The sequence below is a fragment of the Anaerostipes amylophilus genome, from assembly GCF_025567365.1.
In the GTDB taxonomy this organism is placed as follows: Bacteria; Bacillota; Clostridia; order Lachnospirales; family Lachnospiraceae; genus Anaerostipes; species Anaerostipes amylophilus.
Genome location: NZ_JAOQJG010000005.1, coordinates 235,179 through 277,053, shown reverse-complemented (window position 1 = coordinate 277,053; position 41,875 = coordinate 235,179). Strand labels below are relative to the sequence as shown.

Here is a 41,875-nt window from a genome sequence, read left to right as displayed (position 1 = left end):
GCTCACTAGTCGAGAGTCCCTGCGCCGAAAATGTCCGGGGCTGAAACACGACACCGAAGCTTAGGAATGTGTAAACATTGGTAGAGGAGCATTGTTAGCGGGATGAAGCCATACCGTAAGGAGTGGTGGACTGCTAAGAAGAGAGAATGCCGGAATGAGTAGCGAGATGAAGGTGAGAATCCTTCAGGCCGAATATCTAAGGTTTCCAGAGTAAAGCTGATCTGCTCTGGGTAAGTCGGGACCTAAGGCGAGGTCGAAAGACGTAGTCGATGGATAACAGGTTGAAATTCCTGTACCGCATATAAACAGAACTGTGGGGACACAGACAGGGAATGGAATCCGGGAATGGATATCCCGGTGCAAGCGAGGTAGGAGTGCTGCTGGCAAATCCGCAGCATGATCTGAAGACGTGATGCGTACCGAACATAAGTAGGGAAGTCCAGGCCCCTGGCTGTCAAGAAAAGCCGCTATTGTTTTATATGTGCCCGTACCGCAAACCGACACAGGTGGATGAGGAGAGAATCCTAAGGCCGACGGGAGAAGTATTGTTAAGGAACTCGGCAAAATGACTCCGTAACTTCGGGAGAAGGAGTGCCATGAGAGTGGCCGCAGAGAAATGGCCCAAGCAACTGTTTAGCAAAAACACAGGTCTATGCAAAACCGCAAGGTGAAGTATATGGGCTGACGCCTGCCCGGTGCTGGAAGGTTAAGGGGAGAGGTTAGCGCAAGCGAAGCTTTGAACTTAAGCCCCAGTAAACGGCGGCCGTAACTATAACGGTCCTAAGGTAGCGAAATTCCTTGTCGGGTAAGTTCCGACCCGCACGAAAGGCGTAATGATTTGGGCACTGTCTCAACGATACACCCGGTGAAATTGAAATACCAGTGAAGATGCTGGTTACCTGCGCCAGGACGGAAAGACCCCATGGAGCTTTACTCCAGTTTGATACTGGGATTCGGCATGGTATGTACAGGATAGGTGGGAGACTGAGAAGGTATGACGTCAGTTGTACCGGAGTCGCTGTTGGGATACCACCCTTACCATGTTGGATTTCTAACCTGTGGCCGTGAACCGGTCAGGGGACAATGTCAGGCGGGGAGTTTGACTGGGGCGGTCGCCTCCGAAAGGGTATCGGAGGCGCTCAAAGGTTCCCTCAGAATGGTTGGAAACCATTCGAAGAGTGCAAAGGCAGAAGGGAGCTTGACTGTGACACCGACGGGTGGAGCAGGTACGAAAGTAGGACTTAGTGATCCGGTGGTATAAAGTGGGATTGCCATCGCTCAACGGATAAAAGCTACCCTGGGGATAACAGGCTTATCACTCCCAAGAGTTCACATCGACGGAGTGGTTTGGCACCTCGATGTCGGCTCATCGCATCCTGGAGCTGTAGCAGGTTCCAAGGGTTGGGCTGTTCGCCCATTAAAGCGGTACGCGAGCTGGGTTCAGAACGTCGTGAGACAGTTCGGTCCCTATCCGGCGCAGGCGGAGGAAATTTGATAGGAGCTGTCCTTAGTACGAGAGGACCGGGATGGACGGACCGCTGGTGTATCTGTTGTACTGCCAAGTGCATCGCAGAGTAGCCAAGTCTGGAAGGGATAAACGCTGAAGGCATCTAAGCGTGAAGCCCCCCTAAAGATAAGATTTCCCATACCGAAAGGTAGTAAGACCCCTTGAAGACGACGAGGTAGATAGGGCAGAGGTGGAAGTGTGGTAACGCATGGAGCTGACTGTTACTAATCGGTCGAGGCTTTAACCAAAGAAGGCAGAGTGGAAGAGATGTGAATAGTTCTTGTATGTTGTTTTGAAGGTATATCCTTTATTAAATAAGGCCCGGTGGCTCAGCTGGTTAGAGCGCCGCCCTGTCACGGCGGAGGTCGTGGGTTCGATTCCCATCCGGGTCGCTTTATTTTTTGAATAATTGGGATCATAGCTCAGCTGGGAGAGCATCTGCCTTACAAGCAGAGGGTCATAGGTTCGAGTCCTATTGGTCCCACTTTTAAATTTAATAACTATGCCGTTGTGGCTCAATTGGCAGAGCAGCTGATTTGTAATCAGCAGGTTACCGGTTCAAGTCCGGTCAACGGCTTCACACCTAGTCATGATTAAGTTCTGATTTAGGTGTTTAAATATATATGGTTGGATTCCCGAGTGGCCAAAGGGGGCAGACTGTAAATCTGTTGGCACCGCCTTCGAAGGTTCGAATCCTTCTCCAACCATTTGATCATTATCGCGGGATGGAGCAGTCTGGTAGCTCGTCGGGCTCATAACCCGAAGGTCGTTGGTTCAAATCCGGCTCCCGCAATTTTTTATTTTTAATAAGTATTATGCCCAGATAGCTCAGTCGGTAGAGCAGAGGACTGAAAATCCTCGTGTCGCTGGTTCGATTCCGGCTCTGGGCATCTTTTTTATTTTGCGGGAAAATTTATAAGAAGATCCAAGGAGTTAGCTTTTAGAAAGAATGAAAAATTCGAAAGTTTACTCTTTTTTTAATTCCTATTCAATAGGAATTAAGTATGATATAATGAAAATGAAAAAATATGTTTACAAAGGGATAAAAAATGACATCAATTTATGACAAGTTGAAACAATTACAATATGGAGAAGAATATCCTTTTCATATGCCGGGACATAAAAGAAATTTAAAAATAGATCCATTACTTGATGAGATTGCAAAGGTTGATATCACAGAGATTACAGGATTTGATGATCTGCATCATCCAGAAGAGATGATTCGTGACTTGATGGATAACTTAAAACAGATTTATGGAACAGAGGAAAGTTATCTTTTAGTTAATAGCAGTACAGCAGGAAATCTGTCAGCAATTGCAGCCTTGTGTAAGATTGGAGACAAGATATTAGTAGCAAGAAATTGCCATAAGTCAGTGTATCATGCGATTGAATTGTTAGGATTGGATCCAGTTTATATTTACCCAGAAGTTGATGAAGATGGAATTTGTGAAGGAATTACAAAAGAACAGGTAGAAGCAGTTATCAAAGAAGAGAAGATGATCAAGGCGATGGTACTAGTTTCTCCGACTTATGAAGGACGAGTATCCGATATTCGAGGAATTTCAGATGTTTTACATCAGTATGATATTCCATTGATCGTAGATGAAGCACATGGAGCTCATTTTATTTATCATGAGGCATTTCCGGAAAGTGCAGTAAGTACTGGAGCAGATATTGTAATCCAGAGTCTACATAAGACATTGCCAGCAATGACACAGACAGGATTATTGCATTTATGCACAGATTGTGTTTCAAAAGAAATGATGCAGAAGAAACTTTCTATCTTTCAAAGTAGCAGTCCCTCATATGTATTAATGAGCTCTATCGAACAATGTATCCACATTTGTGATGGAAATCGTGGATATTTTCAACAATATTGTGAGCGATTGTGGATACTTCGTGAAAAATTAGAAAAATTACAACATATCCAATTAGTTCGAACAGATGATATTGGAAAACTTGTATTTTCGGTAAAGAATACAATGATATCTGGAGAAAAATTATTTGAGATTTTGAGAGATCAGTATCACTTGGAAATGGAAATGTCTGAACTATATTATGTGATTGCAATGACAAGTATATGTGATACACAGGAAGGGTATGATAGGCTGTATGAAGCAATGACAGAGATTGATCAGATGATCGATCTGGAGAAAAAACAAAATAAAAATCATATACAAAATAATTTTAAGAAAATGAATTTTCACAAGAATCGAAAAGCAATGAAACCAGAGGAAGCAACGAGAAGAAAACGTTGTCAGATTGATTATAAGCAGGCAGAAGGTATGATCGCTGCGGAATTTGTTTTCTTATATCCACCAGGAATTCCGTTAGTTGTGCCAGGGGAAGTGATCGATGATCATGCGATTCATAAGATCAGCCAGTATGAACAAAATGATATGAAGGTTATTGGACTTGATAACCATAAAATTTACATAATAGATGAGAGGATATAAACATGGGATTATTTTTGACCGTTGAAGGACCAGATGGAGCTGGAAAAACAACACAAATTGAATTACTAAGAGACTACTTATCTGCTAAAGGTTATGATATAATAGTATGTAGGGAACCTGGCGGAACTCCCATCAGTGAAGCAGTAAGGAATGTGATCCTTAACAAAGAATTCACTGAGATGGGGCATATGACAGAATTACTGCTTTATGCAGCTGCCAGAGCTCAATTGATCGAAGAAGTCATTCGTCCGGCATTAGAAGATGGGAAGATTGTGATCTGTGATCGTTTTGTAGAATCTTCCGCAGTTTATCAGGGGATTGCCAGAGGAATGGGAATTGATCTTGTTTATGAAGTAAATCAGTTCGCAATTGGAGATACGATGCCAGATCTGACGATTATGATCGATCTGGATGCAGAAGCCGGTATTTCAAGGAAGAAAAAACAAGCAGAACTTGATCGAATGGAAAGCGAGACAATTGATTTTCACAAGAAGGTTGTTGAAGGATACAGACAGCTTGCAAGTCTGCATCCAGAGAGAATCTACACCGTTGACGGAAACCTGCCGATTGAAGAGATTCATCAGCAGATCGTTTCACAGGTCAACAAAAAATTTCATGGTAAAGGGTGATGTAGTATGAAGAGTTTTGATGCAATTATAGGACATAAAAAAATAATTTCTCATTTTGAAGAAGCAATCAAGACGGGAAAGGTTTCCCACGCTTATTTATTAAGTGGTGAAGATGGAAGCGGAAAGATGATGATCGCAAAGGCAGTTGCAAAGGCACTTCTGTGTGAACACAAAGATGGATGTGGTGAATGTGCAGCATGTAAGCAGGTAGATTCATTAAATCATCCAGATGTCATTTATATTACTCATGAAAAGTATGAAATTCGTGTTGATGACATTCGAAAAGGAATCAATGAAACAATCGATATCAAACCTTATAGTGGTGATTATAAGATTTATATCATTGATGATGCAGACCGTATGAATGCAGGAGCCCAGAATGCTTTATTAAAGACTTTGGAAGAACCACCTGCATATGCAGTAATCTTTTTGTTAACAAATAATAAAGACAGACTGTTAGATACGATTCTGTCAAGATGCGTATCCATGACACTTGGAAGTGTCCGAGAGAATGAGATTGAAGATTATCTGAAGGCAAATACAGGGGCAAGTCATGCAGATATCGCATTTGCAGCAGCATTTTCACTTGGAAATATTGGACGTGCACTTCATGTATTAGAGACAGAAGAATTTAAAGATATGTTAAATGATACGATGAATGTCATTACACATATGAAGAGTATGGAAATCTATGAAGTTGTATCTTATGCTAAGAGTCTGACAAAATATAAGAATGAGATTTATGATTTCCTTGATATAATTATGGTATGGTATCGTGATATGCTGATTCTTAAGACAACAGGATCACTAAATCAGCTGGTATTTAAAGATAAATACCGCCAGTTAAAAGATCAGGAGATTTATATTTCATTTGAAGGAATCAGTCATATTCTTGATGAAGTTGAGAAGGCTAGAAGACGACTAATCGCGAATGTTAATTTTGAAGTGGCAATTGAAATGTTGCTCGTGACGATAAAGGAGAATGGTAAAGTATGGTAGAAGTAGTTGGAGTGCGATTTCGTACTGCAGGAAAGATATATTTCTTTGATCCAAAAGAATTTCAGGTGAGGTCGGGAGATCATGTCATCGTGGAAACTGCCCGAGGAATTGAATTTGGATCCGTCGTTTCTGAGAGAAGACAGGTAAAGGAAAAATGCATTGGAGATGAATTAAAACCTGTTTTAAGAATCGCAACCAAAGAAGACGAAGAAAGAGCAGAGAAGAACAGGGAGAAAGAAAAAGAAGCATATCAGATTTGTTTAGAGAAGATCAAAGAACATAACCTTGATATGAAGTTGGTATCAACAGAATATACATTTGATAATAATAAAGTTCTGTTTTATTTTACAGCAGATGGACGAGTTGATTTCCGTGAACTTGTAAAGGATCTGGCAGCAGTGTTTAGAACAAGAATTGAATTAAGACAGATTGGTGTTAGAGATGAAGCTAAGATGCTCGGTGGAATGGGAATCTGTGGAAGAAAGTTATGCTGTAATACATTTTTATCAGAGTTTGCACCTGTTTCCATTAAAATGGCAAAAGAACAGAATCTTTCTTTGAATCCAACAAAGATTTCAGGAGTTTGTGGAAGATTAATGTGCTGTCTTAAGAATGAACAGGAAACTTACGAATATTTAAACAGTAAACTTCCAAATATTGGTGAGAAATTAAAGACAAAAGATGGCGTATTTGGGGAAGTGCAGAGAGTTGATGTCCTTCGACAAAAGGTAAAACTGATCGTTGAAGATGAGAATGGAGATAAAGAAATTCAGGAATATAAGATTGATGATCTTGTGATGAGAAAGAAGAAACCACAGGGATGTCAAGGCTGCAGCAAAGGATGCAATAATAAGAATCAAGGATGTAATAAAGGACATGGAAAAAGAAAGAATTGATAATCTTGGGATCAATGGTTATCAGATCATTCAGAAAGAACAAGGATTTTGTTTTGGAATGGATGCAGTTCTTTTATCTGATTTTGCACAAGTTAAGAATGGTGGGAGAGTTCTGGATCTTGGTACGGGGACTGGAATCCTTCCCATTTTGATGGAAGCAAAGAGTAATGCTGCTCATCTTACAGGGCTTGAGATACAGTCAGAGATGGCTGAGATGGCGGCAAGAAGTGTCAAATTAAATCATTTGGAAGATAAGATAGAGATCGTGGAGGGTGATATCAAAGAAGCTTCTGCGATTTTTTCACATGACAGTTTTGATACGATCACATCGAATCCGCCATATATGATTGGGCAGCATGGACTTAAGAATCCGTCCGAGACAAAAGCAATCGCAAGACATGAGATTTTGTGTACATTTGCGGATATTACGGCAGCAGCGAAGAAGCTTTTAAAGAATAAAGGAAAATTATTTCTGGTACACAGGACATTTCGTTTATCAGAAATTTTATGCCAGTTGTCAAAAGATGGATTGGAGCCTAAAAGAATTCGTTTTGTGCATCCATATATCGATAAAGAACCGAATATATTTCTGTTAGAAGCAGTAAAAGGTGGAAAGTCAAGAATGACGGTAGAGCCTCCATTGATCGTCTATGAAAAAGAAGGAAAATATACAGAAGAAATTTATAAGATTTATGGAATGAATCCGGAGGAATAAGTATGAGTGGAACATTATATCTGTGTGCGACACCGATTGGTAATCTCGAAGACATTACTTTTCGTGTGATCAATACATTAAAAGAAGTTGATCTGATCGCAGCAGAAGATACGAGACACAGCATCAAATTATTAAATCATTTTGAGATTAAGACGAAAATGACAAGTTATCATGAGTATAATCGTGTGGAGAAAGCAAAAGTGCTTGTAAAGCAATTGCAGGAAGGAAAAAATATTGCACTGATCACAGATGCAGGAACACCAGGAATCTCAGATCCGGGAGAAGAGTTGGTGAGACAGTGTCACGAAGCAGGAATCACAGTGACAGCCTTACCAGGGGCATGTGCATTGATCAATGCATTGATCATTTCTGGGCAGCCAACAAGAAGATTTTGTTTTGAAGCATTTCTTCCGGCAGATAAAAAAGAGAGAAAACAGATTCTTGATTCTCTGGAAAATGAGACAAGAACGATGATTATCTATGAAGCACCGCATCGTCTTGTAAGAACATTAGAAGAACTGTACGAAGTGCTTGGAGACAGAGCTATGACACTATGCCGAGAGCTCACGAAGAAGCATGAGAGCGTTTTTAAATCCACACTGAGTGAAATCCTTGCCTACCATAGAGAAAACCCACCAAAAGGCGAATGTGTGATGATCATAGAGGGAAAATCTTTCAAAGAATTAAAAGAAGAAAGTCAGGAAGAATTTTTAAAGATTCCATTGCAAGATCATATGAAACATTATATGGACCAGGGACATTCTAAGAAGGAAGCGATGAAATTGGTAGCAAAAGATCGGGGTGTTGGTAAAAGAGAAATCTATCAGCAGTTATTGGAAGAGGAATAAAAGAAAAATATCCCACATAAAAGTGGGCAGGATTTAAAATATATTTTTCGCGTAGCTCTTTGATCTTCTTTTTCATGGTAGGGCTCCTCCTTTATATGAGGATCATAGCCAAAAGAAGAAAGGATCGCAGTACGCCACCGGTTAAAACTACGGAAAGTAGTATTTTTAAATTTTTAAGTGTACTTTTATGTAGCAGCCAATTTATAGTAATTCCCATAAGAACACCTTCCTTTGTAAAAATAAGAGCATTACAATATGAATGAAAATAGGCTGTCGTATTAGTTGTTATTAATACGACAGCCTTTCTTATATTTATTGTTTGATTCAAAAATTATGCTTCAGTAATTTCGAATCCTGCAAGCTTAGCTAATTCGATAATAGATTTTCTTGAGACTTTCTTTCCTTTGTAGTCGATCAGATCATCCATATCTTCTCCAGTAAAAATATCTGCAGGATTATATTTTTTTAAAATAATCTTGTCATCATCTACAAATATTTCAAGAGGATCGCGCTCGTTCACATCAAAGTTACGACGTAATTCGATCGGTAAAGTAATTCTTCCAAGTTCGTCAAGCCTTCTTACAATGCCTGTACTTTTCATGTGTAAACCTCCTTAATTGTCTTCAATCATTTTATAACTAAACCATAGCATACCAAAATCTGGTTGTCAATTTATTTATTTATCTAAAATTTAATGAACAAGTAAGTAAAATTAACAAATTTCAGCACCTGCTGGCATATCTTTATCTGGTGTCACAAGGGCTAATTCACCCTTTTCATTTTCTGCGCAAAGAAGCATTCCTTCGGAAAGAACTCCTGCTAATTTGGCTGGTTTTAAGTTTACAAGTACCATAACTTTTTTACCAACCATATCTTCTGGTTTGTAGTAAGCTTTGATACCAGAAACGATCTGTTTTACCTGATTTCCAATCTTAACCTGAGAGCAAAGAAGTTTCTTTGATTTCTTTACTTCTTCACAGGCAATGATCTCACCAACCTGGAATTGCATCTTTGTGAAATCATCAAAAGTGATCTCATCTTTTGGTTCAATGTCAATAACAGTATCTTCTTCGATGGCAGCATTTGCAGCTTTCACAGAAGCAGCCTGTTTCTCCATTAAGACTTTGGCTTTCTCCATAACTTCTTTCTCGTCTAATCTTGCAAATAAGATCTGAGGTTTTTCCGTTACTTTTGTACCACTCTTGTAGTTTCCGAATGTTGCAAGGTTATCAAATTCAACCATAGATGTATTTAACTGAGCAAAGATCTTCTCAGATGTCTCTGGCATATATGATGATAATAAAGATGCACCAATTGTAATTCCCTCTACAAGGTTGTATAAAACAGTTGCAAGACGGTCTTTAGAAGCTTCGTCTTTTGCTAATACCCAAGGCATTGTTTCATCGATGTAACGGTTGCAGCGGCGGAATAGGTTAAAGATCTCAGTTATTGCATCTGCAACACGAAGGTCAGCCATCTTCTCAGCAACTTTATCTCTTGTACCTGTTACAACGGCTTTCAGATCATCATCATAATCTCCGACAACACCCTTGTCTTCTACGATTCCGCCAAAATATTTGTTGGACATAGAGATTGTACGATTGACAAGGTTACCAAGGATATTGGCAAGGTCAGAGTTCATACGCTCGATCATTAATTCCCATGAAATCACACCATCTCGTTCGAAAGGCATTTCATGAAGAACGAAGTAACGAACTGCGTCAACTCCGAAGAAGTCAACCAGATCATCAGCGTATAAAACATTACCTTTAGATTTACTCATCTTACCATCGCCCTGAAGTAACCAAGGATGTCCAAATACCTGTTTAGGAAGTGGAAGATCCAGTGCCATCAAGATGATTGGCCAGTAAATTGTATGGAAACGAATGATATCTTTACCGATCAGGTGAAGATCTGCAGGCCAGAACTTGTTAAATTTGTCTGAACTGTTTCCATCACAGTCATAACCAATACCTGTGATATAGTTTGTTAATGCATCTAACCATACATAAACGATGTGACCTTCATCAAAGTCTACTGGAATTCCCCATGAAAATGATGTTCTTGAAACACACAGATCCTGAAGTCCTGGAATAAGGAAGTTATTCATCATCTCATTCTTACGGGATTCTGGCTGAATAAATTCAGGATGTGTATTGATGTGTTCGATCAGACGGTCTGCATATTTGCTTAATTTTAAGAAATAAGCTTCTTCTTTTGCAGGCTGTACTGGACGTCCGCAGTCAGGACATTTACCATCGACTAACTGGCTCTCTGTAAAGAAAGATTCACAAGGTGTGCAGTATAAACCTTCATATTCACCTTTGTAGATATCTCCCTGTTCATATAATTTCTTGAAGATCTTCTGAACCTGTTTCTCATGATCTTCATCAGTAGTTCTGATAAAGCGGTCATAAGAAGTATTCATAAGATCCCAGATTCTCTTGATCTCTCCAGCAACATCATCAACAAATTCTTTTGGTGTTACACCTTTTTCTTCTGCTTTTAATTCTACTTTCTGACCATGTTCGTCTGTTCCTGTCTGGAAAAATACGTCATAGCCTTCCATTCTTTTATATCGAGCAATACTGTCTGCCAGGATAATCTCATATGTGTTACCAATATGAGGTTTTCCGGAAGTATAAGTAATTGCAGTCGTAATATAATATGGTTTCTTACTCATAGTGCTCCTCCGATTTCTTGATTCTATCCTTTTAATTATAGTACATCTTTAGCGGATAGTCTATTTCTTTTCTTTAAAAAATAAGATATTAACAGGCAGTGATATGGAGGGAGAAACGGAATTGGAAGGAAGATTAAAAAAGGTCAGAATAAAATTGATCATGATCGGAATTTGTCTGATATTTCTTGGAGTTTACAGCCTGATCAAAGAGAAAAAAGATCAGACAAAGAATACATCACAAGAAGCATTTAACCAGTATGTTACGACATTTTTTAGAGAAAGTGCATCGGAAAATGAAATTACAAAGCACTACCTTTTAGAAAATTCTGAAAAATATGGGGTAAAACAGTCCCAAGATCTCTACCCAGTGATGAATGAAAAAAATATATTGAATGAAAAGATTAGAATTTCAAGAGAACTTGAGAAATTAAAAAAAATCAAACAAAAGGAATTAACGAAAAAACAACAAAATACATATATGATTTTGTTGGATTACTTAAAAAGACAGAAAAATCTGTCCATGTATCCTTATTATGAGAGAATCCTTGGAAAAACGTCTGGGCAGCAGGTACAGATTCTATTGACATTAAGTGAATATCGTCTAAAAAACGAAAAAGATATCAAAAGTTATTTTCGATTATTACAAGGACTGGATGGATATTTTAATTCATTGATCCAATATAGTAAGGAACAGGTAAAGAGAAATTTATTTATATCAGATCAGTCACTAAGAGGAGTATTGCAACAGATTCAAAGCGTTATAAAACGAAATAAAAATAATATATTGGTTGCAACATTTAATTTAAGGATGGCAGAAATCAAAGGAATCAATGCATCACAGAAAAAGAAATACTGCAGGAAAAATAAGAAACTAGTAAGGACAAAAGTTATTCCAGCTTACGAAAAATTATATTCTCATTTACAAGCACTAAAAGGAAATGGGCAAAATAAAAATGGTCTGTATTACTACAAAAATGGAAAAGAATATTACAAAGCATTAGTTGCACAGAAGACAGGATCAGATAAAACAGTGGAAGAAATGATTGAGATCAGTGACCAATCCATTGAAAAATGTCTTCGAAAACTTATAAAATTACAAAAAAAGTATCCTAATATCATAAATAGATATAGAAAATCTAAAAAAAATATTAAAATTGTGCAAAATTCACAAAAGGTACTTAACAAACTAAGGCAAAAGATGGTAAAATATTATCCAAAGGCACCAAAAGTCAGCTGTAAAATAAAATATGTGCACAAAACCATGGAAGAATATACTAGTCCGGCGTTCTATATGGTGCCGGCAATCGATTCTTACAAGGAGAATGTGATTTATGTAAATCAGGCACAAACTGCAGAGTTGTATCCGACTTTAGCACATGAGGGATATCCGGGGCATTTATATCAGAATGTTTATTATGCGGCAAAAGGTGAGGATCCGATACGCTATATTCTTGATTATCCAGGATATTCAGAAGGATATGCAGCTTATGTGGAAGGTTTTAGTTACAGTATGATGAATGATGCCAAAGGATATGGCGATATTTATCAGCAGATGAATATGGAGATGTACGAGTACAATCTGGCACTTTGTTCAAGAGTCGATTTTGGAGTTCATTATGAAGGATGGAAGAAGAAAGATGTCAGAGCGTATTTAAGATCATTTGGGATGGAGAAGTCTCAGGCAGATGAACTATTTCAGATGATCATCGAGAATCCTGCAAATTATTTGTCTTATTACATTGGTTATCAGGAGTTTTGTGAGCTTTTGAAAGATTATAAGAACAAGGCAGGAAAACAATATAACTTGAAAGCATACCACACAGAGATTTTAGATGCAGGCCCATGTAGTTTTGACATTTTGAGAAAGCGCATCGAAAGCAACCTATGAATGGAGGAAGTAACTTATGTCAACAAAAGCTTATTACACACACGAAGAAATCGGAAAAGGAAAGCCTGGATTTTCAAAAACAAGATCCATTATCGAAGCAGCATTTTATGGGAACAACGTCGTAGAGGTAACAGATTTAAAACAGGCTTATGAATTAGCAAAGAATTCTCCTGGAACGATCGTTACAGATATGCCAGTATATAAACCAGAAGCAATTGGTTTAGATGAAGGTTCCAAAGTTCTGTTATTTAACGATGGCTCAGTGACTGGACGCTGCGCGGCTGCAAGAAGAATTTCCAGTGAACCTGGTGTTGATACAAATGATCTGGATCTGAAACTGATGGATGCGATCTATGATACAAGATGGACGACATTATATCATGCGCAGGTATATATCGGATTAGATCCTGAATTTATGGTAAAAGCACATCTTTTAATTCCAGAAGGAGAAGAAAATATCTTATATTCATGGATGTTAAACTTCCAGTATATGAATCCTAAATACAATGAAATGTATAAGAATTCACAGCCAATTGCTGATGAGACAGATATCTATATTTTCTCAGACCCACAGTGGACACATGAAGAACATCCTTTAGGATTAACATATTTTAATACAGATACAAACTGTGCTGCACTTCTTGGTATGAAATACTTTGGAGAACATAAGAAAGGTACATTAACAATCGCATGGGCGATCGCAAACCGTAACGGATATGCTTCCTGCCATGGTGGACAGAAAGAATTCAAATTAGATAACGGAGAAAAATTTGTAGCATCTTTCTTCGGATTATCAGGATCCGGAAAATCCACATTAACACATGCAACACATAATAACAAATACGAAGAAATTCAGGTTCTGCATGACGATGCATTTATCATCAACACAGAAACAGGTGCATCTATCGCAATGGAACCAACATATTTTGATAAGACAGCAGACTATCCAACAGGATGCCCAGATAATAAATATCTGTTAACAGCACAGAACTGCTCAGCAACAAGAGACAGCGAAGGAAAAGTCGTTCTTGTCACAGAAGATATCCGTAACGGAAATGGTCGTGCGATTAAGTCCAAATTATGGTCACCAAACCGTGTAGATAAGATCAATGATCCAGTAAATGCAATCTTCTGGATCATGAAAGACCCAACAATCCCACCAATCGTTAAGATCAAGGGAGCATCCTTAGCATCTGTTATGGGAGCAACACTTGCAACAAAACGAAGCAGTGCAGAACGTTTAGCTCCTGGAGTTGATCCAAACCGTCTGGTTGTAGAACCATACGCAAACCCATTTAGAACATATCCTCTTGTAAATGACTATAAGAAATTTAGAAAACTTGTAAAAGAAAGAAATGTGGACTGCTATATCATCAATACAGGCGATTTCATGGGTAAAGATATCAAACCTGCAACAACAATTTCTGCTATTGAACAGGTTGTAGAAGGAACTGGAGAATTCAAACAGTGGGGACCATTTACAGATATTGAAGTGCTTGAGATGGAAGGATATGTTTCAGACTTCAGCGATATGAATTATGTAGAGACATTAAAAGCAAGAATGACAGACAGATTAAATTTTGTCTTCGAGAAAGACGTAGAAGATGGTGGATACAATGCACTGCCAACACAGGCGAAAGAAGCATTAGCAAAAGTAATCGGTGAAGCACACAATTTAGAAGTGGAAAATTCCAACAATTAAAGGTATAATACTCTTAAATCGTTGTTTTTAGGAGGTGGATTAATTGGATAAGGATCGTTTAAATAATATGGTGGTAGACTTATTCCACGGAATTTCGTATGAAGAAGAGAAAGCCGTGATCACGGATGAGTTTAAGGATATTTCAAATAAAGATCTGCATATTATTGATGCGATCGGGATTAAGAAACCTAAGAATATGTCAACGATTGCTAGAGATTTAAATATTACGGTTGGGACACTTACAACCGCTATCAGTAATCTTTTGAAGAAAGGATATGTGATCCGCAAACGTGGGGAGAGAGACCGAAGGGTTGTTTATATATCACTTTCTGAGAAAGGGAGAAAAGCATACAATCATCATAGAGAATTTCATAAACAGATGATCCAGAGACTGCTTGATACGTTAAATGAGCAGGAACAGGATCTGTTGGTGAAGGTTATGCAGTATTTTCATGACTATTTTCGGGAACATATGTAAACTATAAGTATAGTTTTTAGGAGATAAGCATAATAAAAGATTCAGAGAATGGTACTCTCTGGATCTTTTTTGATTAAAGTATATGCGTTATCTTAAAAATAAAGCAGGGGGGGAAGGAATATGCTGCAACTAAATTACAAATTAACAGACGAAGACTACATAGAATTCAACGAATTTCATCAGTTAATTCATTCAGAGGTAGGAAAGAGAAATCTGTTTTTTCTAAAACTAGCAGGACCAATGATCAGTGTTCTTGCGATAGTAATTTTCATTTTGGCAAGAGCAGAAAAAATGTTGATCATTACAGAAGTAATTGTATTATGCATTTTTTCAATTGTATGTGTAGCACAGGCTAAAAAGATTATGAAAAGAGGTATTCGCAAGACAATTCTTAAAATGATAGAAACAGAAGGACTACCATTTGCAGAAGAAATAACATTAACTTTTACGGAAGATCAGATTATAGAGATAACAAAAGGCCAGGAAGTGAAAGTAGATTATCAAAAGGTAGAAAATGTTTGTGAAACAGAGACGGCTTTTTACATTTATATTAGTTCCATAGAAGCACTTATTATTCCTAAGAGAGTTTTAAATCAGGATATGGAAAAGAAATTAATACGAATAGTCACAGAGAATTTTGCACATCTTATTTCTATTAACAAATAAAAAAGGAGAGAAATAAGATGCCAGATATATTTTGTTTTCAATGCCAGCAGACAGCAGGCAATAAAGGATGTGTGGTAACAGGTGTCTGTGGAAAGCAGTTACAAATACACACCGGACCAAAGAAGCCGACCGATTGGTAATGGATGGATTATTTACAACAAACTGTATCATGCCGCCAAGAGAGAGTTATCAAGATCGCGTGTATACAACATCAGTTGTTGGATATGAAGGATTAAAATATATTGAACGAAAGAAAGATATAACGGCAAAGCAGTCGAAAGGCTGTGACGCAAAGCTATAGGGCCTTTGACATGGCAGCCAGTTGCACATTGTATAATAAGAGTGCAGGGGACACTGTAGATATATTTATCTATAGTGTTTTTTACATGTTTGAAGATATCAAGAAAGTATTTGACATAGATAAAAAGAGTATGAATAAGGAATAGGAAATAATGAATAAGGAGTTATTTAGGGAAGAAATAATATATTCTGTGGGTGATTCAAACTTGGAGGAGAATAGTTATGAGATGATCAAAGACGTGATCCGTAATAATCATGCAGTTGGATTTATGACAGGACATTATGATGAGAATCTGACAATTACGAATGTCAGTGGATTTTTACTTTATAATCTTGGATATGATTACAAGGAGTTTATGGAAATTACCAAAGGTTCACTTAAAAATTTATTTTATGGGGAAAATAGAAGTTTTTTGGAAATGATGTGACGATCATTATCTTATCGGCATATGATTATTCGGAGATCGAAGCAGAGGCAAGAGAGGCTGGAGTTGATGAATTTATAGCAAAATCATTATTCAGATCAAGGCTTACAGCAACACTAAAAAATATCATTGAAGGGAAATCCAATAAAGAGGCTAACATTGAGACTGCAGAAAATGGAAAAGAAGCCGTTGAAAAATTTGCAAATGCACCAAGTGGTTTTTATGACTTGATCTTTATGGATATTCATATGCCTGTAATGAATGGATACGAAGCAACGGCAGCAATCCGTTCCCACAGAAAATATAGAGAAAAACAAATACCGATCATAGCAATGACTGCCAATGCATTTGCAGAAGATGTTGTAATGGCGAAAAATGCAGGAATGAAGGAGCATATTGCAAAACCTTGGGAGATGAATCGTTTGTGCGAGATCATGCAGAGATATCTGTAATTTGACCAATTTTCTTTCCAGTGCTAAAATAACAAAAATAACCAAACAGCTTTTAGGGAGGATTTGCAATCAATGAACAAAAAAGAATTAGCATTAGAAGTAATTGAACGTTTGAAAAATGAATATCCAGATGCGGATTGTACACTGGAATATGATCAGGCATGGAAATTATTAGTCAGTGTAAGACTTGCAGCCCAGTGTACAGATGCAAGAGTTAATGTTGTAGTCAAAGGATTGTTTGAAAAATATCCAACTGTAGAAGCATTAGCGGCAGCAGATGTCGCAGATATTGAGGAAATTGTACGTCCATGCGGACTTGGAAAAAGCAAAGCGAGAGATATCAGTAAATGCATGAAAGTTTTAAGAGATGAATATGATTGTAACATCCCAACAGATTTCAAATCTATTTTAAGTCTGCCAGGTGTTGGAAGAAAAAGTGCCAATCTGATCATGGGAGATGTGTTTGGAAAACCTGCGATCGTAACAGATACGCATTGTATCCGTCTTGTGAATAGAATTGGTTTGGTTGATGGAATTAAAGACCCAAAGAAAGTGGAGATGGCATTATGGGAGATCATTCCTCCAGAAGAAGGTAGTGATTTTTGTCACAGACTTGTATGGCATGGAAGAGATGTCTGCACGGCAAGAACGAAACCACATTGTGAGAGATGTTGTTTGAATGATATCTGTCATCAGATCATTTAGAAGATTACTTAGCATTTATAATAAAAGAGTATGATAAAAAACCGTAATCACTAATAGTTTTTGTAGTGATTACGGTTTTTTACTGCATATTATTGTATATTGTTAAAGTTAAAAATTATGCCTGAAATCCTAAGTAAGCATTGATTCTTTTGTGGAACAGTGAAGAAAATACATTTGTAATATTTCCGCTTAAGAAAGCAGCGATCACAGTTCCGATTCCAACAGATGGTAATTCTGGAAGTAAAACAAAAGAAGCGACAGCAGAACATACTGTAAATAAAACTTCCAGACAAACTCTCACGGCACCAAAGCTTACATTTTTCTTCTCAGCGATACTCTTAACAAGACCTTCCATTGGCATAACAGCAAATCCAGAACTAATTGTAAATCCAACACCTGTAGATAAAACTGCACATGCAATAACAGATAATAAGATCTTTGCTGCAAGACCATGAGGCTCGATAAAGAATAAACCATAAGAAGTAAATTCAATAAATAAAGAATAAACAAATGTCAACCCAAGTTGAATAAACTGTATTTTCCCGAATTCACGGAGAACCACTGCTTCACAGATCAAAAATGTTGAGTTGATCAGAAAATTAAATAAAGCATAGCTGTGAACAGGGGAGAGATAACTTAAAGTTAAAGCCATTGTACAGCTTGGGGCAACTCCAAGAGTTGCTTTTAAAAATAAATTAGAACCAACAGACATGATCAGCAGTCCTAAAATATAAAACAATAATCTATGGTAGAAAAAAGTTTTTTCGTTTTTCATATTTTTATCCATCCTTTCTATCAAAATTCTATATTTTCATAAATTTATTTCCCTTTTGTGTTCTTATTATATAGAGGTAGAAGTAAGTATTGCAATTCCAGTTAAGACTTGATATATTCCATGTAGGAATATATACAGAAAATAGCAGCTAAAAGTGATTGAGTATGATGAAAAATGAGAATAAAAAGTGTAAAATGAAATATATGAAAATAAAAGAGGATTATAAAAATGGAAATACAACAGCTATATTATTATATGGAATTATGCAGACAAAAGAATTTCACAGAGGCTGGGTATTCTTGTAATATGACACAAGGTGCATTGTCAAAGCAGATCAGAAAGCTGGAAAATGAATTAGGAACAACATTGATCCGTAGGAATACCCGGAGATTTGAGTTATCCAAAGAAGGGGAAATCTTTTTGTCTTATGCAAAAGAAATGACATCAATGTATGAAGAAATGCTAAAAAACATACAAAAAAATAAAGAGATCAAAATTGGATGTATGCCAGTACTTGCACCATATCATTTTGCAAGAATGGTAGCAGATTTCAAAAAACAATATCCGGATATAAAAATGGTGATAGACGAAAGGATTGCAAGTGAGATTCAGGAAAATTCAGATAGTTATGACTTTTTGATCTTAAGAGAAAATACAATGGAAGATGAGAAAAAATATCGATTTACGCCATTATATGATGACCGGCTATGTGCAGTTATTCATAAGAAACATCCATTATATGGGAGGAAAAAAATCCAGCTAAAAGAACTTTGTAATGATAATTTTATTTTCCCAGAAAAGGGAAGCGGAAGTTACGAAGTATTTTCTAAGGCTTGTGAAAAAGCAGGATTTAAGCCAAATATAATTTTTGAATTTCCACAGGCGAATACGATTATGAGTTTTGTAAGTGAAGGAGTTGGGATCACGATCACATTTCCAACAGTATATAACGAAGCAAAATGTGATGGGATAAAAATGATACCGTTAGAAGAAGAATTTCACTCAATGATTTCGTTATTTTATAAGAAAAATAAGCCTTTAGATTATGCACAGAAGCAGTTTCTAAATTATATGAGGGAACATTTAAATTAGAAAGAAGGAATGGAAGAATGACATTAGGACATACAATGAAGAATTACAAAAAAGGAAACCTGATGCATGATGTGATCACGGGAATTATCATTATGGCAGTATCTATACCGATTTCTATGGGATATTCACAGATTGCAGGACTTCCAGCGGTTTATGGATTATATGGATCTGTGTTTCCGATCATCTTATTTGCACTATTTTCTACATCACCTCAATTTATCTTTGGGGTAGATGCAGCACCTGCAGCGTTGGTAGGGTCAGCACTTTTAGGAATGAATATCCAAAGTGGTTCCAAGGAAGCACTTGCAGTCGTTCCAGTCATCACGTTTTTTGTGGCAGTATGGTTGATCGCATTTTATCTGATGCATGCAGGGAAACTTGTGAATTATATTTCGGCACCAGTTATGGGTGGATTTATTACAGGAATTTGTTCAACGATCATTTTGATGCAAGTACCAAAACTTATGGGTGGAACTGCGGGAACGGGAGAATTATTAGAACTTTTGGAACATATAGAAAAAACAGTAGAACAGATCAATCTTCCGTCACTGATCTTAGGGATTGTTTCACTTGTTATCTTATTGGGAGCCAAAAAGATAATGCCAAAATTTCCAATGGCAGTAGTGATGATGGCAGCAGGAGCAGTCATGACACAGGTTTTGCCGATGAAAGAATGGGGAATCAAGACATTGGATGCAGTATCACCAGGACTTCCAAGATGGAGTTTTCCTGATCTTACGTTAGTTCCGATGGACGAAGTAGTGACGATCAGCTTGTCAGTAGCAGTTGTTATTATGGCAGAAACACTTCTTGCAGAGAATAATTTTGCACAGAAAAATGGATACCGTATCAACGATAATCAGGAATTGTTTGCATTTGCAGCGGGAAATTTTGTGGCGGCATTGACTGGATGCTGTCCGATCAATGGATCTGTTTCAAGAACAGCAATGGGAGAGCAGTATCAAGGGAAAACGCAGTTAATGAGTATTGTGGCAGGATTATCAATGATCATTTTACTGCTTTTTGGAACAGGATTTATAGGATATCTGCCGATACCAGTGTTGACAGCAATCGTAATTTCAGCACTTCTTGGTGCAACAGAATTTGAACTTGCAGTGAAACTTTGGAAAGTCAGTCGTACAGAATGTTTCATTTTCTGGGGAGCGTTTATTGGTGTACTGCTACTTGGAACGATCAATGGTGTACTGATCGGAATTATTTTATCATTTGCGGAAATGGTAATTCGCTCATCAAAACCAGCAAGTTGTTTCTTAGGAATTCAGCCGGGACATAAACATTTTCGTGATCTGGCAGAGAGTAGGCAGATTCATGAGATCGAAGGAATTGTGATCTATCGATTTAGCAGTAATCTATTTTTTGCAAATGCAGGGGTGCTGCAGCAGGATATTGAGCAGGAGATTGAACGTAGAGGAAATATTAAAGCGGTAATTCTTGATGCAAGCGGAATCGGAAGTATCGATATCACGGCAGCAGATCGACTTGAGATTCTTTATAAGTCATTCAAAGAACAAGGAATCAAGTTTTACATCACAGAGCATATTGCTGGTTTAAATGAGCAGATGAGAAAGCTTGGGATTGGTTATCTGATTGAAGAGGGATGTGTTAGAAGAACAATCCATATTGCATTAAAAGATATGGGAATCAAACGTCCATATCCATTAGAAGGCGGAGTCGATAATGAAGAAAGAAGTGCTTCAAGAAAGCGTGTGGACAATCGGATGCAGGAGTTTGTCTGGGCATTTGGTTCAGAGACAGAAGATCAGATTGAGAAACAGATCACACGCCAGATCGAGCAGCTAAAGCAAAATGGAAATGTAGAAAATCTGTTGCATGGAAGATGGTCACATATGGAAGCGTTTGATGAAGATGAATGGTTAGAACATTTGGAAGAACATTTAAAAGAGATTGTAAATATTTCCGGAAAAGATGAAAGGACGCTGGCGGCACGTTTTGAGGAACATCGAAGAGAAATTCATGAACGAATCATGAAAGAACATCCAGAACTTGCACAGAGATTTAAAGAGAGAAGGCATCGTCTGGATGAACATTTGAAAGAGAAAAGACCAGAAGTTTATGATCTGGTTGTCAGTTTCCGAGAGATGGAAAATAAAAAAGATTTGGAATAATAAAATTCTTTTGGAAAGAGAGATTTTGATAGGCTATAAATAACACAGTACAATAGAAATCAGGGTTCCTGTAAACACAGCAAGTAATGCACCAGTCAGAGTATAACGGATTTTTTTAATTCCAACCACAGAATAATATACAGATAATGTATAAAAACAGGTCTCTGTAGAGCTGAGGATCACAGAGGACATAAATCCCGCTAAAGAATCCGGACCAGAAGTTTTATAAATATCCAATAAAAATCCAGTTGCAGCAGAAGAAGAAAAAAGTTTTGCAAAAATCACAGGAAGAACTTCTTGAGGAATCTTAAGCAGACTCCCGACAGGGGTCAGAAAACGAACAATCAGGTCAAGAGCACCAGAAGAACGAAAGATCTGAATTGCAAAAAATAAAGCAATCAAAGTTGGAGCAATCTCAAATACGATCTTAAAGCCGTCCATAACGCCTTCAAGAAATGGTGTATAGATATCCTTCCTCTTTAATGTTCCATATAAAATAAGAGTAAATATAAACATTGGAATTACAAGATTTGCAAGAAATGTGATCATCGTTTTCGGTCCTTCCATTTGATATAGATAACAGCCATGATCGTGGAAGCAAAAGTTGCGATCAGTCCAGGAATCAGTACTTTCGTTGGGTTTACGGAACCATATTGGCTGCGGTAAGCAATGATATTGATCGGAATCAGCTGCAAGGATGAGATATTTAAAATAAGAAAAGAACACATTTCATTGGTTGCGGTATCTTTATGAGGATTATTTTTTTGTAATTCTTCCATAGCTTTTAATCCAGAAGGAGTTGCAGCCCAGCCAAGCCCTAGCATATTTGCAATAATATTAGTGCTGATGTATTCTTTTGCTTTTTTGTTTTTTAAATTAGGGAAAAGAAAGGAAAGGAAGGGAGATAACATTTGCTGAAGTTTTGTAGTGATTCCAAGAGATAAGGCAATGCTCATGAGTCCAGACCACAGACCAACAATTCCAAACATAAGGATGCAGAGTTCTACAGCTTCTTTGGAGGAAGAAAGAATTGTATCGGAAAGTACAGCAATCTTCCCATTAAAGCTTCCAACGATCAAGCCAAATAAGATCATAAAACACCAGATAGAATTCATCATAAAATATACTCCAAGAAGCCTTTACAATAATTTATTCAAAAAAATAAAAAAAATTCAAAAAAACACTTGCAATTTATAAAAAGTGATGGTATAGTATTATTTGTCGCTGGGGAAAACAAATAACAGCGAACAAGATATGCGGGTGTAGTTCAATGGTAGAACTCCAGCCTTCCAAGCTGATCACGTGGGTTCGATTCCCATCACCCGCTTGGTATTTACTTAAGGATATATTCGAGAGGATATATCCTTTTTTCATTTTATAAACAATTTTAGATATGAGGGAAAATATGGTAGAAGAAGAAAAGAATCAGTTTGCAGTTCTGATCGATGCAGATAATATCAGTCCCAAGTATGCACCTATTATTTTTCAGGAACTTGAAGCATATGGATTTCCATCTTGCCGAAGAATCTATGGAAACTGGTCAAAGGCAAATGGGTGGAATGAAGAGTTATTATTAGAGTATTCCATTATTCCTGTACAGCAGTTCGCTTACACTTCAGGTAAGAATGCAACAGATATGGCAATGGTTATTGATGCAATGGACTTATTATATGGGAAGAAAGTGGATGGATTTTGCCTGGTAACTAGTGACAGTGATTTTACAAGGCTTGCGATGAGACTTCGAGAAGAGCATATGTACGTTATTGGTATGGGAGAATCCAAGACGCCGGTTGCATTGACAAGAGCATGTAATAAATTTATACATCTAAATCTTCTGTATGAAGCAGACAGGGATAAAGAAGATGAGATTGAAAATAATGAGATTGAAAATGTAACATCATTAGACGAAATTTCTTGCACAATTGCGGATATCATCAGTGAAAATGGAAATGCACCAGTTGATTTAGGGAGAATTGGAAACCGACTGAATGAGAAATATTCAGATTTTGATGTGCGAAATTATGGATATACAAAATTAAGTGTGTTGATCGATGAAGAGATGGATAATTTTGTGATCGTTCAGGAAGATACCAATTGTTATGTGGAATTTAAAGAATTGACAAGCAGAGAAACGATTGAAGAAGAAGTGATTCTTTTTGTAAAGAAAAATGGAGGTTCACTGGAGAATTTATCAGCCATAACATTAGAATTGAAAGATAAACACAGCGGATTTAATATAAAAGACTATGGGTACAGCCGTATGTCAAGTTTTTTACGAAGTATTCACTGCCTTGCAGTTAACGGAAATACAGTTAGATTAAAGAGACGAAGAGAGAAAGGGGAGAAACGATGATATTTGATACACATGCACATTACGATGATAAGCAGTTTGATCAGGATAGAGAAGAACTGTTGGTTTCTATGAAAGATAATGGGATCGGAACGATTGTTGATGTAGGATCTAATATGGAAACATCTGCATGGATCGTAGATGCAGTGAATCGATATCCGATGATGTATGGAGCTGTTGGAGTTCATCCAAGTGATACAGCTGATCTTACAGAGTCAGATATGGATACATTAAAGGAATACGCAGGCAAAGATAAGATTCTTGCAATCGGTGAAATTGGACTAGATTATTACTGGGATGAACCAGAACGTGAGATTCAGAAAAAATGGTTTGAAGCACAGATTGAGCTTGCCAGGGAAGTGAGATTACCAATTATTATTCACAGCAGGGATGCAGCAAAGGACACATATGATATAATGAAATCATTACATGCAGAAGACATCGGAGGAGTGGTTCATTGTTTTTCATATTCCAAAGAAATGGCAAGACAATTCCTTGATATGGGATTTTATATTGGAATTGGCGGGGTTGTGACATTTAAAAATGCAAAGACATTAAAAGAAGTTGCAGCGTATACACCATTAGACAGAATCGTATTAGAGACAGATTGTCCATATCTGTCACCAGAACCAAACAGAGGCAAGAGAAATTCTTCTCTGAACTTGAATTATGTAGCAGAAGCGCTCAGTCAGATCAAAGGGATTGATAAAGAGGAACTGATCGCAGTCACAGAAGAAAATGCAAGAAAATTGTATCGTATGAAAGAGGTATAAGAGTGAAACTTGGGAATCCAAAAAATACAATAGAAGTAATCCAAAAATATGACTTTGATTTTCAGAAGAAATTTGGGCAGAATTTCCTGATCGATGAACGTGTACTTGAGAAGATTATTTCCGCTGCCGAAGTAAATAAAGAAGATTTTGTATTGGAAATCGGACCAGGAATTGGAACTATGACACAGTATCTTGCTGAAAATGCAAGAGAAGTCATGGCAGTCGAGATTGATAAGAATCTGATTCCAATCTTATCAGATACATTAAGTGCATATGACAACGTGTCCATTTTAAATGCGGATATTTTGAAAGTTGATATCGCAAAGATTGTAGAAGAAAAGAACGGCGGTAAGCCTGTAAAAGTGGTTGCCAATCTTCCATATTACATTACAACACCGATCATTATGGGATTGTTTGAAAGTCATGTGCCAATCGACAGCATCACAGTTATGGTACAGAAAGAAGTTGCAGACCGCATGCAGTCAGGCCCTGGAACAAAGGACTATGGGGCATTATCGCTGGCAGTTCAGTATTATGCAGAACCATATGTGGTAGCAAATGTACCGCCAAACTGTTTTATGCCAAGACCGAAAGTAGGTTCAGCAGTTATTCGTCTGACAAAATATAAAGATGCACCGATCAAAGTTACAAATGAAAAGCTGTTATTCCAATTGATCCGTGCGTCTTTTAACCAGAGAAGAAAAACACTTCAGAACGGAATTAAGAATTTTGGTGGGCTAAACTTCTCCAAAGAACAGGTAGCACAGGCATTAGAAGAGATGGGATTACCAGCATCTGTCCGAGGAGAAGCCTTAACTTTGGAACAGTTTGCAACACTTGCAAACATATTAGATCGGTAAGATAAAATAGCCGAAATTACCAGTTTTATGAGGCTTTAAAGGAACTGTGATAAATGTTTTAAATCCAAATAAACGAGAGATAAAAGCTTTTTCGTTATCAAAGATTCCAGGAATTCCGAGATAACGCTGGCCGCTGTCAGCATCTTTTGCAAGCATCAGATGGCCGAAATTTCCATAATTTAAAAGAAGGAATCCATTTGCTTTTACGTTGTCATCAAGGTCAGGAATCTGATCAAGATCTTTTAGTGTGATCTTAATGCTAGGATCAAGGCTGTAAGAAAGAGGCATTGGCAAGGTGGGATACTCCTTCCAGTCAAAACCTTTAACAGGATCAGGATGCCGGATATTTTTGGCATCCTTTTCTAATTGAAGAGCTTCAATATACTCAGAAAGTCCGGAAGTTTTTGTCTCCGCGATCTCTTCTGTCTCTTCTGTCTCTTCTATCTCTTCTGTTTCTTTAGTTTCCTCTGTTTTTTCTATCGTTTCTACTATTTCTGGTTTGGCATCCGGAATTTCCAAGGGCTTAAAACTCCGGATAATGATCGGAAGTTCTTTCCATTGTGACCCAAAGAAATGTTCATTTGAGTGATAGATCAGAAAACCATCCATTTCTTCAAAATTTTCAATTACAGGATAATTCTTTTTAAATTCGATGATTGCATCACTTCGTCTGATCGTATCAAGAAAAATTCCCTCCATTGTACCTTCATGAAAATGATAAAAATAAATTTTATATTCCAATGCCTGATCATTTGTCTTTACATGGAAATATACCCGCAGTTGATTCTGGCGCTTTTCTATTTTGGCAAAACCAACATTAGAACCTTTAATTCCATGGTGATATTCATACAGATAGGATACAATACGCTGATAATCTGACAATCGTCTACTCTCTTTTTGATTCATTCTATGTTATAATAGAAAAAAATATGACATAGATATAAGGGGAACAGACGTGACACAAGAAGAAAAATATATGAAAGAAGCAATCCGGCAGGCAAAAAAAGCAGCAGCAGTCGGTGATGTACCAATTGGGTGTGTGATTGTTCATGAAGATAAAATCATAGCCAGAGCTTATAATCAGAGAAATAAAAAGAAAACAACGTTAGCACATGCAGAATTACTTGCAATCCAGAAAGCCAGCAAGAAGTTAGAGGATTGGAGACTTGAGGAATGTACAATGTATATTACACTTGAACCATGTCAGATGTGTGCAGGAGCGATTGTTCAGGCGAGAATTCCAAAGGTTGTTATTGGAGCAATGAATCCCAAGGCGGGATGTGCGGGATCTGTTTTGAACATTTTGCAGGTAGAACGGTTTAATCATCAGACAGAGATTGAACATGGAATTTTAGAAGAAGAATGCAGCCAGATGTTATCAGATTTTTTCAGAGAATTAAGAAGGAAGAAAAAGGAGGAAAAAAATGCACAGAATTAAGAAATTAACAGCAATACTGTTATGTGCAGGAATAATGTGTTTATCTTCAATTGAGGGAGTATTTGCAGCACAGAAACCAACAGGATATCATTCTATTCATTTAAATATAGAGTCACCGAAGGAAAGTCAGCAGAATAAAACTTATGCAAGATCATATGCCGGATATTATAATGCAGCAGAACAAGGTCTTGTCACATTAGTAAAGAATCAGGGGAATACAGAACTTTGTTGGGCATTTGGTTTGGCATCGCTGGGTGAAACATCATTAATTAAACAAAAGAAAGTAAAAAAGAATGTTGATTATTCAGAAAAACATTTAGGATATTTTATGTATAATCGAACAAATGATGCGCTGAATAACACAAAAGGAGATGCAACAAAAGTATCAGGAAACTGGAAATATTCAGGTGGAAATGCACAGCTTGCGATGATCACATTAACAGGATGGTATGGGCTGGCCAACGAGAGTACAGCTCCATTTAATACCAATAAATGGACATTATCAAGCAAGCTTGGGCAAAAAGATGCTGCGATTTTAAAAAATGGATTTTTCCTTGGAAATAATCCATCAATCAATGTAGTAAAATCTTACATAAAAAAATATGGATCAGTTGTTGTAGCATATCATGCACCAGAAACGACAGAGGAAGATGAAAAATTCTACGATAGATCACATAAATCTTATAATTGTACATTATCAGAGGATGCAGCAAATCATATCGTAACAATTGTTGGGTGGAATGATAATTACAGTAGAGATAAGTTTGGGGAGGCATCAAAACCAAAGAGAAATGGTGCATGGATCATAAAAAACAGCTGGGGAAACAAGGAAGAAGACAAGGGATATACCTATATATCTTATGAAGATAGATCTATGTGTGAATTCTTGTCAGGTCAGTTTGTAAAGTCATCTACATATAAATACAACTATTTTTATGATGGATCAGCAAATCCATCTGCATACCGATTGAAGAAAGGTCAGCAGATCGCTAATATATACACAGCGAAAAAAGGAACAAAGAAGAAAAAAGAGACGCTAAAAGCAGTCAATGTAGTTACAATGAATCCAAATGTAAAATACAGCATTCAAATATATAAAAACCCGAAGAAAGGAAAACCGACATCAGGAAAGAAGCTGTTAAAACGTGCTATGACAGGAACGATCAAAGAAGCGGGAACACATACGATCGATCTGAAGCAGAAAGTCAGACTGGTCAAAGGAGAAAAGTTCTCTATAGTTATTAAGATAGGTTCAACAGCACTCATCGGATGCGATCACAGTGACAATTTTGGCTGGATCAGATTTGTGAATAAAACAGCGAAAGGACAGAGTTATGTCTGCTTGAAGGGAAATAAATGGTATGATCTGTATTCTGCAAGACTTACAATGAGGATTAAAGCATACACAACAACATAACAGAAAAATAATAGAATTTATTAAAAAAGATAATAACTATTGACCTTGAGATAACTATTTAGTATAATCAAATATGCATCTTAAATCTAAGATGCCAAAGATAATCAAGTCATAAAGCTTCCGTGCTAGCCGGGGAGGTAGCGGCACCCTTTTTCTGCAATCCGCTATAGCAGAGGTGATGGTCTTGTTTCGGGTTGTCTTCTGTAGAGCTGCCCTCTACAAGTGGCGTTGATATCTGGGTCTCACGCAATAGGAATCCACGAACCGTGTCAGGTTGGGAACAAAGCAGCACTAAGTGGAACCTTCTATGTGCCGTGAGGGTGCCTGGGTTGAGTTAACTATAGAGGTAACGTCTGTGGAAGGCGACACAAGGCAGGCCGCACGGATTTTTTTATTATCATAGAAATTAAACTTATCATTTTTCATTTCATTTAACCTCAGTTTATAATTGAGAAGTCTAAGAAATTTCAGCAGATTGTACACTATTGAATACAAATCCAAACAGTGTTAAAATAGAAACAGCAAACAAGGTAAGGAGTGAGTAGACATGAGAGAATTAGAATTACCTGATGTACAAGATGTAATGCTTGAATATCGAAAGATTAAATTATTATATCGTTCTGCATTAAAAGAGATTAGAACAAAGTTAGAGATATTAAATGATGAGTTCCGTTTAGTACATCAGTACAATCCAATTGAACATATAGAATCAAGACTTAAGACAGATGAAAGCATCACTCGTAAGCTGATGAGAAAAGGAAAAGAGATTACCGTAGAGAATATTCAGAAATATATCGATGATATTGCAGGAGTAAGAGTTATCTGTTCATTTACACCCGATATTTATAGAATTGTTGATATGATCGCATCACAGGATGATATAGAAGTATTGAAGACAAAGGATTATATGCTGAATCCAAAGATCAATGGATACAGAAGTTATCATCTGATCGTAAGAGTGCCGATCTTTTTGTCTGATAAAGTTGTTCGTACGAAAGTAGAGATTCAGATCAGAACCGTAGCGATGGATTTCTGGGCATCTCTGGAACATAAGATTTATTATAAGTACGAAGGTAATACACCAGAGTACATTAAGCAGGAATTAAAAGAATGTGCAGATCTTGTGGCATTCTTAGACAGCAAGATGTTAGCAATCAATGAAGAAGTGAGAAGTATCAGAAAAGAAAATGGTGAATAAGACATGCATTTTTTCCTCAAGAATATCATAAGATATGATTGATAGAGAAAAAGGAGCATAAAGATGGCGGATAGAGAAGGATTAGGGAATCTTCCAATATTTGATACAGAAATAAGAACAAGCAGAGAGCTGATAGCACAGGAACAGAGGCAGGAAGATGATTATCAATATATCATTCGGATGTATTCTGCACTGGCGAGAGAGATTCTAGATCAGATTGAGGATGCTTGTGATCAGATGGAATATGATGGAAGCAGAATGTTTGACGAATATATGGATCGGACAATGCTTCTTTCAATGGCAGATAAGATTTATGATAAGATGAATTACCAGGAGAAAGAAGACTGTCCTAAGCAGGAACGCAAGCTACATCAGATGATCGTAATTCTGATCGGAGGAGAGATCTATCACAGACGCTGTCGCTACCGTACAAAGAAAAATATGTTTCGATCATAGATTAATAAGGCCGGGAGAAATCCCGGCAATTGTTTTATTTACAGGATAAAAAGTCCTTTGCACATCTTAAACATTTCTTAAAATGGTTGTATAAATGTACAAAAAAAGATAAAATGAACAATAGAAAGCTTCACGGAATGAAAAAGGAGAATATAATGAAGCAAAATAAAGTGATACAGATTGCAATATTTGGGGTCATTTTTCTGATCTCATTATTTATATGGAATTATACATTAGTAGGAAGAAATAATCAGGGAGTGACAGAAACACAACAGCCGACATTCCCTTTATTAACAATATCTGTAGATGGAAAAGATATCAATGAATTACATGGTTATCAGGGAGATGTAGATGCATCACTGATCCGTGATAGTATCACACCGGTATATGAAAATCAGGTAAAAGTAATCCTAAAGGATGCAACAGAAGATATCAGTGTTGTATCATATAAGCTTTATGATACAGATAATAAGACTGTTTTGGGAAATGGTGATACAGCTTTTCATAAGGGAAAAGAAAAAAGTACTGCCAATATACAGATCAAAGAACGCTTGGAAAATGGAAAGACATATTTGATGGAGTTATCTGTAAAGCAGGATAATAAAACGATCCGTTACTTTACAAGAATTATCTATGGAACAAGTTTCCATCTTAAGGAATGTCTGAATTTTGCAGAGAAATTCCACAATGCGGCATTGACAGAAGGAAATACTGAATTTATCAGTCAGTATTTGGAAACAGCAGAAGGTACAACATCCAATAACCTTTCGAACGTAACATTGAAATCAACACAGGAAGCAGTTTCATACGCAACATTAAAACCTCAGGTAGAGAGTATTTATCCGGCAACAGTAAAAGAAATTTCAGATAATGTAACATCTGTTGAATTAAGATATATTCTTTCAGCTGAGAACAGTGACGGGACAAAACAGTATTATCAAGCAACAGAATATTTTAGGATTCGTTATGCAAAGGACAGAATGTATTTGTTAAATTATGAGCGCAATATGGAAGCTTATATGAGATATGATACGATTGACAGAAGTAATAATAGAATCTTACTCGGAATCGGAAGCAACCAGAAGCAGGTTGTCAGCAAAAAAGGCGGAAAGAAAGACGCTTTTGTTGTACAGGACGAGCTTTGGTATTATGATTATCAGAAGTCTAATATGTACAAGGTATTTTCTTTTGAAGGAGAAGATTATCGAGACAGCCGTAATAATTATCAGAAGCATGATGTTCAGATCATGAAGATGAAATCTAATGGAGATATTTCGTTTGTGGTATACGGATATATGAATCGTGGAAAGCATGAAGGTAATAATGGTATTGCGGTATATCAGTTTAGTGCTTCAGACCAGAGGATAGAAGAATTAGCATTCATTCCAACAAAGATACAGTATGATATGATGAAGAATGATATCAAGAAAGGTGCGTTCTTAAGTGATGATGGAGATTTCTATTTCTATCTGGATGGTGCTGTATATCAAGTTGATGTTGAATCAGGAAAGAGTAAGATTCTCGCAAAAAATATTACAGATGATATGACAGTTATTTCTGACAATGGAATGCTGGCATTAAACCAGTTCAAAAATAAAATCAAGATCATAGATCTTGCAACACAAAAAACAGATAACATTTCTTGTGGCAAGAATGAAGTTTTAAGACCAATAGGATTTATAGGCAAAGATTTTATCTATGGAATTGGAGAAAAATCAGAAATCGTAAGACAAAAAGATGGTTCTTATCTGTATCCTTTAACAAAGGTATTTATCAGAAGTAATAAGAAGAATGTTAAGACATATGGAGAAGACGGAACTTATATTACGGATGCCAACGTAGATAGTACAACAATCTCATTGACACATTCACGAAAGAGTGGAAAAGGATATAAGAAAGTGAATGAAAGTTATATCCGTTACAAGGATAAGAAAGAAAATAAAGTTGTCTTGGAATATGGATATACAGGGACAAGATTAAATCAGCTTTACCTTGGATTCCCAGAGGATGTATATATTCAGACAAGACCAGATTATCTGTCCACAAATGTTGAAGAAGCAGACAATGATACAGAGATTACATTTGCAGAGAATGATAATAAATATAACGATGCATATGTATATACAGGTGGCAAGCTTTCAGGAATCTATAGCAATATGAAAGATGCTATTAAAGTTGCCGAACAAGGTGGCGGAGTTGTTGTAAATTATAATCAGATGTATTTATGGGAAAAAGGTATTGCACAGAATTATGGAAAAGCTTCTAATATTCCGATGATCAAAGCAGAGAATAAAGACGAAACAGATATTGCATGTATTCTGATGATGGCAAAGGCAGATGGAATTGATATCTCCTACAATAAGATTAAGAAGATGTCAGGAAGCACATATGACAAGTTAAATAAGGTATTTAAGCATAGAGCAGTAAACTATTCTGATTGCAGTATTGATGATATTGTTTATGTGATCAGTAAGGGTCGTTCATTTATGGCACAGAGAAAGGATGGAACATTCATCGTTGTTATGAGTTATAATCAAACAGACCTAAGATACTATGATCCATTGACAGGAAAATCTGTAAAGACAAACCGTAAGAAGCTTGAGAATGAATTTAAACAGGCAGGAAGTGTTTATTACGGATATGCGAATTAGTATATTTTGTCTTTAAAGTGCAAACTATGTCGAGACAAAAGTTTTAGTTATGATATATTTTATGTTAAAATTAAGATATATATCCGGAGATATTCCGGAACAAATGTAAGCAGTAAAAACAAACGAAAGGTGAAAGGAATATGGCTGAAGAAACAAAGGAAACAAAAAAGATTATTCCCGAAAGCAAGAAAAAGAAGAAACGTAAAAAGAAAAAAGTTCTTTTAAAAGTTTCAGTGGTCTTTTTGTTGTTGGTCGTAATCGGCTGGTTTACTTTTGGGGCAAAGGTTATGAAGCTTAGAAGTGAGGCCAAAGAACTCGTCGCACAGTCGAGTGAGGATACATTCAAGGCATCACAGACAAGTATTGTATATGACACCAACGGAAAGCAGTTACTGAAGTTTAAAGGTGAGAAAGATGTATATTACCTGAAATACAAAGAACTTCCGGTTTATGTCATAGCTGCTGTAATTTCTGTGGAAGATAGGAATTTCTACAAACACAGTGGTGTAGACTATAAAGGAATTTCACGAGCTGCGGTAAGTTATGTTGTACACAAAGGAGCAATCACACAGGGTGGAAGTACCCTTACACAGCAGCTTGCAAAGACTGTATTTTTGAATCGACAGAAAACATGGAAGAGAAAAGTAAAAGAAATTTTCATGGCAGTAGAACTGGAGAAGAAATATTCAAAAGAACAGATTTTGGAATTTTATTTGAATAATGTTTATTATTCAAATGGATATTATGGAATTCAGGCAGCAAGTCAGGGATATTTCAGAAAAGATGCGAAGAATCTGACAATGTCAGAAGCAGCATTTTTATCTGCAATTCCAAACAATCCAACAATTTATGATCCACGTACAAATAAAGAAAATACGATCAAACGTAGAAATAAGATTTTGAAAGATATGTACGAACAGAATCTGATCAAAAAAGATCAGTATGAAGAAGCGTTAAATGAAGACATTGATGTGAAGAAAGCACAGAAAACTAAGACAGAGAAGAAGAACTATATAGAGACCTATGTCATTCACTGTGCAACAAAAGAGATCATGAAACAGAAGGGATTTGAATTCAAGGATGATTTCAGTTCTAACTCTGAGAAGAAAAAGTATCAGGAAGAATATGATAAGATGTATGCAGAGTGTAAGAGAACATTATACAGTGCTGGATATCATATTTACACATCCATTGATCCTGATGTTCAGAAACAGCTGCAAAAAAGTGTAAATAATGCGTTATCTGGATATACGGAGAAAGATAAGAATGGTATTTATAAAGCACAGGCATCTGGTACATGTATTGACAATGATACTGGAAAAGTAGTTGCAATCGTTGGTGGACGTGAACAGAAGAATATCGGTTATACGTTAAACCGTGCATATCAGAGTCCTAGACAGCCAGGTAGTGCGATCAAACCATTACTTGTATATGCACCAGCATTAGAGCATGGATGGTCTGCTGGATCAACAGTAAATGATTCTCCGATGGCATCAAATGATAAGCATCGAGTAAGAAACTCACATGGTTCTTACTCTGGACAGATCTCTCTTAGAAGAGCAGTTCAGAAATCAAGTAACGTTGCAACTATGCGTATATATGAACAGTTGACACCGAAGACATGTTTAAAATATCTGGAAGAGATGAATTTTAAATATTTGGAACCTTCAGATTATAAATATTATACGACATGTATTGGTGGTTTCAGAAAAGGAACAACTGCTGAAGAAATGGCAGCAGGGTATGCAACTTTGAAGAACAATGGTGTATACAGAGAACCAACATGTATTACAAAAATTACAACTTCTGATGGAGATGAAGTAATGTCATCTTCTACAAAGAAGAGAAGAGTTTATTCAACAAGTGCAGCAAAACAGATGACAGATGTATTAGAGAGTGTAGTAAAAGGCGGAACTGGAGTGGGAGCTAAAGTACCGAATGTTGATACCGCAGGTAAGACCGGTACAACAAATGATAACCGAGATGGGTGGTTCTGTGGATACACACCTTATTATACAACTGCAATCTGGGTAGGTAGAGATGATTATAAAATCATGCCAGCATTAAGCGGAGCATCTTATCCAAAAACTATATGGAGCAACTTTATGAATATGATACATTCAGAGTATTCATCTTCAGATGCATCAGGTACAATCACAGAAGATTATTCAAATTATGATGGAGGAGACTATCAGGTGACAACATCAACACAGGCTACAAGCACTGGAAGGGTAGAGACAACAACAGAAGCGCCAACAACGGCAGCACCAACAACGGCAGCACCAACAACAGAAGCGCCAACGACAGCTTCACAGTCTCAGGATAATAATTCGTCAAAGGAACAATAATATTGTACAATAAAGAAGCGTACGGGAAATCTTAATGATTCCTGTACGCTTTTTGTTTTTTTGATTCTTTTCATGTTATGAACAAAAGAAATTTAAATATAATAAAAAAGGATCTGCTGATAATAACAGATCCTTCTATATTACAAATTAAAGATTTTTCTTTTCAAGATATTCTTTGATACGTTCTGTTGGATTTAACAGATCACTGATTGATGCGTCATGATTTAATGTATCAATTAACAGTGCAACGTATTTAGATACATCAGAAGATGCATACCAGTCACGAGATAATAATTCAGGTGTCTGATAAGTAAGGTTTGTAGTGATAACCTTTTCAATGATACCTTCTTCAACAGCACGATCAAATACTTCTAATCCATTTGTGAATAAACCAAATGTAGATAAGCAGAAGACACGACGTGCATTTCTGCGTTTTAATTCTTTCGCTACATCGATCATACTTTCTCCAGAAGAGATCATATCATCAATGATCAGTACATCTTTACCATCTAATGAATCACCAAGGAATTCATGGGCAACGATTGGGTTACGGCCATCAATAACTGTAGAATAGTCACGACGTTTGTAGAACATACCAACATCAACACCAACAACGTTTGCCATGTAGATTGCACGTTGCATAGCTCCTTCATCTGGACTGATAACCATTAAGTGGTCTTTGTCGAAGTGAACGTCTTTACACTGTTCAACTAATGATTTTACAAACTGATAAGTAGGCTGAATATTATCGAATCCGCTGATAGGAATCGCATTCTGTACACGAGGATCATGTGCATCAAATGTCAGAATGTTATCAACACCAAGGTTTAATAATTCCTGAAGCATAACTGCACAGTCAAGGGATTCACGAGTACTTCTCTTATGCTGGCGGCTTTCATATAAGAAAGGCATGATAACATTTATGCTCTTAGCTTTACCAGCGGCAGCACTGATGATACGTTTTAAGTCAGCATAATGATCATCTGGAGACATATGGTTCACACGTCCACTTAAAGAGTAAGTAACGCTGTAATTTAATACGTCAACGATGATGTATAAATCCATGTCACGAACAGATTCGCGAATGATACCTTTGGCTTCTCCAGAACCAAAGCGAGGGCAACTAGCATCTAAAAGATAAGTATCTCTTAAATATCCATCACAAGCAACAGAGTCTTTGAAATCTTTGAAAGTTTCAGATCTCCACTGAATGATATAGTTGTCAATTGTTTTTCCAAGTTCTTTGCATCCTTCAAGGGCAATGATTCCAAGTTTACCGTCTGGAATCTTAGTAAAGTTACGGTCAGATCGTCTCATGATACTATCTCCTTCGTATATTGTTCTTTATATTTTTTTATAACATTATAAATAAGTTACGTCAAGTTCGATTTTTTGAAACGGATATCATCTCCATAGATTTTCTGCCAGGAATAATTCTCTATAATTCTTGAGAAGATTCGTTCCGAGTAGGTATTTCGAAATTCCTGAAGAGATAAATTGGTAGAAATAATTGTGGATTTCTCTTGGATCAATCGTTCATTCAAACATTGAAACAACTGTGAAATCACAAATTTGTTAATCATCTCTGTACCAAGGTCATCAATGATCAGTAGATCGCATTGAAAGATCAGGTTAGCAGAAGCCTCCTGTTGAGCATTCTTTTCTCTGCCAAAGGTATGTTTGGCAAGTGTATCGAAAAGTTGAAAAGCTGTCATATAGACACAGGTAAATCCGCGGTTCATGATCTCCTTTGCAATACAATGACTTAAAAAAGTCTTCCCAACACCAGTGGAACCCTGAAATAAAATGTTGTCGTGATTTGGAAATCTGGAAATAAAGGTTTTGCAGTGTTCCACAACTTTCTGGATGTTGCGTCTTGGACTTGGAAGACCTTGTTTGGTCATCTGATCGGAGTAATAATCTTCTCTGAAGGTCCGAAAATTCTCCCGGGCTAAAATCTTAGCCATATTAGAACCGGAATACAGGTGATCGATCATCGCCTGATGAAAACAGGAACATGGTTCCTGCCCAATATATCCGGTGTCTTTACACTTCTTACAATGATAGATGGGTTCCAGATAATCAGATGAATATCCGGCCTCGTGTAAGAGAGCCTGCTTCTTCTCGATCAAAACATGATTCTTCTTACGGTAGTTTTCTCGTAAAGCAGGATCATCACTGACGATAAGCTGCTTTCCAAGAGAAATTGAATTGGAAGTAATCTGTCGGTCAAGATCTCTGATCTCTGGAATGGTTGTATATATATCTTTCTTGCGCTGTTCATGAAGACGGTAATTAGAAAGCCGCCTTGCTTCATATTGGCGCATGATATCCTGATAATCGTTATTTGATAATGACATAAGTTAGTTCTCCATGAGTTCGTTTGCGAACTGTTTCTGTAAAAGCTGCTGCTCTAACGCATCAAAATCATAATCACGCTGAGTAAAATTATGCATAGTATTCTGGTTATTATTGTTAGCAAAAGTCTTAGGAGCCTTCTGCTGTACATGGAAGTTCTTAGCATCTTCCAAGGTTACAATATGGTTATCTTTCCAATGTTTTAGGATGGTATCTGCATATGGAAAACTTGGTTTATTGATCGCATTGATTGTTCGGTTACATGCTTCGATGATCAATGGAAGATCAAAACCATCTGTCTCAAGCCATCGTTTCATATATTCTTCCTGAACAGGTGCAGGATTCTGGTTTAATCCGAAAGCACGCATAATAGAATAATATTCCTTACGGAAATTTTTGCTGTATGCTTTCGCTTCATCTGGAGTCTGAATATTGGCTTCATACCAGTTGATCGCTACAGACTGCATATAACGGAAACTCTTCTTGCCATTGGAAACACAATGCTCTACAAGATATTCAACTAATTCGCAGGACATCTTAAGATCCTCGATCATATAAAGTAATGTGTTCATATCTGTGCAGGTAAGAGGTTTTCCTAAAAACATTTCACATACATAAAGAAGATATGAGAAACGTTCGTCTTCACTCTTACGCTGTAATTCAGCAGGGGACAAAGTCTTCATTGCTGGGATTGCTTCAGCACCAATAGAAGCCTGTTTTTTTGCTGTAAACTGTTCTGTCTGGGAAGAGACAGTGGATGAAGCTGTTATAGACTGTGCCTGTGAATCTGGCTGTGCAGTCTGTGCATTGGAAATCTGTTCAGGAGAATGTGGATTGCCACTGACAGGGAGAAGTTCAATAAAACTGATCTCACCATCTTTTAATTCCATGCGCAGAAGTGATTCTTTCTCCCAGTACTTTAACGCACGAGTAACATCACGCTCCGTAAGTTCCAGTACGTCTGCCAGACAAGGGATGCTGAAGTTCGCACCATCAGAAACCATACGCAGAAGATAGATATACACTTTGATATATTCACCATTCGCACGGATCATGTAATTATCAACAAAAGCGTTTGGAAGCAGCGTTCCACCGGTTGGATATGTGGTTGTTACTTTAATGTAATTCATGGCAATTTCTCCTTCTTTTATTATTGTTAATCTGACTATAACGCAGATTGGAGAAATTGTAAATACCAGGGAAATCCACAGCCCAATTGTGTACAAGTATGTGGATAATGTGGATAATGTGGACAAAAATCGTAGAATTATGGAAATAAGCCATTTACAAAGATTTTACAAATGTGGAAAAGGATAAAAGAAATCCACAGATTTGTTTATCAACAATTGTGTACAAACCTGTGGATAATGTGGATAACTATCTATTTACGAGAGAATTTCCGATAGAATCGACGTTTCCTGCGCCCATAGTTATCAACAGATCATTTTTTTTGCAATTTTTTAAAATAAATTCTTCAATGTCATCAAATTCCTTAATATAATGCACATCTACATCATAATCTGCCATACGATCTACGATATCTTTGGAACTTACGATACCAGTATCTTTCTCTCTGGCTGCATAGATATCAGTTAAGATCACATGATCACAGAGACTTAATGCCTTAGCAAAATCATCAAGGAATGCGATCGTTCTGGAATAAGTATGTGGCTGGAATACACACCATAATTCATTATGTGGATAATTCTTTGCAGATTCCAGAGTTGCACGGATTTCTGTTGGGTGATGAGCATAATCATCAACAACAGTGAAGCCGTTGCATGTACCTTTTAATTCAAAACGACGTTTTGCACCAGTGAATCCAAGAAGCCCTTTCTTTATCGTATCAATATCGATACCGATACGTTTTGCAGCAGCGATGGCAGCCAGTGCGTTCTTTACATTATGCTCTCCATTGACATTTAACTGGATATGGTCAACATATTCTCCTTTAAAGTAATAATCAAAATGTGCATGTCCAAATGCATCATATCCAATATTCTTTGCACAATAGTCGTAAGAATCATTTTCCAGTCCAAATGTTGCATATTCTGCTTTTAATCCGTCCACAATATAATCGATGTTCTCAATTTCACCATTGATGATCAGGTAACCATAATCAGGAAGTTTGTGAGCAAATTCACGGAAAGAATGGCGGATATCATCAAGATCCTTGAAGAAATCCATATGATCTTCTTCGATATTAAGGATAATACTGATCTTAGGGAAAAACTCTAGGAAACTGTTTGTATATTCACATGCCTCTGTTACGAATGTTTCAGAATGTCCAACACGGATATTTCCATTGATCGCATCAAGGATTCCACCGACACTGATCGTAGGGTCTGTGTTACCAGCAAGTAAAATATAAGATAACATAGAAGTAGTCGTTGTTTTACCATGAGTTCCAGATACAGCGATCGCATTCTGGTAATTGTGCATCATCTGGCCAAGCAGTGTGGCACGTTTCATAACTGGAATGTTACGGCGTACGGCTTCTTTATATTCTTCGTTTGTATCGAAGTTGATGGCAGCTGTATATACAACAAGATCAATATCATCTGTAATATTATCAGCAGTCTGGCTTAAGTAAACTTTGGCACCTTTATCTTCCAAGTGTTTGATGATATCAGAAGTATGGACATCGGATCCAGAAATAGTAAATCCTTCTTTGATAAGAATTTCAGCAAGACCACTCATGCTGATACCTCCGATTCCCATAAAATGAATATGAATTGGTTTGTTAAAATCTATTTGATACATTTTCATGTGTCCTTTCTTTCTATTTTGATATAGTTTCATTGTTTTCCTTATTATAAGTCACTGCAACTAAACTTGCAAGACGGAGATTGAATTGGAAAATATTATAAGTATCATAAAAATATGGATAAAAAAGTAGTAAAATGTTATAATAAAAAAGGAAATAAAAAACAAGTTTTTGTTCACAATTGCTGAAAATAGTGTTATAATAGAAACTAGCATATACGGTCGAAGAGAGAGAAGAAGTTACCAGAGCCTGACCGGAGAGCGAATTTTAGCTAAATTATTAGAAACTAGGAGGATGACAACATGCAAATAACTGATGTACGAATTAGAAAAGTGGCCAAAGAAGGTAAGATGAAAGCTGTTGTGTCTATCACGATCGACAACGAATTTGTGGTACATGATATTAAAGTAATCGAAGGGGAAAAAGGTCTGTTTATTGCAATGCCAAGTCGTAAAGCGGCAGACGGTGAATATAGAGACATTGCACATCCGATCAATTCTGATACAAGAAATATGATCCAGACTTTAATTTTAGAACAATACGAAGCAATGAATCTGGGGGATATTGACGCAACAGCGCCAGAAGTCTAAGAGAATAACTTCTTCTTTAATTTACGCAGGAAGAGAATCAGGGTTGACCGCCTGGTTCTCTTTTCTGCTATAATAAGGTATCATGATTTACGAAGCTAAGATACGAAAGAGATATTATTAAGAATAAGGAGGTTTGACCGATGGAATTTCAGATAGGAGATATTGTCAAATTAAAGAAAGCACACCCATGTGGAACGAATGAGTGGGAAATACTCAGAGTAGGAATGGATTTTCGCTTAAAATGTGTTGGATGCAGCCGACAGGTTATGGTACCAAGAAAGATGATTGAAAAAAATTTTAGAGGATTTATAAAAAAAGCTTGCCAAGATTAGATTTTTATGATAGAGTAAATATTCGTGGTATATAAAAATATCCTTGCTCTTTCACGAAGAAAGAGCCACTAGACCAAAAGGAGGTGCAAGTAATGATGAAATATGAATTAGCATTAGTTTTAAGTGCAAAGATCGAAGACGAAGAACGTGCAGCTATGGTTGAAAAAGTTCAGGCAATGATTACTACAGCAGGTGCAACGATCACTAACGTCGATGAATGGGGTAAGAAACAGTTAGCTTACGAAATTCAGAAGATGAAAGAAGGATACTACTATTTCATCCAGTTCGAAGGCGAAACTACAGTTCCAGCAGAACTTGAAGAAAGACTTCGTATTGAGGAAACTGTATTACGTTTCTTATGCGTTAAACAGGATGCGTAATTAACAGGAGGGATCCGAATAATGAATAAAGTAGTATTAATGGGAAGATTGACAAGGGACCCTGACGTAAGATATTCACAGGGTGAAACACCTTTGGCAATTGCCAGATATACGTTAGCAGTAGACAGAAGATTCAAGAGAAACGGTGAACAGGATGCAGATTTTATTAACTGTGTGGCATTCGGACGCACAGCTGAGTTTGCAGAGAAGTACCTGAAACAGGGTACAAAGATGGTCGTTTCTGGAAGAATCCAGACAGGTAGTTACACAAACCGTGACGGAGTTAAAGTTTACACAACAGAAGTTGTGATCGAAGAGCAGGATTTTGCGGAAAGCAAGGCAGCTGCAGCCCAGAACAGTAGTATGGGAGTTCCACAGCCAAGCGCGCCACAGCCTAGTGCCGCAGCAAGCGATGGTTTTATGAATATTCCAGATGGTTTGGAAGAAGAATTACCATTTAGTTAAATAGGAGGTAGAAATCATGGCTTATACAAAAGGCGATTCTCCAATGAGAAGAAGAGGCGGACGTAGAAGAAGAAAAGTATGTACATTCTGTACAGAAGCCGACGCTGTAATCGATTATAAAGATGTAGC

Annotated in this window: 40 protein-coding genes, 7 tRNA genes, 1 rRNA gene, 1 other RNA gene, 1 pseudogene and 1 riboswitch (1 of these 51 running past the window's edge); of the genes and pseudogenes, 40 read left to right on the top strand and 10 right to left on the bottom strand. The window is 37.0% G+C overall.

What is annotated here, in order from left to right:
• From OCV53_RS09275 to rsmI, 13 genes are all read left to right on the top strand, one after another.
• Positions 1 to 1,755 (top strand): 23S ribosomal RNA (locus OCV53_RS09275); the annotation flags it as partial.
• A 70-nt stretch (positions 1,756 to 1,825) separates the two neighbouring features.
• Positions 1,826 to 1,899 (top strand) — tRNA-Asp (locus tag OCV53_RS09270).
• Between the two features lie 19 nt (positions 1,900 to 1,918).
• A tRNA-Val gene (locus OCV53_RS09265) sits at positions 1,919 to 1,991 on the top strand.
• A gap of 20 nt (positions 1,992 to 2,011) precedes the next feature.
• Positions 2,012 to 2,084: transfer RNA gene (locus OCV53_RS09260), tRNA-Thr, on the top strand.
• Positions 2,085 to 2,132: 48 nt separating this feature from the next.
• Positions 2,133 to 2,214, top strand: a tRNA-Tyr gene (locus tag OCV53_RS09255).
• Between the two features lie 12 nt (positions 2,215 to 2,226).
• Positions 2,227 to 2,300 (top strand) — tRNA-Met (locus OCV53_RS09250).
• A 24-nt stretch (positions 2,301 to 2,324) separates the two neighbouring features.
• Positions 2,325 to 2,397 (top strand) — tRNA-Phe (locus OCV53_RS09245).
• 159 nt (positions 2,398 to 2,556) lie between these two features.
• Entirely contained in the window at positions 2,557 to 3,963 is a 1,407-nt protein-coding gene (locus tag OCV53_RS09240) for an aminotransferase class I/II-fold pyridoxal phosphate-dependent enzyme (protein ID WP_055197803.1), read from the top strand.
• A 2-nt stretch (positions 3,964 to 3,965) separates the two neighbouring features.
• Positions 3,966 to 4,592 carry a dTMP kinase gene (gene tmk, locus OCV53_RS09235; RefSeq protein ID WP_055197802.1) on the top strand — a complete coding sequence of 209 codons (627 nt, stop codon included), beginning with the start codon at positions 3,966 to 3,968 and terminating at the stop codon, positions 4,590 to 4,592.
• 6 nt (positions 4,593 to 4,598) lie between these two features.
• Complete coding sequence (holB, locus tag OCV53_RS09230; protein ID WP_055197801.1) at positions 4,599 to 5,591, top strand: DNA polymerase III subunit delta'; 993 nt, start codon at positions 4,599 to 4,601, stop codon at positions 5,589 to 5,591.
• On the top strand, positions 5,585 to 6,487 hold the full coding sequence (locus tag OCV53_RS09225; RefSeq protein ID WP_055197800.1) for a PSP1 domain-containing protein: 903 nt from the start codon (positions 5,585 to 5,587) through the stop codon (positions 6,485 to 6,487). The genes holB and OCV53_RS09225 overlap by 7 nt, the downstream gene beginning before the upstream one ends.
• Entirely contained in the window at positions 6,468 to 7,202 is a 735-nt protein-coding gene (locus OCV53_RS09220) for a tRNA1(Val) (adenine(37)-N6)-methyltransferase (protein ID WP_022374705.1), read from the top strand. Before OCV53_RS09225 ends, OCV53_RS09220 begins: the two co-directional genes overlap by 20 nt.
• A 2-nt stretch (positions 7,203 to 7,204) precedes the next feature.
• Positions 7,205 to 8,050, top strand: a complete 846-nt coding sequence (rsmI, locus tag OCV53_RS09215) for a 16S rRNA (cytidine(1402)-2'-O)-methyltransferase (protein ID WP_022374706.1) — start codon at positions 7,205 to 7,207, stop codon at positions 8,048 to 8,050.
• Positions 8,051 to 8,381: 331 nt separating this feature from the next.
• Here the strand turns inward: rsmI and OCV53_RS09210 are convergent, their stop codons facing one another.
• A complete protein-coding gene (locus tag OCV53_RS09210; protein ID WP_008393791.1) occupies positions 8,382 to 8,651 on the bottom strand; it encodes an AbrB/MazE/SpoVT family DNA-binding domain-containing protein in 270 nt (89 codons plus the stop codon).
• A gap of 111 nt (positions 8,652 to 8,762) precedes the next feature.
• The gene (gene metG / locus OCV53_RS09205) at positions 8,763 to 10,733 is read right to left on the bottom strand and encodes a methionine--tRNA ligase (RefSeq protein ID WP_055197799.1); all 1,971 of its coding nucleotides are present in this window, start codon (positions 10,731 to 10,733) and stop codon (positions 8,763 to 8,765) included.
• A gap of 121 nt (positions 10,734 to 10,854) precedes the next feature.
• Here metG and OCV53_RS09200 point away from each other — a divergent pair, with 121 nt between their 5' ends.
• The 9 genes and pseudogenes from OCV53_RS09200 to OCV53_RS09160 all read left to right on the top strand — a co-directional run bounded on the left by OCV53_RS09200 (position 10,855) and on the right by OCV53_RS09160 (position 17,349).
• Positions 10,855 to 12,621 carry a DUF885 domain-containing protein gene (locus tag OCV53_RS09200; protein ID WP_242852148.1) on the top strand — a complete coding sequence of 589 codons (1,767 nt, stop codon included), beginning with the start codon at positions 10,855 to 10,857 and terminating at the stop codon, positions 12,619 to 12,621.
• A gap of 16 nt (positions 12,622 to 12,637) precedes the next feature.
• On the top strand, positions 12,638 to 14,323 hold the full coding sequence (locus OCV53_RS09195) for a phosphoenolpyruvate carboxykinase (ATP) (RefSeq protein ID WP_055197798.1): 1,686 nt from the start codon (positions 12,638 to 12,640) through the stop codon (positions 14,321 to 14,323).
• Between the two features lie 67 nt (positions 14,324 to 14,390).
• Entirely contained in the window at positions 14,391 to 14,801 is a 411-nt protein-coding gene (locus OCV53_RS09190; protein ID WP_055197819.1) for a MarR family winged helix-turn-helix transcriptional regulator, read from the top strand.
• A gap of 120 nt (positions 14,802 to 14,921) precedes the next feature.
• Positions 14,922 to 15,467 (top strand): YcxB family protein, encoded by a 546-nt coding sequence (locus OCV53_RS09185; RefSeq protein WP_022374485.1) that lies wholly within the window; start codon positions 14,922 to 14,924, stop codon positions 15,465 to 15,467.
• 17 nt (positions 15,468 to 15,484) lie between these two features.
• Positions 15,485 to 15,607, top strand: coding sequence for a hypothetical protein (locus OCV53_RS09180; protein WP_262568766.1), 123 nt, complete (start codon positions 15,485 to 15,487; stop codon positions 15,605 to 15,607).
• Positions 15,607 to 15,666: pseudogene (locus OCV53_RS12460) on the top strand (hypothetical protein); the annotation flags it as partial. The gene OCV53_RS09180 and the pseudogene OCV53_RS12460, both read left to right, overlap by 1 nt.
• A 55-nt stretch (positions 15,667 to 15,721) precedes the next feature.
• Positions 15,722 to 15,797, top strand: a riboswitch (cyclic di-GMP riboswitch).
• A gap of 122 nt (positions 15,798 to 15,919) precedes the next feature.
• Complete coding sequence (locus OCV53_RS09170) at positions 15,920 to 16,195, top strand: hypothetical protein (RefSeq protein WP_022374489.1); 276 nt, start codon at positions 15,920 to 15,922, stop codon at positions 16,193 to 16,195.
• The gene (locus tag OCV53_RS12255; protein WP_055197796.1) at positions 16,192 to 16,644 is read left to right on the top strand and encodes a response regulator; all 453 of its coding nucleotides are present in this window, start codon (positions 16,192 to 16,194) and stop codon (positions 16,642 to 16,644) included. Before OCV53_RS09170 ends, OCV53_RS12255 begins: the two co-directional genes overlap by 4 nt.
• A 72-nt stretch (positions 16,645 to 16,716) precedes the next feature.
• Positions 16,717 to 17,349 (top strand): endonuclease III domain-containing protein, encoded by a 633-nt coding sequence (locus tag OCV53_RS09160; protein WP_022374491.1) that lies wholly within the window; start codon positions 16,717 to 16,719, stop codon positions 17,347 to 17,349.
• A 115-nt stretch (positions 17,350 to 17,464) separates the two neighbouring features.
• Here the strand turns inward: OCV53_RS09160 and OCV53_RS09155 are convergent, their stop codons facing one another.
• Positions 17,465 to 18,124, bottom strand: coding sequence for a YczE/YyaS/YitT family protein (locus tag OCV53_RS09155; RefSeq protein WP_242852147.1), 660 nt, complete (start codon positions 18,122 to 18,124; stop codon positions 17,465 to 17,467).
• Between the two features lie 228 nt (positions 18,125 to 18,352).
• Here OCV53_RS09155 and OCV53_RS09150 point away from each other — a divergent pair, with 228 nt between their 5' ends.
• Positions 18,353 to 19,216, top strand: coding sequence for a LysR family transcriptional regulator (locus tag OCV53_RS09150; protein ID WP_022374493.1), 864 nt, complete (start codon positions 18,353 to 18,355; stop codon positions 19,214 to 19,216).
• Between the two features lie 17 nt (positions 19,217 to 19,233).
• The gene (locus OCV53_RS09145) at positions 19,234 to 21,363 is read left to right on the top strand and encodes a SulP family inorganic anion transporter (protein ID WP_055197795.1); all 2,130 of its coding nucleotides are present in this window, start codon (positions 19,234 to 19,236) and stop codon (positions 21,361 to 21,363) included.
• A gap of 33 nt (positions 21,364 to 21,396) precedes the next feature.
• Here OCV53_RS09145 and OCV53_RS09140 read toward each other — a convergent pair whose 3' ends face one another.
• Entirely contained in the window at positions 21,397 to 21,912 is a 516-nt protein-coding gene (locus tag OCV53_RS09140) for a spore maturation protein (protein ID WP_022374495.1), read from the bottom strand.
• Positions 21,909 to 22,481, bottom strand: a complete 573-nt coding sequence (locus OCV53_RS09135; RefSeq protein ID WP_022374496.1) for a hypothetical protein — start codon at positions 22,479 to 22,481, stop codon at positions 21,909 to 21,911. The genes OCV53_RS09140 and OCV53_RS09135 overlap by 4 nt, the downstream gene beginning before the upstream one ends.
• A 138-nt stretch (positions 22,482 to 22,619) precedes the next feature.
• On the opposite strand from OCV53_RS09135, the gene OCV53_RS09130 reads away from it, so the two are divergent.
• The 4 genes from OCV53_RS09130 (at position 22,620) to rsmA (ending at position 25,346) form a co-directional block, all read left to right on the top strand.
• Positions 22,620 to 22,690, top strand: a tRNA-Gly gene (locus tag OCV53_RS09130).
• A 78-nt stretch (positions 22,691 to 22,768) separates the two neighbouring features.
• Entirely contained in the window at positions 22,769 to 23,716 is a 948-nt protein-coding gene (locus tag OCV53_RS09125) for an NYN domain-containing protein (RefSeq protein WP_022374497.1), read from the top strand.
• On the top strand, positions 23,713 to 24,486 hold the full coding sequence (locus OCV53_RS09120) for a TatD family hydrolase (RefSeq protein WP_055197793.1): 774 nt from the start codon (positions 23,713 to 23,715) through the stop codon (positions 24,484 to 24,486). Before OCV53_RS09125 ends, OCV53_RS09120 begins: the two co-directional genes overlap by 4 nt.
• 2 nt (positions 24,487 to 24,488) lie before the next feature.
• Entirely contained in the window at positions 24,489 to 25,346 is an 858-nt protein-coding gene (rsmA, locus tag OCV53_RS09115; RefSeq protein ID WP_022374499.1) for a 16S rRNA (adenine(1518)-N(6)/adenine(1519)-N(6))-dimethyltransferase RsmA, read from the top strand.
• Here rsmA and OCV53_RS09110 read toward each other — a convergent pair.
• Positions 25,335 to 26,228: a DUF6128 domain-containing protein gene (locus OCV53_RS09110; protein ID WP_242852146.1), complete on the bottom strand. Its 894-nt coding sequence runs from the start codon at positions 26,226 to 26,228 to the stop codon at positions 25,335 to 25,337. The two genes, rsmA and OCV53_RS09110, sit on opposite strands and share 12 nt — an antisense overlap.
• 73 nt (positions 26,229 to 26,301) lie before the next feature.
• On the opposite strand from OCV53_RS09110, the gene tadA reads away from it, so the two are divergent.
• The 7 genes from tadA to OCV53_RS09075 all read left to right on the top strand — a co-directional run bounded on the left by tadA (position 26,302) and on the right by OCV53_RS09075 (position 34,854).
• Positions 26,302 to 26,784, top strand: a complete 483-nt coding sequence (gene tadA / locus OCV53_RS09105) for a tRNA adenosine(34) deaminase TadA (RefSeq protein ID WP_022375489.1) — start codon at positions 26,302 to 26,304, stop codon at positions 26,782 to 26,784.
• Entirely contained in the window at positions 26,771 to 28,201 is a 1,431-nt protein-coding gene (locus OCV53_RS09100) for a C1 family peptidase (protein ID WP_055197791.1), read from the top strand. The genes tadA and OCV53_RS09100 overlap by 14 nt, the downstream gene beginning before the upstream one ends.
• A gap of 120 nt (positions 28,202 to 28,321) precedes the next feature.
• Positions 28,322 to 28,586, top strand: an RNA gene (gene ffs, locus OCV53_RS09095) — signal recognition particle sRNA large type.
• Between the two features lie 162 nt (positions 28,587 to 28,748).
• Entirely contained in the window at positions 28,749 to 29,399 is a 651-nt protein-coding gene (locus OCV53_RS09090; protein ID WP_022375491.1) for a GTP pyrophosphokinase, read from the top strand.
• A gap of 63 nt (positions 29,400 to 29,462) precedes the next feature.
• Entirely contained in the window at positions 29,463 to 29,855 is a 393-nt protein-coding gene (locus OCV53_RS09085) for a hypothetical protein (protein ID WP_022375492.1), read from the top strand.
• A 155-nt stretch (positions 29,856 to 30,010) separates the two neighbouring features.
• Entirely contained in the window at positions 30,011 to 32,506 is a 2,496-nt protein-coding gene (locus tag OCV53_RS09080; protein ID WP_055197816.1) for a hypothetical protein, read from the top strand.
• Positions 32,507 to 32,646: 140 nt separating this feature from the next.
• Positions 32,647 to 34,854: a transglycosylase domain-containing protein gene (locus tag OCV53_RS09075; RefSeq protein WP_055197790.1), complete on the top strand. Its 2,208-nt coding sequence runs from the start codon at positions 32,647 to 32,649 to the stop codon at positions 34,852 to 34,854.
• A 147-nt stretch (positions 34,855 to 35,001) separates the two neighbouring features.
• Here OCV53_RS09075 and OCV53_RS09070 read toward each other — a convergent pair whose 3' ends face one another.
• The 4 genes from OCV53_RS09070 to murC all read right to left on the bottom strand — a co-directional run bounded on the left by OCV53_RS09070 (position 35,002) and on the right by murC (position 39,975).
• Positions 35,002 to 36,171 (bottom strand): ribose-phosphate pyrophosphokinase, encoded by a 1,170-nt coding sequence (locus OCV53_RS09070; RefSeq protein WP_055197789.1) that lies wholly within the window; start codon positions 36,169 to 36,171, stop codon positions 35,002 to 35,004.
• 56 nt (positions 36,172 to 36,227) lie between these two features.
• Positions 36,228 to 37,214, bottom strand: coding sequence for an ATP-binding protein (locus tag OCV53_RS09065; protein ID WP_055197788.1), 987 nt, complete (start codon positions 37,212 to 37,214; stop codon positions 36,228 to 36,230).
• 3 nt (positions 37,215 to 37,217) lie between these two features.
• Entirely contained in the window at positions 37,218 to 38,342 is a 1,125-nt protein-coding gene (locus OCV53_RS09060; RefSeq protein WP_055197787.1) for a DnaD domain protein, read from the bottom strand.
• 247 nt (positions 38,343 to 38,589) lie between these two features.
• Positions 38,590 to 39,975, bottom strand: a complete 1,386-nt coding sequence (gene murC / locus OCV53_RS09055) for a UDP-N-acetylmuramate--L-alanine ligase (RefSeq protein ID WP_055197814.1) — start codon at positions 39,973 to 39,975, stop codon at positions 38,590 to 38,592.
• Between the two features lie 306 nt (positions 39,976 to 40,281).
• Between murC and spoVG the strand changes: the two genes are divergently transcribed.
• From spoVG to rpsR, 5 genes are all read left to right on the top strand, one after another.
• Positions 40,282 to 40,569 (top strand): septation regulator SpoVG, encoded by a 288-nt coding sequence (gene spoVG / locus OCV53_RS09050; protein WP_008392243.1) that lies wholly within the window; start codon positions 40,282 to 40,284, stop codon positions 40,567 to 40,569.
• Between the two features lie 140 nt (positions 40,570 to 40,709).
• A complete protein-coding gene (locus OCV53_RS09045) occupies positions 40,710 to 40,901 on the top strand; it encodes a DUF951 domain-containing protein (RefSeq protein ID WP_055197786.1) in 192 nt (63 codons plus the stop codon).
• A 92-nt stretch (positions 40,902 to 40,993) separates the two neighbouring features.
• Positions 40,994 to 41,281, top strand: coding sequence for a 30S ribosomal protein S6 (gene rpsF / locus OCV53_RS09040; protein ID WP_055197785.1), 288 nt, complete (start codon positions 40,994 to 40,996; stop codon positions 41,279 to 41,281).
• A 21-nt stretch (positions 41,282 to 41,302) separates the two neighbouring features.
• Positions 41,303 to 41,746, top strand: a complete 444-nt coding sequence (locus tag OCV53_RS09035) for a single-stranded DNA-binding protein (RefSeq protein WP_055197784.1) — start codon at positions 41,303 to 41,305, stop codon at positions 41,744 to 41,746.
• A 16-nt stretch (positions 41,747 to 41,762) separates the two neighbouring features.
• A protein-coding gene (gene rpsR / locus OCV53_RS09030; RefSeq protein ID WP_055197783.1) for a 30S ribosomal protein S18 crosses the window boundary here: on the top strand, positions 41,763 to 41,875 show its beginning. Its footprint extends 142 nt past the window's final position; the window shows 113 of its 255 coding nt (coding positions 1-113); its start codon is at positions 41,763 to 41,765; its stop codon lies off the right edge, out of view.

Bases quoted from the DNA above. Each gene is read 5' to 3' on its own strand.
- OCV53_RS09155 (WP_242852147.1), bottom strand. From the start codon at position 18,124: ATGAAAAACGAAAAAACTTTTTTCTACCATAGATTATTGTTTTATATT.
- OCV53_RS09135 (WP_022374496.1), bottom strand. From the start codon at position 22,481: ATGATGAATTCTATCTGGTGTTTTATGATCTTATTTGGCTTGATCGTT.
- metG (WP_055197799.1), bottom strand. From the start codon at position 10,733: ATGAGTAAGAAACCATATTATATTACGACTGCAATTACTTATACTTCC.
- OCV53_RS09075 (WP_055197790.1), top strand. From the start codon at position 32,647: ATGGCTGAAGAAACAAAGGAAACAAAAAAGATTATTCCCGAAAGCAAG.
- rpsF (WP_055197785.1), top strand. From the start codon at position 40,994: ATGATGAAATATGAATTAGCATTAGTTTTAAGTGCAAAGATCGAAGAC.
- OCV53_RS09100 (WP_055197791.1), top strand. From the start codon at position 26,771: ATGCACAGAATTAAGAAATTAACAGCAATACTGTTATGTGCAGGAATA.
- OCV53_RS09120 (WP_055197793.1), top strand. From the start codon at position 23,713: ATGATATTTGATACACATGCACATTACGATGATAAGCAGTTTGATCAG.
- OCV53_RS09210 (WP_008393791.1), bottom strand. From the start codon at position 8,651: ATGAAAAGTACAGGCATTGTAAGAAGGCTTGACGAACTTGGAAGAATT.
- tmk (WP_055197802.1), top strand. From the start codon at position 3,966: ATGGGATTATTTTTGACCGTTGAAGGACCAGATGGAGCTGGAAAAACA.
- rsmI (WP_022374706.1), top strand. From the start codon at position 7,205: ATGAGTGGAACATTATATCTGTGTGCGACACCGATTGGTAATCTCGAA.
- OCV53_RS09060 (WP_055197787.1), bottom strand. From the start codon at position 38,342: ATGAATTACATTAAAGTAACAACCACATATCCAACCGGTGGAACGCTG.
- OCV53_RS09195 (WP_055197798.1), top strand. From the start codon at position 12,638: ATGTCAACAAAAGCTTATTACACACACGAAGAAATCGGAAAAGGAAAG.
- OCV53_RS09240 (WP_055197803.1), top strand. From the start codon at position 2,557: ATGACATCAATTTATGACAAGTTGAAACAATTACAATATGGAGAAGAA.
- OCV53_RS09190 (WP_055197819.1), top strand. From the start codon at position 14,391: ATGGTGGTAGACTTATTCCACGGAATTTCGTATGAAGAAGAGAAAGCC.
- OCV53_RS09080 (WP_055197816.1), top strand. From the start codon at position 30,011: ATGAAGCAAAATAAAGTGATACAGATTGCAATATTTGGGGTCATTTTT.
- OCV53_RS09125 (WP_022374497.1), top strand. From the start codon at position 22,769: ATGGTAGAAGAAGAAAAGAATCAGTTTGCAGTTCTGATCGATGCAGAT.
- OCV53_RS09035 (WP_055197784.1), top strand. From the start codon at position 41,303: ATGAATAAAGTAGTATTAATGGGAAGATTGACAAGGGACCCTGACGTA.
- OCV53_RS09070 (WP_055197789.1), bottom strand. From the start codon at position 36,171: ATGAGACGATCTGACCGTAACTTTACTAAGATTCCAGACGGTAAACTT.
- OCV53_RS09160 (WP_022374491.1), top strand. From the start codon at position 16,717: ATGAACAAAAAAGAATTAGCATTAGAAGTAATTGAACGTTTGAAAAAT.
- spoVG (WP_008392243.1), top strand. From the start codon at position 40,282: ATGCAAATAACTGATGTACGAATTAGAAAAGTGGCCAAAGAAGGTAAG.
- murC (WP_055197814.1), bottom strand. From the start codon at position 39,975: ATGTATCAAATAGATTTTAACAAACCAATTCATATTCATTTTATGGGA.
- OCV53_RS09090 (WP_022375491.1), top strand. From the start codon at position 28,749: ATGAGAGAATTAGAATTACCTGATGTACAAGATGTAATGCTTGAATAT.
- holB (WP_055197801.1), top strand. From the start codon at position 4,599: ATGAAGAGTTTTGATGCAATTATAGGACATAAAAAAATAATTTCTCAT.
- OCV53_RS09180 (WP_262568766.1), top strand. From the start codon at position 15,485: ATGCCAGATATATTTTGTTTTCAATGCCAGCAGACAGCAGGCAATAAA.
- OCV53_RS09220 (WP_022374705.1), top strand. From the start codon at position 6,468: ATGGAAAAAGAAAGAATTGATAATCTTGGGATCAATGGTTATCAGATC.
- OCV53_RS09145 (WP_055197795.1), top strand. From the start codon at position 19,234: ATGACATTAGGACATACAATGAAGAATTACAAAAAAGGAAACCTGATG.
- OCV53_RS09140 (WP_022374495.1), bottom strand. From the start codon at position 21,912: ATGATCACATTTCTTGCAAATCTTGTAATTCCAATGTTTATATTTACT.
- OCV53_RS09045 (WP_055197786.1), top strand. From the start codon at position 40,710: ATGGAATTTCAGATAGGAGATATTGTCAAATTAAAGAAAGCACACCCA.
- OCV53_RS09185 (WP_022374485.1), top strand. From the start codon at position 14,922: ATGCTGCAACTAAATTACAAATTAACAGACGAAGACTACATAGAATTC.
- OCV53_RS09225 (WP_055197800.1), top strand. From the start codon at position 5,585: ATGGTAGAAGTAGTTGGAGTGCGATTTCGTACTGCAGGAAAGATATAT.
- OCV53_RS09065 (WP_055197788.1), bottom strand. From the start codon at position 37,214: ATGTCATTATCAAATAACGATTATCAGGATATCATGCGCCAATATGAA.
- OCV53_RS09150 (WP_022374493.1), top strand. From the start codon at position 18,353: ATGGAAATACAACAGCTATATTATTATATGGAATTATGCAGACAAAAG.
- OCV53_RS09085 (WP_022375492.1), top strand. From the start codon at position 29,463: ATGGCGGATAGAGAAGGATTAGGGAATCTTCCAATATTTGATACAGAA.
- OCV53_RS09170 (WP_022374489.1), top strand. From the start codon at position 15,920: ATGAATAAGGAGTTATTTAGGGAAGAAATAATATATTCTGTGGGTGAT.